Source organism: Gemmatimonas aurantiaca, from assembly GCF_037190085.1.
GTDB classification, from domain to species: domain Bacteria; phylum Gemmatimonadota; class Gemmatimonadetes; order Gemmatimonadales; family Gemmatimonadaceae; genus Gemmatimonas; species Gemmatimonas aurantiaca_A.
In genome coordinates, this window is sequence record NZ_JBBCJO010000001.1 from 57,672 (window position 1) to 115,342 (window position 57,671).

At 66.6% G+C, this 57,671-nt stretch carries 49 protein-coding genes and 1 tRNA gene (2 of these 50 cut by a window edge); 23 read left to right on the plus strand and 27 right to left on the minus strand.

What is annotated here, in order from left to right; translation table 11 throughout:
- The 3 genes from WG208_RS00255 to WG208_RS00265 form a co-directional block, all read left to right on the plus strand.
- Positions 1-119, plus strand: partial view of an ABC transporter ATP-binding protein gene (locus WG208_RS00255; RefSeq protein WP_337169306.1) — the 3' end only. The gene continues 628 nt to the left of window position 1, outside the view; 119 of the gene's 747 nt are visible here — the last part of the coding sequence; the start codon falls outside the window, past its left edge; its stop codon occupies positions 117-119.
- A complete protein-coding gene (locus WG208_RS00260; protein WP_337169307.1) occupies positions 116-1,705 on the plus strand; it encodes an FtsX-like permease family protein in 1,590 nt (529 codons plus the stop codon). The genes WG208_RS00255 and WG208_RS00260 overlap by 4 nt, the downstream gene beginning before the upstream one ends.
- Before the next feature lie 411 nt (positions 1,706-2,116).
- The gene (locus WG208_RS00265) at positions 2,117-3,745 is read left to right on the plus strand and encodes a M20/M25/M40 family metallo-hydrolase (RefSeq protein ID WP_337169308.1); all 1,629 of its coding nucleotides are present in this window, start codon (positions 2,117-2,119) and stop codon (positions 3,743-3,745) included.
- A gap of 24 nt (positions 3,746-3,769) precedes the next feature.
- Here the strand turns inward: WG208_RS00265 and ruvA are convergent, their stop codons facing one another.
- Genes ruvA through WG208_RS00280 form a run of 3 tightly spaced genes read right to left on the minus strand, consistent with a single transcriptional unit; the run spans position 3,770 to position 5,645 of the window.
- Positions 3,770-4,363 carry a Holliday junction branch migration protein RuvA gene (ruvA, locus tag WG208_RS00270; RefSeq protein WP_337169309.1) on the minus strand — a complete coding sequence of 198 codons (594 nt, stop codon included), beginning with the start codon at positions 4,361-4,363 and terminating at the stop codon, positions 3,770-3,772.
- Positions 4,360-4,905, minus strand: coding sequence for a crossover junction endodeoxyribonuclease RuvC (gene ruvC, locus WG208_RS00275; RefSeq protein WP_337169310.1), 546 nt, complete (start codon positions 4,903-4,905; stop codon positions 4,360-4,362). Before ruvC ends, ruvA begins: the two co-directional genes overlap by 4 nt.
- Positions 4,902-5,645, minus strand: a complete 744-nt coding sequence (locus WG208_RS00280) for a YebC/PmpR family DNA-binding transcriptional regulator (RefSeq protein WP_337169311.1) — start codon at positions 5,643-5,645, stop codon at positions 4,902-4,904. Before WG208_RS00280 ends, ruvC begins: the two co-directional genes overlap by 4 nt.
- Before the next feature lie 218 nt (positions 5,646-5,863).
- Here WG208_RS00280 and WG208_RS00285 point away from each other — a divergent pair, with 218 nt between their 5' ends.
- Positions 5,864-5,998: a hypothetical protein gene (locus tag WG208_RS00285; protein WP_337169312.1), complete on the plus strand. Its 135-nt coding sequence runs from the start codon at positions 5,864-5,866 to the stop codon at positions 5,996-5,998.
- A gap of 240 nt (positions 5,999-6,238) precedes the next feature.
- On the opposite strand, the gene WG208_RS00290 is transcribed toward WG208_RS00285, so the two are convergent.
- Both WG208_RS00290 and WG208_RS00295 read right to left on the minus strand, forming a co-directional pair.
- Positions 6,239-7,132, minus strand: coding sequence for a DnaB-like helicase C-terminal domain-containing protein (locus WG208_RS00290; protein WP_337169313.1), 894 nt, complete (start codon positions 7,130-7,132; stop codon positions 6,239-6,241).
- A 4-nt stretch (positions 7,133-7,136) separates the two neighbouring features.
- Positions 7,137-7,532 (minus strand): hypothetical protein, encoded by a 396-nt coding sequence (locus WG208_RS00295; RefSeq protein WP_337169314.1) that lies wholly within the window; start codon positions 7,530-7,532, stop codon positions 7,137-7,139.
- A 147-nt stretch (positions 7,533-7,679) separates the two neighbouring features.
- On the opposite strand from WG208_RS00295, the gene WG208_RS00300 reads away from it, so the two are divergent.
- The 5 genes from WG208_RS00300 (at position 7,680) to WG208_RS00320 (ending at position 14,599) form a co-directional block, all read left to right on the plus strand.
- A complete protein-coding gene (locus WG208_RS00300) occupies positions 7,680-9,242 on the plus strand; it encodes a response regulator (RefSeq protein ID WP_337169315.1) in 1,563 nt (520 codons plus the stop codon).
- A 10-nt stretch (positions 9,243-9,252) separates the two neighbouring features.
- Complete coding sequence (locus WG208_RS00305; protein ID WP_337169316.1) at positions 9,253-11,217, plus strand: ABC transporter ATP-binding protein; 1,965 nt, start codon at positions 9,253-9,255, stop codon at positions 11,215-11,217.
- Positions 11,218-11,220: 3 nt separating this feature from the next.
- On the plus strand, positions 11,221-12,435 hold the full coding sequence (locus tag WG208_RS00310; protein ID WP_337169317.1) for a hypothetical protein: 1,215 nt from the start codon (positions 11,221-11,223) through the stop codon (positions 12,433-12,435).
- Complete coding sequence (locus WG208_RS00315) at positions 12,432-13,271, plus strand: ABC transporter permease (protein WP_337169318.1); 840 nt, start codon at positions 12,432-12,434, stop codon at positions 13,269-13,271. The genes WG208_RS00310 and WG208_RS00315 overlap by 4 nt, the downstream gene beginning before the upstream one ends.
- Positions 13,272-13,444: 173 nt before the next feature.
- Entirely contained in the window at positions 13,445-14,599 is a 1,155-nt protein-coding gene (locus tag WG208_RS00320; protein WP_337169319.1) for an aminotransferase class V-fold PLP-dependent enzyme, read from the plus strand.
- A gap of 7 nt (positions 14,600-14,606) precedes the next feature.
- Here the strand turns inward: WG208_RS00320 and tyrS are convergent, their stop codons facing one another.
- A complete protein-coding gene (tyrS, locus tag WG208_RS00325; RefSeq protein WP_337169320.1) occupies positions 14,607-15,893 on the minus strand; it encodes a tyrosine--tRNA ligase in 1,287 nt (428 codons plus the stop codon).
- A 159-nt stretch (positions 15,894-16,052) separates the two neighbouring features.
- Between tyrS and WG208_RS00330 the strand changes: the two genes are divergently transcribed.
- The 3 genes from WG208_RS00330 (at position 16,053) to WG208_RS00340 (ending at position 20,472) form a co-directional block, all read left to right on the plus strand.
- Positions 16,053-18,206 carry a PBP1A family penicillin-binding protein gene (locus WG208_RS00330; RefSeq protein WP_337169321.1) on the plus strand — a complete coding sequence of 718 codons (2,154 nt, stop codon included), beginning with the start codon at positions 16,053-16,055 and terminating at the stop codon, positions 18,204-18,206.
- A gap of 7 nt (positions 18,207-18,213) precedes the next feature.
- Complete coding sequence (locus WG208_RS00335; protein ID WP_337169322.1) at positions 18,214-19,626, plus strand: amidohydrolase family protein; 1,413 nt, start codon at positions 18,214-18,216, stop codon at positions 19,624-19,626.
- A gap of 252 nt (positions 19,627-19,878) precedes the next feature.
- A complete protein-coding gene (locus tag WG208_RS00340; protein WP_337169323.1) occupies positions 19,879-20,472 on the plus strand; it encodes an HNH endonuclease in 594 nt (197 codons plus the stop codon).
- Between the two features lie 290 nt (positions 20,473-20,762).
- Here the strand turns inward: WG208_RS00340 and WG208_RS00345 are convergent, their stop codons facing one another.
- The 6 genes from WG208_RS00345 to WG208_RS00370 all read right to left on the minus strand — a co-directional run bounded on the left by WG208_RS00345 (position 20,763) and on the right by WG208_RS00370 (position 27,518).
- Positions 20,763-21,413 carry a hypothetical protein gene (locus WG208_RS00345; RefSeq protein ID WP_337169324.1) on the minus strand — a complete coding sequence of 217 codons (651 nt, stop codon included), beginning with the start codon at positions 21,411-21,413 and terminating at the stop codon, positions 20,763-20,765.
- A gap of 24 nt (positions 21,414-21,437) precedes the next feature.
- Complete coding sequence (locus tag WG208_RS00350) at positions 21,438-23,231, minus strand: BamA/TamA family outer membrane protein (RefSeq protein WP_337169325.1); 1,794 nt, start codon at positions 23,229-23,231, stop codon at positions 21,438-21,440.
- A 281-nt stretch (positions 23,232-23,512) separates the two neighbouring features.
- Positions 23,513-24,940: a sigma-54 dependent transcriptional regulator gene (locus WG208_RS00355; protein ID WP_337169326.1), complete on the minus strand. Its 1,428-nt coding sequence runs from the start codon at positions 24,938-24,940 to the stop codon at positions 23,513-23,515.
- A gap of 9 nt (positions 24,941-24,949) precedes the next feature.
- Positions 24,950-25,621 carry a hypothetical protein gene (locus WG208_RS00360; RefSeq protein ID WP_337169327.1) on the minus strand — a complete coding sequence of 224 codons (672 nt, stop codon included), beginning with the start codon at positions 25,619-25,621 and terminating at the stop codon, positions 24,950-24,952.
- Entirely contained in the window at positions 25,618-26,181 is a 564-nt protein-coding gene (locus tag WG208_RS00365; protein WP_337169328.1) for a hypothetical protein, read from the minus strand. The genes WG208_RS00360 and WG208_RS00365 overlap by 4 nt, the downstream gene beginning before the upstream one ends.
- The gene (locus WG208_RS00370) at positions 26,178-27,518 is read right to left on the minus strand and encodes an ATP-binding protein (RefSeq protein ID WP_337169329.1); all 1,341 of its coding nucleotides are present in this window, start codon (positions 27,516-27,518) and stop codon (positions 26,178-26,180) included. The genes WG208_RS00365 and WG208_RS00370 overlap by 4 nt, the downstream gene beginning before the upstream one ends.
- A gap of 40 nt (positions 27,519-27,558) precedes the next feature.
- On the opposite strand from WG208_RS00370, the gene WG208_RS00375 reads away from it, so the two are divergent.
- The 3 genes from WG208_RS00375 to WG208_RS00385 all read left to right on the plus strand — a co-directional run bounded on the left by WG208_RS00375 (position 27,559) and on the right by WG208_RS00385 (position 32,146).
- Complete coding sequence (locus tag WG208_RS00375) at positions 27,559-29,145, plus strand: class I adenylate-forming enzyme family protein (RefSeq protein WP_337169330.1); 1,587 nt, start codon at positions 27,559-27,561, stop codon at positions 29,143-29,145.
- 41 nt (positions 29,146-29,186) lie between these two features.
- The gene (locus WG208_RS00380) at positions 29,187-31,394 is read left to right on the plus strand and encodes an NYN domain-containing protein (RefSeq protein ID WP_337169331.1); all 2,208 of its coding nucleotides are present in this window, start codon (positions 29,187-29,189) and stop codon (positions 31,392-31,394) included.
- 185 nt (positions 31,395-31,579) lie between these two features.
- A complete protein-coding gene (locus tag WG208_RS00385; RefSeq protein ID WP_337169332.1) occupies positions 31,580-32,146 on the plus strand; it encodes a DNA-3-methyladenine glycosylase in 567 nt (188 codons plus the stop codon).
- Positions 32,147-32,303: 157 nt separating this feature from the next.
- On the opposite strand, the gene WG208_RS00390 is transcribed toward WG208_RS00385, so the two are convergent.
- The 4 genes from WG208_RS00390 to tdh all read right to left on the minus strand — a co-directional run bounded on the left by WG208_RS00390 (position 32,304) and on the right by tdh (position 36,590).
- Positions 32,304-32,927, minus strand: a complete 624-nt coding sequence (locus WG208_RS00390) for a hypothetical protein (RefSeq protein WP_337169333.1) — start codon at positions 32,925-32,927, stop codon at positions 32,304-32,306.
- A 2-nt stretch (positions 32,928-32,929) separates the two neighbouring features.
- The gene (locus tag WG208_RS00395) at positions 32,930-34,102 is read right to left on the minus strand and encodes a hypothetical protein (protein WP_337169334.1); all 1,173 of its coding nucleotides are present in this window, start codon (positions 34,100-34,102) and stop codon (positions 32,930-32,932) included.
- Between the two features lie 252 nt (positions 34,103-34,354).
- Positions 34,355-35,551, minus strand: a complete 1,197-nt coding sequence (locus tag WG208_RS00400; protein WP_337169335.1) for a glycine C-acetyltransferase — start codon at positions 35,549-35,551, stop codon at positions 34,355-34,357.
- 13 nt (positions 35,552-35,564) lie between these two features.
- On the minus strand, positions 35,565-36,590 hold the full coding sequence (tdh, locus tag WG208_RS00405; protein ID WP_337169336.1) for an L-threonine 3-dehydrogenase: 1,026 nt from the start codon (positions 36,588-36,590) through the stop codon (positions 35,565-35,567).
- 389 nt (positions 36,591-36,979) lie between these two features.
- Here tdh and WG208_RS00410 point away from each other — a divergent pair, with 389 nt between their 5' ends.
- Both WG208_RS00410 and WG208_RS00415 read left to right on the plus strand, forming a co-directional pair.
- Positions 36,980-37,222, plus strand: a complete 243-nt coding sequence (locus WG208_RS00410; RefSeq protein ID WP_337169337.1) for a hypothetical protein — start codon at positions 36,980-36,982, stop codon at positions 37,220-37,222.
- A 100-nt stretch (positions 37,223-37,322) separates the two neighbouring features.
- Positions 37,323-37,628 carry a hypothetical protein gene (locus WG208_RS00415; RefSeq protein WP_337169338.1) on the plus strand — a complete coding sequence of 102 codons (306 nt, stop codon included), beginning with the start codon at positions 37,323-37,325 and terminating at the stop codon, positions 37,626-37,628.
- A gap of 164 nt (positions 37,629-37,792) precedes the next feature.
- On the opposite strand, the gene WG208_RS00420 is transcribed toward WG208_RS00415, so the two are convergent.
- Both WG208_RS00420 and WG208_RS00425 read right to left on the minus strand, forming a co-directional pair.
- On the minus strand, positions 37,793-37,972 hold the full coding sequence (locus WG208_RS00420) for a hypothetical protein (RefSeq protein ID WP_337169339.1): 180 nt from the start codon (positions 37,970-37,972) through the stop codon (positions 37,793-37,795).
- A 314-nt stretch (positions 37,973-38,286) separates the two neighbouring features.
- A complete protein-coding gene (locus tag WG208_RS00425) occupies positions 38,287-38,880 on the minus strand; it encodes a hypothetical protein (protein ID WP_337169340.1) in 594 nt (197 codons plus the stop codon).
- Between the two features lie 335 nt (positions 38,881-39,215).
- Between WG208_RS00425 and mutM the strand changes: the two genes are divergently transcribed.
- Entirely contained in the window at positions 39,216-40,022 is an 807-nt protein-coding gene (gene mutM, locus WG208_RS00430) for a bifunctional DNA-formamidopyrimidine glycosylase/DNA-(apurinic or apyrimidinic site) lyase (RefSeq protein ID WP_337169341.1), read from the plus strand.
- On the opposite strand, the gene WG208_RS00435 is transcribed toward mutM, so the two are convergent.
- From WG208_RS00435 to WG208_RS00475, 9 genes are all read right to left on the minus strand, one after another.
- The gene (locus WG208_RS00435) at positions 39,954-41,189 is read right to left on the minus strand and encodes a glycosyltransferase family 1 protein (RefSeq protein WP_337169342.1); all 1,236 of its coding nucleotides are present in this window, start codon (positions 41,187-41,189) and stop codon (positions 39,954-39,956) included. The two genes, mutM and WG208_RS00435, sit on opposite strands and share 69 nt — an antisense overlap.
- Positions 41,190-41,241: 52 nt before the next feature.
- Complete coding sequence (locus tag WG208_RS00440; RefSeq protein ID WP_337169343.1) at positions 41,242-42,390, minus strand: class I SAM-dependent rRNA methyltransferase; 1,149 nt, start codon at positions 42,388-42,390, stop codon at positions 41,242-41,244.
- An 86-nt stretch (positions 42,391-42,476) separates the two neighbouring features.
- Entirely contained in the window at positions 42,477-43,292 is an 816-nt protein-coding gene (locus WG208_RS00445) for a glycosyltransferase family 2 protein (protein WP_337169344.1), read from the minus strand.
- A gap of 24 nt (positions 43,293-43,316) precedes the next feature.
- Positions 43,317-44,357, minus strand: a complete 1,041-nt coding sequence (gene mltG / locus WG208_RS00450; RefSeq protein WP_337169345.1) for an endolytic transglycosylase MltG — start codon at positions 44,355-44,357, stop codon at positions 43,317-43,319.
- Entirely contained in the window at positions 44,357-44,863 is a 507-nt protein-coding gene (gene ruvX / locus WG208_RS00455; RefSeq protein ID WP_337169346.1) for a Holliday junction resolvase RuvX, read from the minus strand. The genes mltG and ruvX overlap by 1 nt, the downstream gene beginning before the upstream one ends.
- A 5-nt stretch (positions 44,864-44,868) precedes the next feature.
- Positions 44,869-46,122 carry a transcription termination factor Rho gene (rho, locus tag WG208_RS00460; RefSeq protein ID WP_337169347.1) on the minus strand — a complete coding sequence of 418 codons (1,254 nt, stop codon included), beginning with the start codon at positions 46,120-46,122 and terminating at the stop codon, positions 44,869-44,871.
- Positions 46,123-46,214: 92 nt separating this feature from the next.
- Positions 46,215-46,288, minus strand: a tRNA-Arg gene (locus WG208_RS00465).
- Between the two features lie 72 nt (positions 46,289-46,360).
- Positions 46,361-47,263, minus strand: coding sequence for a helix-turn-helix domain-containing protein (locus WG208_RS00470; protein WP_337169348.1), 903 nt, complete (start codon positions 47,261-47,263; stop codon positions 46,361-46,363).
- 268 nt (positions 47,264-47,531) lie between these two features.
- Positions 47,532-48,743 carry a tetratricopeptide repeat protein gene (locus tag WG208_RS00475; RefSeq protein WP_337169349.1) on the minus strand — a complete coding sequence of 404 codons (1,212 nt, stop codon included), beginning with the start codon at positions 48,741-48,743 and terminating at the stop codon, positions 47,532-47,534.
- Positions 48,744-48,979: 236 nt separating this feature from the next.
- On the opposite strand from WG208_RS00475, the gene WG208_RS00480 reads away from it, so the two are divergent.
- The 5 genes from WG208_RS00480 to WG208_RS00500 all read left to right on the plus strand — a co-directional run.
- Positions 48,980-49,456 carry a hypothetical protein gene (locus tag WG208_RS00480; protein WP_337169350.1) on the plus strand — a complete coding sequence of 159 codons (477 nt, stop codon included), beginning with the start codon at positions 48,980-48,982 and terminating at the stop codon, positions 49,454-49,456.
- 268 nt (positions 49,457-49,724) lie between these two features.
- Positions 49,725-50,876 carry an efflux RND transporter periplasmic adaptor subunit gene (locus WG208_RS00485; protein ID WP_337169351.1) on the plus strand — a complete coding sequence of 384 codons (1,152 nt, stop codon included), beginning with the start codon at positions 49,725-49,727 and terminating at the stop codon, positions 50,874-50,876.
- A gap of 4 nt (positions 50,877-50,880) precedes the next feature.
- Positions 50,881-54,063: an efflux RND transporter permease subunit gene (locus tag WG208_RS00490; RefSeq protein ID WP_337169352.1), complete on the plus strand. Its 3,183-nt coding sequence runs from the start codon at positions 50,881-50,883 to the stop codon at positions 54,061-54,063.
- Positions 54,060-57,110 (plus strand): efflux RND transporter permease subunit, encoded by a 3,051-nt coding sequence (locus WG208_RS00495; RefSeq protein WP_337169353.1) that lies wholly within the window; start codon positions 54,060-54,062, stop codon positions 57,108-57,110. Before WG208_RS00490 ends, WG208_RS00495 begins: the two co-directional genes overlap by 4 nt.
- Before the next feature lie 132 nt (positions 57,111-57,242).
- Positions 57,243-57,671: the 5' portion of a DUF481 domain-containing protein gene (locus WG208_RS00500; RefSeq protein ID WP_337169354.1), read on the plus strand. It continues 441 nt past the right edge of the window; only the first 429 of its 870 coding nucleotides appear in the window; its start codon is at positions 57,243-57,245; its stop codon lies off the right edge, out of view.

The window sequence follows — 57,671 nt, forward strand, 5'->3', positions numbered from 1 at the left end:
ACGATCATACACTGATGCCGTTGTTCTCCCGCATCGTGGAGCTGACCGAGATCAATCACGCCGCGCGCAGCAGCCGGCAGACCGGCACCTTTGCCGCGCCGCACGGAGGTGCCGCATGATGCTCATTCTGCGTCTGGCACTGGCGTCGTTGCGCAGTCGACTGCTCACCACGGCCCTGACGGTGGCGTCCATCGCGTTGTCGGTGACGCTGCTGGTGGGGATCGAAACGGTGCGCGCCGGGGTGCGGGAAAGTTTTGCGGGCACCATCCGGGGTGTCGATCTGATTGTCGGCGCGCGCGGCGGCACCCTGCAGATCCTGCTGAGCACCGTGTTCGGCATCGGTTCGCCGGCCGGTTCGGTGAAGCTGTCCACGATGGAACGGTGGGCGGAGCATCCGGCGGTGAAGTGGGTGGTGCCGTATTCGCTGGGCGACAGCCATCGGGGTTTCCGCGTGGTGGGCACCACGACGGAGTTCTACGAGCGGTATCGCTATCGTCAGAACAATCCGATCGTGTTCGCGGCCGGTCGGGCGGCGCAGTCCGATACGGAAGTGGTGATCGGCAGCGAAGTGGCCGATCGCCTCAAGTACACGGTGGGCACACCGGTGGTGGTCACCCACGGCCTGCGCGACATCGGTACGTCCAATCATGATGCGCATCCGTTCCACGTGGTGGGTGTGCTGGCGCGGACGTTCACGCCGATCGATCGTGCGGTGTACGTGACGCTGGAAGGCATCGAAGCGATGCACGAGGGTGTGGAGACCGCGGCACCTGCTCCGGTGTTGCCCACCTCGATCTCGCCGCGTCCCGATTCGGCGCCCGGCCGTGCGTCGGCCCAGGCAGGTCGCGCTTCGTCGGCATCGTCCGCCGCCGCGGTCGCGGTGGTGGAAGCCAACAAACGTCGTGCCGCCGCACTGCCGGTGGCGCCGCCGCCCGGTACGCCGATGGCGATGCCGGGCGCGGAACCTCCGCCGGGCACCCCGATGGCGATGCCGGGAGCCGAACCCCCACCGGGCACGCCGATGGTGATGCCGGGTGCCGAGGCGCCGGCGGCGGTCGTGGCGCAGCCGGTCAAGCCGGTGGTGAAAACACCCGTGAAGGCCGCGCCCGCCGAGGAGAAGCACGATGAAGCGGAGGCGCACGATCACGGCGACGATCAGATCACCGCATTTTTCGTGGGCACCAAGAACCGTTTCGAAGCGCTGATGCTGCAGCGGGAGATGAACACCGATCTGGTGGAACCGCTCACGGCCGTCATTCCCGGTGTGGCACTGGGTGAGCTGTGGCAGAACATCGGTAGCGCCGAAGTGGGTCTGCGGGTGATCGCGATGTTCGCGGTGGCGATCAGCATCACCGGTATGCTGGTGGCGCTCTATTCGTCACTCGAAGCGCGTCGTCGGGAGATGGCGATCCTGCGTGCCGTGGGCGCCGGCCCCAAAACCATCATCGCGCTGCTCGTGATCGAGAGTACGATGCTGGCCATCATCGGCTGCATCGTCGGTGTGGCTGCCGTGTACGCCGGGCTGGCGTTGGCGCAGGGGCCGATCGAACAGCGCTTCGGTCTGCATCTCGCGCTGCGTGCACTCGGTGAGACCGAGTACATGTATCTCGCGATCGTGATCGTGTCGGGCATGCTCATCGGCTTCGTGCCCGCCTGGAAAGCGTACCGCACCAGTCTCGTGGATGGACTGAGCCCACGGGCGTGATTGGGAAGCGGCGGCAACAAAAACAACAGCAGAAAAACAGAACGCAGATTCTACAGGTGACACAGAAACGCGCGGATACTGCATCGGTGCAGCAGTATCCGCGCGTTTCCGCGCCATCTGTTTCATCTGCGACTTGCTGTTGCTGTTGCTTGTGGTGGTGGTGTACGCGGCATCGCCCCGCACGGAGCCATCCTGCTGGTATCCGCTGTTCATCCTGCCGGTATCGCGCCCGCAGGGCGCCCTCCAAATCCCATCCGCCTCTCCGAAAGCCGCCGACGCTGCGCCACTCCGGACCCGTCGCTCCCGGGGCGTCCACAAATCCCCGCAACAGTCGTAATTTGAAAGGATAGGTCCGTCACGAACGGGCCATCCTGTCATTCTCCTCACGTTACCAACACTCTGGTTTCGGTCATGAAGAAATCGGTCGTGCTTCTCGCACTTGCTGCGTCGTCACTGTCCGCGCAGCCTCCCGGTGGCCGCGGCGGGCCGCCGCCCGTCGTACGGAATCCGCAGGGACTCCCCATCTCGCCGGCGCCCGACTACGTGCGCACCGACGCGCCCACCGATCCGATGATCCAGAAGATCTGGGACGAGGGCATGCAGCGCTCACAGGCCGCATCGCTCGCCCAGCAGCTCATGGATTCCATCGGACCGCGTCTGACCGGATCGCCCAACATGACGCGCGGTCAGGACTGGCTGCTCGCCACGTACAAAAAGTGGGGCGTGCCGGCGCGCAAGGAGCAGTACGGCACGTGGAATTCGTGGAACCGCGGCGCCACATTCGTCCAGCTCACCGCGCCGCGCGTCAAGCCGCTCGAAGCCACGATGATGTCGTGGAGCGGCAACACCGCCGGCAAGTGGGTGGAAGGGGACGTCATCACGCTCAAGCCGTATGCGACGCCCGAGGAGTTCAAGGCGTGGCTGCCGAACGTGAAGGGCAAGATCGTGCTCGCGAGCGCGCCGCGGTTGTCGTGCCGCATGCCGGCGCAGGTGCAGGAGTTCGCGATGGCCAGCACGCTGGCCGCGCTCGACTCGGCGCAGCGTGACCTCACGGCCACCTATGCGGGACTCACGCAGCGCGTCCCCACGTTCTACGCCGACGTGAAGGCCGCCGGTGCCGTGGCCGTCTTCGAATCGAACTGGTCGCAGTTCCCCGGCATCGACAAGGTGTTCGGCTCGCCGCGCAATGCCGCGCTGCCCACCATCGATATCGGCTGCGAAGACTACGGCATGCTCTTCCGTCTGGCCCAGAACAAGCAGGGACCGAAGATCAAGATGCTCGCCGAATCGCAGGCGCTCGGTGAGAAGCCGGTGTTCAACGTGGTGGCCGAGATCAAGGGATCGTCGAAGCCCGATGAATACGTGGTGCTGTCGGCGCACTTCGACAGTTGGGAAGGACACTCCGGCGCCACCGACAACGGCACGGGCACCATCACGATGCTCGAAGCGTTGCGCATTCTGAAGACCGTGCTGCCCAACCCGTCGCGCACCATCGTGGTGGGACACTGGAGCGGTGAAGAGCAGGGCCTCAACGGCTCCGGCGCGTACGCGGCCGATCATCCCGAGGTGATCAAGGGCCTGCAGTTCGCGTTCAATCAGGACAACGGCACTGGACGCATCGTGAGCACCGGCCCGAGCATCCTGCCGGAGAACGGCCCGCGTCTCGCCCAGTACATGAAGCAGATGCCGGCCCAGCTCACGCAGACCATCCGTCTGTCAGGCCCGTCGGGCATCGGCGGTGGATCGGATCACGCCTCGTTCCTCTGCCATGGTGCGCCCGCGGCGAGCCTCGGCGCACTGGGCTGGGACTATGGCAACACCACCTGGCACACGAACCGCGACTCCTACGACAAGGTCGTCATGGACGATCTCAAGCAGAACGCGACGCTCACTGCGATGTTCGCGTACCTCGCCAGCGAAGATCCCCAGAAGAGTTCGCGCACGCTGATGAATCCCATGCCGACCGGCCCGAACGGTCAGCCGATCACGATTCCGAACTGCACGCCACCCGCGCGTGAGTCGAGCGGGTATCGCCGCTGAGTCGTGGATCGGTCAGTCGATCGCCTATTTGGCGGTGAGCTTCGCCAGCGCGCCGCGGACGATCGCACTGACTTCTCCGTGTGTGCCGCCTTCCACGACGGCCCGCACGGCCCGTTCGGCTTCGACCTGATTGTAGCCGAGCGTTATGAGCGCCCGTACGGCGTCATCACTTCCGGGTGATGGCGCCGTGCCCGTTGTGGGGGCCGTCCCCACGGTGTCGATCTTGTCGGCCAGATCGAGAATGATCTGCTCCGCTTTCTTGCGACCCACCCGCGGCACGCGCATGAGCGTGAGCACGTCCTTGTCGCGCAGGGCCCGCACCACCCGATCGGGGGTGAGCGCCGAGAGAATGCCCAGCGCCAGTGCGGGACCCACACCCTTGGCGCCAAGCAGCTTCTGAAAGACCGCACGCTCGTACGCGTGGGAAAACCCGTAGAGCTGCCACCCGTCTTCACGTACGGCGAGATGCGTGTGCAACGTGACCGTGCCCCCTTCGGCCGGAAGGGATTCGAAGACCGACAGCGGGATGAGGCATTCGTAGGCCACGCCACCGGCAGTCAGGATCTCCACGCGATCGAGTTCACGATGGACCAACGTCCCACGCACCTGGGAAATCATCGACGGGGCGCTCGTTTGGTGGTGGTCATGTCGGGCCGTCGCACTTCGGGAAGGCGCGGCAGTTGGATGGACAGACAGGCACAGAGTGCGGCGGCCACACCATCGGCCGCATCGGCGGGTTCAGGCGCATGTTTGAGCCGCAGCAGTTTGGTCACCATGAATTGCACCTGCTCCTTGGTGGCCGCGCCACGTCCGGTGATGGCCTTCTTGATCTCGGCCGGCGGATACTCGCGGATGGTGAGACCGGCCTGCTGTCCGGCCAGCAGGATCACGCCGCGCGCGTGACCCAGCACCACCGTGGTGCGTACGTTGCGGGCGTAGAAGATGTCCTCGACACTGATGGTATCGGGACGATGGCGGGCAATGAGGTCGCGCACGCCATCATGGATTTCCGTGAGTCGCACGGAGAGGGCGTCGTGCGCGGTGGTGCGCAGCACGCCGCATTCCACGAGGGTGGCGGCCCGTCCATCGAATGCCACCACCCCGAACCCGGTCACCGCCGTGCCGGGGTCGATCCCGAGCACGAGCGACGGACGGGTCACGCGTCGGCCATCGCGTCTTCGTCCATTTCGAAGTTCGCGTCGACTTTCTGCACGTCGTCGAGTTCTTCGAGCGCTTCGAGCAGCTTGAGCAGTTGCGTGGCGTTGTCGCCTTCCACCTTCACGGTGCTGCGCGGCACCCAGGCGAGTTCGGCGTTCTCCACGGTGTACTTCCCGCTTTCGAGCCCTTCCTTGGTGGCATGCAGCGCACCGGGGTCGGTGGTGATCACGAAGACTTCGCCTTCGTTCACCACGTCCTCGGCGCCGGCCTCGAGCGCGGCTTCGATGAGTGCGTCTTCGTTCACGCCATCGGAGGGCACGGTCATCTGTCCCTTGCGGTCGAACATGAAGGCCACCGAATTGGTGGTGCCCATGTTGCCGTTGTTGCGCGAGAGCTTGTGCCGGACGTCGGCCACGGTGCGCGTGGGATTGTCCGTGACGGCGGCGATCATGATGGCGACGCCGCCGGGTCCGTAGGCTTCGTACAGCACTTCGGTATAGTCGACGCCTTCGAGCTCGCCGGTACCCTTCTTGATGGCGCGCTCGATGTTGTCCTTGGGCATCGAGCTGGCCTTGGCGTTGTCGATGGCCGTGCGCAGACGCGGATTGCCGGAGGGATCACCGCCCCCCAGTTTCGCCGCCATCGTGATTTCGCGGATCAGGCGGGTGAAGAGCGCGCCCCGCTTCTTGTCGGTGGCGGCCTTGTAGTGCTTGATCTGCTTCCATTTGCTGTGACCAGCCATCGTCCTGTCTCGCTACCGGGAAAGTCGTCGTTCTGGGTTATCCCTGAAATATGCGGTCGGTCGGGGGGCTGGTGAACCCGGTGCTCGGCTCCGGGCGCGGGATGGCGGTGCGGCCTGGTGCGGCGCTGGAGAGTTCTGGGAGGGCCTTGGGGTTGAGGGGCGCCCTGCGGGCGCGATACCGGCAGGATGAACGGCCGGATACCAGCAGGATTGGGCCCGTGCGGGGCAAGGACGTCGCGGGGCGGCGCGGGCTGCCAGTCGATCGCATCGACAAACAGCAACAGCACGCCGCAGATGAAACAGATGGCGCGGAAACACGCAGAGACAACAACAAGATGTTTTTTATTGTATGAATCGTGCCCGCTTGATCAGCGCGTTTCCGCGATATCTGCTCAATCCGTGTCACGTGTTGCTGTTTCCGATCTACCGGCATCACGAGGTCCTTGCTTTCCACACAGGCCCAATCCTGCTGGTATCCGGCCGTTCATCCTGCGGGTATCGCCGCCGCAGGCGGCCCTGCATCGCCAGTCGTTTACCCCCAACCAGCGGAAACGCATTGCCCGGAAACGCACACGCCGGAAACGCGCCGCGCCCTACTCCTCCAGCACGTCCTCGAATCGTCCGAACCGCGCATCGAAATAGAGATCGATGTACCCACGCGGCCCGTCGCGGTGCTTGAGGACCAGCAACTCCGTGGCGCCGGTCACGCCGAGATCGGCTTCGTAGAGTTCCTCGCGATACAAGCCGAGTACGAGGTCGGCGTGCGCGCCCACGGCGCCGCCGAGTCCGAAGTCGGCGAGCCGCGGACGCCGGTCGCCACGCTGTCGGTCGAGGGCCGGGAGATGTGTGGTGAGCAGCACCACCACCTGTCGATGCAGGGCCAACCGTTTGAGCGTGAGCACCGCGTGGGCCAGTGCATCGGCCGGAGCGAGATCACGATCGAGCAGGCCTTCCAGTGCATCGACCACGACGAGAGGCACGTCGGGTGAGGCTTCGAGAGCCCGATCGACGGCCTGCACCCCACCGGTGAGCAATGTCTCCACCACCGGCGCCTTGTCGCGCAGCATGAGCGCCGCCGTGGCCAGGCGGGTGCGCTCGTCGGTGGACACCACGCCGAGTCGGAGGGCCTCGAGCGAGACCCGGGCCGACATCGACAGGGCACGTTCGTAGGCGCGCTCCGGGCGCATCTCGCTGGTGAGCAGGAGCGCGCGACGATCGGCGCGCAGGGTGATGGCGAGCGCGAGCGCCGAGCATCCCACGCCGTCGTCACCACCGAGGACCACCAGATCACCGCGCCGGAATCCGCCGCCGATGGCACGGTCGATGGAGGGAAACCCGCTGGCCACAATCGCCGGATCGACATCGCCCACACTCACCGCCACGTCGAAACCGCCCGTGTCGTCGGCGCTGGCACTGATACCGGCACTCAGGCGATCGAGACGGGCGACGAGCCGCGTGAGTGGTGAGATGTCGCTGTCGTGACTCATCGGCTCAGGCGCCCGCAAGCTGCCGCGCGAGGCGCTCGAGCTCCTGAATGGAGGGACCGTCGAGATGATTGCTGGTGGCCGCCACGAGACTGCGCAGTGCCCCCGCGACCTGCAGCGCGGTCCCCGGCGTCGTTTCGGCGCAGCGCACGAAGGGCGAGCGGGTGGCCGGCGGCAGCGCGAGCGAGGCCAGCCACACCTTGGCCGCTGCGGCGCGCGAGGCCCGTTCGGCCGTGGGCAGGATCCCGTCGGGCAGCAGCCCCTGGGCAAGGCGCGCGGTCATCAGCGCCGCCAGCGCCACCTCACGGCCGCCGCCAAGGGGCAGACGTCCCGCCAGTGAAGCGAGGGCCGGAAACGGGAAACGCAGGGACTCCAGCGCGTACGGAAGCGTCTCGATATGCACGGCAGGGAACATAACGTCCGCCGGAGGTTCGGTCAGTGCGGGCACGCCTTCACCCAGCGGTGGAGACGCGGGCCGGACGCACGACGGCCCTGTCGATTGCACCGGGCTCGCTGGACCCACGTTCGGCGCATCGGGTATCTTGTCCGGATGGCGCAGGCGGCGAAGACGATTCTGTGGGTGGACGACGAAGCGGACCTTCTGGAACCGCACCGGCTGCTCCTCGGCGACAAGGGATATCGGGTGGAGACGGCAACCAATGCCGACGACGCCCTCGAATTGTTGCGGCGGCACCCCTACGATCTCGTCCTGCTCGACGAGCAGATGCCGGGCACCCGCGGCCTCGATGCCTACCGGGACATCCGCGAGATCCTGCCGTCGCTGCCCGTGGTGATGGTCACCAAGAGCGAGGAGGACACCACGCTCAAGGAGGCCATCGGCGCGAACATCCGGGACTATCTGGTCAAGCCCGTCACGCCGCGGCAGGTCCTCACGGTCATCACTCGCATTCTCGACGGGCCGCTCATCCGCTCACAGGCACTGGCGCGTGCCTTCGTGGAACGCTTCCGGGCCATCGAAGCGGAACGGTACGCGGGACTCGACTGGCGTGGCTGGATCGAGCGATTCGCGGAGCTGATGCAATGGGACGTCGATCTCGCGGATGCCGGCGAACTCGGGCTGCACGAATCGCTGCGTGGGCTCTACCCCGACATGCACCGCGAATTCGCGGCGTTCATGCGTCGCGAATATCCGCGCTGGCTGCGTGAGCTCGATGGCGACCGGCCGCCGCTGTCGGTGGATGTCGTGACCGAGTTTCTGCTGCCGGTGCTGGCGCGTGACCGCAAAGCCATCTTCGTGGTGATCGACTGCCTGCGTCTCGATCAGTGGCGCGCGCTCGAGCCGTCGCTGACCGCGCTGTTCGACGTGGAGACGACGCACTACTACTCGATTCTCCCCACGGCCACGCCGTACGCGCGCAATGCGCTCTTCAGCGGACTCTTCCCCGGTGAGATCGCCGCCCGCTTCCCCGACTGGTGGGGGGAGCGCGACGACGAAGCCCTGAACGCCCACGAGAAGGAGTTGCTCGTGGCGCATCTGGAAGAGTTGAAGGTGCCGGCGCAGGTGCGCTACCAGAAACTCACCACGGCCGCCGATTCCGACGATCTCGAACGTCATCTGCCGGCCGCCATCGCGGGCGAGGGTGTGCATGCATTCGTGTTCAATTTCGTCGACATGCTCACGCATGGCCGCTCGGAATCGATGATTCTCTACGAAGTGGCCCGCGACGAGATCGCCCTGCGCGCGCTCACGCGTCAGTGGTTCGAACGGTCGGCGCTGTTCTCGCTGCTCAAGGAAGCGTCGCGCCGCAACATCTCGGTGGTCGTGACCAGCGATCACGGCGCGCTGCACTGCAACACACCGGCAACCGTGTTCGCCAAGCGCGATGCCACGGCCAATCTGCGCTACAAGTTCGGTGAGGACATCCGTGCCGAACGGGCCGATCACGCGCTGCTGTTCAGCAACCCAGACGATCTGCGGTTGCCGCACCGGACACCGGGCACCAATACGCTGCTCGCGGCCGGCGATACGTTTTTCGTGTATCCGACCAAGCTGCGGGAGTATCAGGGCCGCTATCGCGGCTCCTTCCTGCACGGCGGCGTTTCACCGGAAGAGTGCATCCTGCCGGTATCGCTGCTGACGCCGAAGCGCTGAGACCGCGATCATGAGCGCTGCGTCCGTCACCGGAACGTTCCGTACGCCGCCGTCCCTGTTGTGGCGACGACTCTGGCAGTTCGTGGGGCCCCACAAGGGCAAGCTGTTCGCCGTGGTGGTGCTGAACGCCGCCGCCGCGGTGGCCGATGTGTTTTCGTTCACGCTGCTGGTGCCGTTTTTCAACGCGTTCTTCAAGACCGACCAGTTGTTGCCCAGCACGGGCACCATCGGCCGGGTGCTGAACGCGACCATCGGGTTCCTGCTCGACGAGCAGGATCGCATGGGATCGCTCCGCAATGTCATGCTGATCGTGATCGGCGCGGTCACGCTCAAGAACGCCCTGATCTGGCTGAGCGGCCAGGTGGGCGTGCAGTTGCAGGAGTACGTGGTGCGCGATCTGCGGAACCGGCTGTATGCGCACCTCCTGCGGTTGCCGCTGCCCTGGTTCACGCGCAACAAGGTCGGGCAGATCATCGCGCGCGTGCTCAACGACACCACCACGGCAAAAACCGTGGTCACCGAGCTGGTCACGCGCACCATGTGGAGCGCGGCGCAGGTGCTGGCCACGCTGGTGGCGATGTTCACCACCTCGTGGCGACTGTCGCTCGCCGCGCTCGTCATCGCACCGCTCACCATCGGCGCCATCCAGCCGGTGTTGCGCAAACTGCGTCGCGGGTACCGTCGGCTGGGCAACGAACAGGGAGAGATGACGAGCCTCGTGCAGGAGGTCGTCAGCGGGGTGCGGCTGGTCAAGTCGTATCGCGCGGAAGGGCGCGAGGAACAGCGTTTCGTGGCGCAGAACCAGGCCTATGCCAAAGGCTTCGTGCGGGTGGGGCGACTGGCCCTGCTGTCGGGACCGGTCACGGAAACGCTGGGCACGTTCACCGCGGTGGCCATTCTCTGGTACGGGGCGCAACTGGTGCTGGTGCAGGGCACGCTCACCGGCGCCGAGTTGCTGGTGTTCCTCGTGCAGGTGATGCGTCTGCTGCAGCCGCTCAAGCAGCTTTCGCAGGCGCCTGCGGCCGCGCAGCAGTCGCTGGCCAGCGCCGAACGCATCTTCGACGTGCTCGACGCCACCACCGAAACGGCCCGTGATCGTGGGACGCGCACGACTGCTCAGTTCACCGAGTCCATCACGTTCGACGGCGTGGGCTTCCAGTACGATGCGCACGCCGTGGCGCTGGACGGGGTGTCGTTCACGGCCCGCAAGGGCGAAGTCATCGCCCTCGTGGGCGCGAGCGGGGCCGGCAAGAGCACGCTCGTGGATCTGCTGCCGCGGTTCATTGATCCGACGGCGGGACGCATTCTGCTCGACGGCGTCGATCTGCGGGAGATCCGCCTGGAGGCGCTGCGCTCGCTCATCGGCATCGTGAGTCAGGATACGGTGCTCTTCAACGACACGGTGCGGGCCAACGTGGCGTTCGGTCGGCCCGATGCCACGCAGGCGCAACTCGATGCGGCGGCGCGCGCGGCCAACGCCCTGGGCTTCATCGAAGCGCTGCCGCAGGGCTGGGATACGAATCTCGGCGAGCGCGGCACACGGTTGTCGGGTGGTCAGCGTCAGCGTCTGGCCATTGCCCGGGCGTTGCTGTCCGATCCGCCCATCCTCATTCTCGACGAAGCGACTTCGGCGCTCGACGTGGAGAGTGAACGTCTGGTGCAGGAAGCCATCGACAATCTGCTCGTGGGGCGCACGGTCTTTGTCATCGCGCATCGCCTGGCCACCATTCAGCATGCCGATCGTATCCTCGTGCTGGACGGCGGTACGTTGATCGAGGAGGGGACGCACGTGGAATTGCTGACGCGGGGCGGTGCCTATGCGCGTCTTCACGCGCTGCAGTTCGATCGGCGGGTGCTGGAGGGTCGGGACGGTGATACCGATGCGGATGTCGGAGCCGATGAGGATATCGGCGATGTTCCCGATGATATCGCGGACGATGTGCCCGACGACGTGATGACGGGCGGCGTGCAATAGCGCATGCGCATTCTCCTGCTGACCACCGCGTCCCGGTTCACGCCCGATGTGCAACTGCTGGTGCATCTGGTGGCGGCACTGGGGGCGCGGGGCGAGGTGGTGGGCGTGGCTTGCGTACACGGCAGTGAGGTGGACCGCGGTGTCAGCGCCGCATGGCCGCGTCTGACGCTGCGCACGTTCAGCGCGGGGGGCACGACCCGACACGCTTCGGGGGTGCGCGAGGTCATCTCGGCGTTGCGGCCGGATGCCGTGCTCGTGGGGTCGGAAGCGGATGCCGCCCTGGCGTCGGTGGCAATGCGAGCCCGTGGTGGTGTCGTGCGTCGTGTGACGTTCGGTGAACGCGGCGAGGCCGCGCAGGATCGTGGCGGCTGGCGACTGGGCTTTGGCACGCCGGCGCGGGTGATCGACTGGGGGCGCCGGATGCCGGCTGTGAGTTGGCCCGGGTTCCTGTCGGATGAGGCACAGCCCGATACAGACGGTGGGGCCTATCCTGATGCACATCATGATGGACGGGATGACGCACGGAATGATGCGCAGGACCCACAAATCCTCGTGTTGCCACCGATACACCGCGAAGGTGTCGGCTACGATGAAGGCACGGCGGCGGCCTTGCGAACGGTCGCTCATCTGCGGCGGCGACATCACACGTTGCGGGTCACGCTGCTGGGGGATGCGCCCATGTTGCAGACGGCACGTGTACATGCGGCGTCACTCGATCTCACGGAGGGACTGGCGATTCGTCCTGTGCAGGCCCTGTTGAACGGCGACATGCGCGCCGCCACGGTGCTCTGGATCGCGACCAGCGAAGATGCGGCCGCGATCTGCGCCGTGGCCGGCATGCAGCAAGGCGTTCCCGCCGTCGTGCCGCACGATGCCCCGTTTGCCGGATTGGTGCTGCCGAGCATCAGCGGATTCGTGGTTGCGGAGACGTCGTTCTCCGTGGCGGCACCGGGCAATCCGGCCCAGCATCCTTCGATGCCTGTTTCACTCGTCACGGAGCTGGCGAAGCTGATCGGCGATCCGTTCGTCCGTCGTGCGATGGGTGATGCGGCCCTGGGGCGTGCTGCCCGCGATCATGCCTGGGAACACTTCGTCGACGAAGCGCAGGTGCAGCTTGCGCATGCGGCGGGCGACCGGGCACGATCCGAAAGCCATGAGACGAAGGGTGGGAGTTCTCCGCACCCGTCCAACGCTCGCCGCACGGTGTCGCGATCATGAGCGCGACACAGCGTCTGAAGCACGATGGCCGCACATGGATCGGCACCACCGTGGTGGTGCTGCTGGTGCTGCTGGCGATTGCCGCACCACTCATGACGATGCATGACCCAGCGCGGATCGATCTCCGTCACACGCTGGAAGCGCCCTCCGCGACGCACTGGCTTGGCACCGATGCGCAGGGGCGCGATGTGTGGTCGCGACTCGTGTACGGCGCGCGGGTCTCGCTGCTGGTGGGTATCGCGTCGCAGGGCATCGCGCTGGCCATCGGTGTGGGGCTGGGGCTCATCGCCGGCTATCGGGGGCGATGGGCCGACGAGACCATCATGCGGCTCGCCGATGTCACGCTCGCGTTCCCCAGTCTGCTGCTGCTCATCGCCATGGCGGCGGCGTTCGAGCCGTCGCTCACCGTGGTGTGCGTGGTGATCGGTGTGGTGGGATGGGCGGCGATGGCGCGGCTCGTGCGTGGGCAGGTGCTGGTGGTGCGTGAACTCGAGTACGTGCAGGCCATGCGTGCGCTGGGCGCGCGGGGTGGACGCATCGTGCTCAGACACATCCTGCCCAACGTCGTGGCGCCGGTGGTGATTGCCGGAACGCTGGGCATCGCGGGGGCGATCATGGCCGAGGCGGCGCTGTCGTTTCTGGGCCTCGGCGTGCAGCCACCCACGCCAAGCTGGGGCGCGATGATTGCCGATGGACGTGATCTGGCGCAGCTCCGGACGGCACCGTGGACGTCTCTCGCCCCCGGTCTGGCCATCGGTGTGGCGGTGCTCGGTTTCAATCTGCTCGGCGATGCGTTGCGCGACGCGCTCGATCCACGCGCCGAGCGTCGCAGTTGAGGCGCTCAGGTCACCGGGCGCGTTCACGAACGTTCCCGGACATTCACGAGTGTTCGCTGACGCCGCCTGACGCCGCCTGACGCCGCCTGACGCTCCGCCGCATTCGCTCGCATCCGCTCACGTTCGCTCACGTTCATTCCTTTCCGCCCACTTTCATCCGCCGGTCGATTCCCATGACAACGCCATTCGATGTCGCAGCGCTGCGTGCCCGTGAGTATCCGTGGATGGCCAACGATCCCGCGATCTACCTGAACGCGGCATCGGTGGGGCCGCTGCCGCAGGCCGCGGTGAATGTCACGGCGGAATGGACCGATATGCGGGCGCGTCCGCATCACCTGCCGTTTCACCTCATGCAGGAGGCCGCGGCCACGGCGCGGCGGCAGTTCGCGGCCCTGGTGGGCGCGGACGCCGATGAGATCGCGCTCATGCCCAACACCACCTACGGGCTCAATCTGGCGGCGCGGGCCCTGCCGCTGCGGCCGGGCGTGATCCTCACGTTCGACGGCGAGTTCCCGAGCTGCGTCTATCCGTTCCAGGCGCTTGGCGCCCGTGGCCTATCGCTGGAGTTCATCCCGAAGCGCGACGGCATCCCCGACGAGGACGCGCTGGTGACGGCGATCGGCAACCGGGCCGATGTGGTGGCGGTGGTGGTGTCGTGGGTGCAGTTCGCCAATGGCTTCGTGGCCGATCTCGAGCGCATCGGCAATGCGTGCCGTGCCCGTGGGGTGTTCTTCATCGTGGACGGCATCCAGGGGTGTGGGGTGCGGCCCATCGATCTGCATGCACTGCCGGTGGACATCTTCGCCAGTGGTGCACAGAAGTGGCAGCTGAGTCCCTGGGGCACCGGCTTCGTGTACGTGCGCCGCGAACTGGTGACCGCACTCGAGCCGCACGATGTGGGATGGGCGTGCATGAAGGCCTCGGTCGACTACACGCGCCTCACCGACTACGAGTTCGATTTTTTCGACGATGCCCGTCGATTCGAAGTCGTGACGCTGGCCTACCAGGATTTTGCGGCCGCCAATGCGTCCACGGCGCTGCTGCTGGAGGTGGGCGTGGCGAACATCGCGGCGCACATCGAACAGATGGGCACCCGCGTGGTGGACTGGGCGGCGAGCCGGGCCGATGTGCGCATGGTGACACCCGCCGATCCGGCGCGGCGGTCCGGCGTGCTGTCGTTTGCTTCGACCCGACTCGAGGCGATGGCCGCGGCACTCAAGGCCGCACAGGTCAATCACGTCGTGCGTGAAGGGGCCATCCGGTTGTCACCACACGGCTACAACACCCTCGAGGAGATCGATCGGGTACTGGCGCTGCTCGAGGGGTGAAGAGACGTCAGGGTACGTGAATCAGTCCGAACTCCCGCTGTCCCTTGCGGATGAGCAGATGGCGGCCACGCAGCAGCCGGTCCTCTCCGACAGTGCGATCGGCTGCGGACAGCTTCACTCCGTTCACGCTCACGCCGCCCTGTTCGAGCAGACGCTTGGCCGCTCCACGAGAGGCGGCAATGCCGAGCAGTGTGAGGCACTGATACACGTCGATCCCCTCGGCCGGTGCGCCTTCGGCCGGGGCGGTGTATCCGGCAAACGGAATCTCCTCCCGCAGGGCTTCGAGTGCCTCACCCGAGAGTCCCTGCGGATCGGCCTTCTCGAACAGCAGCGCCGAGACCTCCTGCGCGACACGTGCGGCCTCTGCACTGTGCACCCGCGCCGTCACTTCGGCCGCCAGCGCGCGCTGCGCCGTACGCTTCTCCGGCGCCGAACGCACTTCCGCGTCGAGCGCGGTGATCTCGTCGTGGGAGAACAGCGTGTAGTAGCGCAGGTACCGTGACACATCGCGGTCATCGGCGCCGATCCAGAACTGGTAGAACTTGTACGGCGACGTGCGCGCCGCATCCAGCCACACCGACCCGCCGCCGGTGCTCTTCCCGAACTTCGAACCGTCGGCGTTGGTGATGAGCGGGAACGTGAGACCATGCGCTTCGCCGCCGCCGGCGCGACGGATCAGTTCCAGCCCCGCGGTGATGTTGCCCCACTGATCGCTGCCGCCGAACTGCAGCGTGACACCTTCGGTGCGATGCAGCTCGAGGAAGTCGTGCGACTGGAGGAGCATGTACGAAAACTCGGTGTACGAAATCCCGCCGTCGATGCGGGTTTTCACCGAGTCCTTCGCCAGCATGTAGTTCACCGAGAAGTGCTTTCCCGTATCGCGCAGGAAATCGAGCACCGACAGCTTGGCCAGCCAGTCGACATTGTTGACCAGCTTCGCACCGCGCGGTCCGTCGAAATCGAGGAAGCGACTCAACTGGTTGCGGATGGCTTCGGCGTTGGCATGGATGGTGTCGAGTCCCTGCAGGACACGTTCGCTGGCCCGTCCACTCGGATCGCCGATCATGCCGGTGGCCCCACCCACCAGCGCAAAGGGCCGATGCCCGGTGCGCTGCATGTGCACCAGCCCCATGATGGGGACCAGATTGCCCACGTGGAGACTCGACGCGGTGGGGTCGAACCCGCAATAACCGGAGACCGGACCGGCGGCGAGTGCGGCAGGCAGACCTTCGGTGTGCTGATGGATCAGCTCGCGCCAGGCGAGCTCGTCGAGAAGCGATGGGCGTGCAGACATGGTGGCAAGATAATCGGTCCCATGTGTGCGCGAGATCACAATGGCCTGCGCGGTGTGGGGCACATGGGCCCGCGTGAGGTCTTATAGGGGTGAACAGGGGTGGATACCCGTCGCATGCGTGGCGGATGACCGCCCCGGTCGGTAGCCTTCAGGACTCTCATGGCATTCTCATCCGTGTTGACGCGTCGCCCCTGGCTGGGGTGGTTGCTCGTGATCACGCTCCTTGGTGGGGCGATCGGTGCCGGCTTGCTCGCCGGTGCCTGGGTGGTCATTTGCCGCGACGGGCGCTGCCCGTCCATCGCCTCCCTGGAGCAGTACGTGCCCCGGCAGACGTCCAAGGTCTACGCCGTCGACGGACGTTTCATCACGGAGCTCGGACTCGAACGGCGCACCCTCGTGCGCTTGCAGGACATTCCGAAGCACGTGCGCGATGCCGTCGTGATCACGGAAGACCGTCGCTTCTATCAGCATTCGGGGATCGACTACTTCCGCGTTTTTGGTGCGGCCGTGCGCAATCTCCGGGCTGGTGGTTATGCGCAGGGGTTCTCGACGATCACCATGCAGTTGGCCCGCAATGTCTTCCCCGACCGCCTCTCGCGCGAGAAGACCCTTCTGCGCAAGGTGAAGGAAGGACGTGTGGCGCGGGCCATCGAACGGCGCTATTCCAAGGACAAGATCCTCGAGCTCTATCTCAATCAGGTGTACCTCGGCAACGGGGCGTACGGCGTCGAGACGGCGTCGCAACGCTACTTCGGCAAGCCGGTACGCGATGTGACGGTGGCCGAAGCCGCGGTGCTGGCCGGGCTGCTGAAGGGACCGGAGCGCTACAATCCGCGCCGGTTTGCCGATCGTGCCATCCAGCGGCGCAACACCGTGCTGGAACTCATGCGCCGGAGCGGCGCCATCAGCGATGCCGATGCGTCGCTGGCCAAGGCGTATCCGCTGCAACTGGCCGAACGCAGTGAGTCGGGCGATGTCGCGCCGTACTTCGTGGAATGGGTACGCCAGGAACTCGAAGAACATTTTGGCAAGCGCCTCTACGACGAAGGGCTCAAGGTCTACACGTCGCTGGACGTGGACATGCAGTCGGCGGCCGAACGGGCGCTCGAGAATCAGCTGCAGGCCATCGAGGCCGGTCGCCATGGGGCGTACAAACACCTCACCTACGAAGGGTATCTCGCGCGCAGCGCAGAGGGCGGCGAACGTGGCGCGGCGAACTCGCCGTATCTGCAGGGCGCATTTGTTGCCATCGACCCCCGCACGGGTGCGGTGCGCGCAATGGTGGGCGGTCGCGATTTTGGCGACTCCAAATTCAACCGGGCCGTACAGGCGCTGCGTCAGCCGGGATCGACGTTCAAGCCGATCGTGTACGCCACCGCCATCCACGAAGGATTCGGTCCGTCGCAGATCATCGACGATTCGCCGCTCTCGCTCGATCAGGTGAGCGGTGAAGCGTGGACGCCGCAGAACTACGATCTCAAATTCCAGGGCAACATGCCCCTGCGGCGGGCGCTCTATCAGTCGCGCAACATTCCCGCCATCCGCACCGGCATGGCACTCGGAACGGGCAATGTCATCGGCATGGCGCGCCGGTTCGGCATCACCACACCCATCCCGCCATATCCGTCCATCTTCATCGGTTCGGCGGACGTGTATCCCGTGCAGATGATCGGCGCGTATTCCGTGTTCGCCAATCTCGGTCTGCGCACCACGCCGCATGCGATCCTCAAGGTGGAGAACGCCGACGGAAAGCTGCTCTGGAAGCCCAATCCCGACCGTGATGCCGTGCTCTCGCCGGAAGAGGCCTGGCTGATGGTGAGCATGATGAAGGATGTGGTGGTGCGGGGCAGCGCGGCGCGCATCTGGGCCAACGGATTCCGTGTCCCGGCCGGTGGCAAGACGGGCACGACGAACGATGGGGCCGATGTGTGGTTCATCGGTTACACCGCGGATCTGGTGGCCGGTGTGTGGATGGGTTTCGATCGTCCGCAGAAGATCAAGGCCAACGCGCAGGGCGGGGAACTGGCGTCACCGGCCTGGGCGGCGTTCATGACGGAGGTGTACCGTCGCAAGCCGCAGCCGCCCGACTGGCCGCGCCCCGATGGTGTGGTCACCCGCGAGATCGATTCGGCCACCGGTCGTCTGGCCAACAGCAGTTGCATGGGTGCGGTGGTGACGGAGTTTTTCGTGCAGGGATGGGAACCCACGCAGAGTTGTTCCGATGGCAGCGGGCCCACGCCGATGAGCGCCGACAGCGCGCGCATTCGCTCCATGCGCGACACCACGAATCCGTTCCGCATCCCGCCGCACTGACGTGGGTGTGAGCCCCCCGTCCCCGGTTCTCACGCGCCCCACGCTGTATTCGGCGGACTGGGTGCTGCCCATTGCCGCCCCGCCCATCCGGGAGGGCGCGGTGCTCGTGGACGATGGAATCATCGTGTGGGTGGGACCGCGTGCGGCGGCGCCGATCGGCGAGGCGGGGGACAGTGGTGATGTCGCCATCGAGCCTCTGGGCAGGGCGGTGCTCATGCCGGGGCTGGTGAATGCGCACACGCATCTCGAACTCACCACGCTGCGCGGATTTCTGGAGGGTTTCGATTTTCGCGAATGGCTACGCACGCTCACCGAGGTCCGTCGCGACCTGTTGACGCCGGACGATCTCGTGGACGCATCGCGGGTGGGAATCGCCGAGGCCCTGCGTCATGGTATCACCACGATGGCGGACACCACCGATTCCGCCGCGCCGTTGCAGGCGATGCGGGAGATGGGGGTGCGCGGTATCGGGTACGTGGAAGTGTTCGGCCCCGATCCGGCACAGTGCGGGGAGTCGATGCAGCGGCTCAAGGCGCGCGTGGAGGCACTGCGCGCGCTGGATACGTCACTGGTGCGTATGGGGATCTCGCCCCATGCGCCCTACACGGTGAGTGCGGCGCTCTTCCGTGCGGCGGCGGGTCTGGCGCGCGATGAACACCTGCCCATGGCGGTGCACATCGCCGAGAGCGCGGCCGAAGTGTCGTTCGTGCGCGACGGGGCGGGTCCGTTCGCCGAGCGTTTACGTGCGCGGGGCATCGGGGTGGCACCGCAGGCCAGTTCGCCGATCGCCCTGCTCGACGCGTGTGGCGTGCTCGATGTGCGGCCGCTGCTGATCCACGCCATCCGCGTGGACGACGCCGATCTGGCGCGCATCGCCGACGCGGGCGCCACCATCGTGCACTGTCCCATTTCCAACGCCAAACTGGGGCATGGCATCGCGCCGCTCGACCGCATGCTGGCGCACGGGGTGGCGGTGGGCCTGGGTTCCGATTCCGTGGCCAGCAACGACCGCATGCATCTGCTCGACGAGGCCCGGCAGGCCACGCTGATGCACGCGGTGCGTTCGGGGCAGCCGGATTCGCTCGATGCACACACCGCCCTCACCCTGGCCACGCAGGGGGGGGCGGCAGCGCTGGGGCTGGCCGACCGGATCGGGACGCTCACGCCCGGCAAGGCAGCCGATCTGACGGCGTTTCCGCTGGCGTGCGAAGAGACCGGTCCGGTGTACGATCCGGCGGTGACGCTGGTGCATGTGCTGGCCGGCCGTGCGGTCGCGTCGCTGGTGATGGTGGCCGGTGTGGTGCGGCTGCGTGACGGAATCGTGACCGGGGCGGATCGGGTGCTCGTGGAGGACAGCCTGCGCCGCCTGACGGCCACCGCTGCCCGTCTCGAGGAGTGGCGGAGGCGCGGTTCGGCGTGATAAGCTTCGGCATGCGCTCTCGTCGACCGCTGCTCCGGAACGCACAGCCACTGCATCGCTGTAGGAGATCCCACAGCGCGCAGCGGGGGCACGTCTGTCTGCCTGCCGTCCGGTTCGCGGTCCATCACCCGATAGCGCGCTCCTGACTCTCTGCTCTCCCCGCTTTCTGCATCCGACCCCGGTGTCGGCGCAGCGGCGGGGATTCGCTTTGCGGGGAGTCGTCGTCTTCAGCAATTCAGCGGAGGGTAGGGCGTGATCGCCGGATGTCTCGCACTGAATGCGTCGTACGAACCACTGACGATGGTCCCGCTCCGGCGGGCATTGCGGCTCGTCATCGACGGCAAGGCGGAGATCGTCGAGGCGGAGCGTGGTGTGCCGATCCGTTCGGAAAAGCGGGCCTTCCCGCGTCCGGCGGTCATCCGGCTCACCCGCTTCGTGCACGTTCCGCGCCGGTTCCGTCGACAGGTCACGAACACGTTTCTCTTCGCGCGTGACGACTACCAGTGTCAATACTGCGGTCGCCGCGCGAACGAGCTCAAGACGCGTGAATCGCTCACGCGTGATCATCTCATCCCGATGTCGCGCGGTGGCACCAACGAATGGTCCAACGTGGTGACGGCCTGCAGCTCGTGCAACACGCGCAAGGCGAACCGGTTGCCGAACGAGATCGGCATGCACCCGATGCATGTGCCCACCGAGCCGCACTTCGTGCACCTGTCGTGGGCGGTGCGGCGGCTGACGCCGATTCAGGCGCAGTACATCCGCACGTTCTATGGTGAGGACACGCTGCGGGAACTGCAGAAGATCGAAGGAATACAGGGGCAGGTTCAGGTCTCGGGGCTCTGACAGCAGAGACCTGAAATCAGAAATCAGATATCAGAGATCAGACGGAGATAGGAAGCAGGAGGGAGTGGTCCGAAATCAGAAATCTGAGCGCTGGCGTCGACGGCCAGTCGGGTGCGCCCGGGGCATCGCCGCCGACGCCGCTCTGGCGTCCGACCTCTCGTCGGTCCATCTCGCGCGACGGTGGGCAACCAGACGCCAGCACTCAGAATTCTGAACTCTGACCACTCCTTCCTGCTTCCTATCTCCGTCTGATTTCTGGTTTCTGACCTCTGGCGGTCTGAGGCCAGATGTCAGAACACCATCGACGGACTCCGCGCTTCCAGTCTTCGCACCTCTCCTCCCAGCAGCCGACTGGCCAGCGTGCGTATGCCCCGCGTGAGGGCCGAAGCCGGACTGCGTTTGCCTTGCACGGCCGGTCCGGCCTCACCGCGCAGCCAGCGTTCGAGTTCGTCGAGGTCGCTCACCTGCAGCGTCTGCAGTTCGGCCTGCACCAGCACGTAGGTCTTCTTGCCGCGGGGAGGTGAGGGCAGCGGCGGCGCGTAGGCGAGCTCCATGGCGGCCCGCGCATCGGCGAAGCGCGCGTAGCTGCCCAGTGGCGTGATGCCTTCACCCGTGCGGCGGGCCACTTCATAACTGCGGTCGATCACATCGTAGCGGACGATGATGTCCCATTCGGCGCGTCCGTTCACGTCGTCGAACCATCGTCCCTCCGACCACAGTTCGGCGCGCACGTGCAGCCGCGCCGGAAAGCCGCTGCGCAGGAGCTCGTCGAACGGTCGTTCGGCCAGCACACCGCGCACCGCGATCACGGGTGGGAACATCGTGGAACTCATGCGGATGTCGATCTCCGGCCGTCCACTCTGCGCCCACGCCGCGACGCTGCTGCTCATGACGAGCAGCAGCGCCAGCGTGAGTCTCAGCAGGTGAACGAACCGGCGCATCCGATGTCTCCTCCGAGTCGCCGATCAGAAGCGCCGTGACAGACGCACGTACACATTGGGCGACAGGCCGCTCTGCGAGACCGCCTGGGCCACGTACACCCCGAAGTCCCCGAAGTCGAATCCGCCGCCGACGTCGGTGCGCCAGGTATTGAGCGAGGGAATGCCCTTGTACATCAGCGCATCCAACGGGTCGGCCGTGCCTCCCGAGCCGCCGCCATTGGGGCGGACGCGGTTGTCCACGAGCCATCCCCGACCGGAGTTGGCGAAGATCACCCAGGTGCCGTCACCACGAACCCCGTTGAAGCCCCAGCGGCTGTCGCCGTACTTGTCGTCGCCGAACAGGTTGATGCGGAAATCACCTTTCCATTCCACCTGTGCCAGCACCATGCGATCGCACTGCGCCGGACGACCGAGTGCGGCGTAGGCCTCCTCGGAGCCCGTCGCGCATGTGCCCACGTCGGCCGAACCGAGCATGCGACGGAAATCGAATCCCGGCAGCGCATCGATGCCGCTCACGGCGAAGCGCCGCTGCACCGGCAGCGCGTTGCCACTTGTCCATCCACCGTACACCACCCGCGTGTTGAGCTGGGCCTGCGGGCCGAGCCGCGTATAGCGCCGCAGATCGAGCAGCAGCCGGGAATACTCCATGTCCCCCAGGGCGACAGGCGCGACGTTGACCGTGCCCACCGACTCGGGGCGCACGCCCTCGGTCAGCGTACCGAACCGATCCATCGTGCCGCTGCCGCGTTCGAACTCACCGCGCAGGTACCACCCCGAACGTGGGTTCACCGCATTCGTCCGCGTATCGATCGTGGCCGAAAGGGTGAGCAGATTCATGACCCCTTCATCGGCCGCGGGATTCACACGCCAGGGCACATCACTCGAAAAGATCGACCACACATCGCGCATGCGCCGGCTGCTCCAGCGTTCGCGTCCGTACGTGGCCCGCACTTCCGATCCGCGTCCGCCGAAGAGCGACACATATCCCTGGCCGCCGTGGCGTTGCCAGTAGTCGCGGTAGTCGCGCGTGAAGAGAAACGCATTGAGCCCCACTTCCGCCTCGGTGAGTTGCCAGTGTTCCATGGCGTCCACCTCGTCGAACAGGCGGCCGCCAACGGCAATGCCCTTGCGTTCCCCCTGGCGCACTTCGAACAGGGCCCGATGTCCGAGATTTTCGCGATCCCAGCGCAGACCATCGCCCGTGCGGAAGATGCCGAAGAGTTCGGCGCGTATCCGTGTGTTCTCGGCCCGCGCCCGGAAGCGGGGGCCGACGATGATGGGCAGCCCCTCCACCCGATTGTAGGTGTGCGCGGTGGTCACGAAGAGCTGGCTCTCCGAGTTGTTCGTGTTGTCGTCGCGTACCCATTGCGACCAGCGGGCGAAGAAGTCGGTCTCCGCGACGAGCGTGTCCGCATCCTCGTGATAGCGATAGCGTGAGCTCCAGACGCGGATCTCCCCGCCGACATTCGGGCGATCCGGCGATTCGAACGTGCCACCCAGGACCGTGAGCGAACGTTCGATGCGTGAGCCCTCGAGCAGCAGCACATCGCCATTGAGCACGATCACCTGACCGGTCACCACACCGCCCAGACGGGCATTGCCGTTGAGCACCGCGATGTCACCTCGCACGGTGTCGGTCGCGGCGAGCGAAAAATCGCCGCGCACCCGGCGCGTGGCGGGGGCGTTGAAGGTGCGGGTCACCTCGAGCGCGACATCGCGTGGCACACCGCCGACACGGCGATCCCGGTCCCGTTGCGCCTCACTTCCCGAAAAAGGAAGCAGCAGCGCGATCAGCCCCAGCAGCGGAACGGTGCGCATGATCGGATGGGTCGGGCGTGGAAGGCAGGGCATGGGCAGGTGAGGACCGGAAGGGATCGCAGGCGGGTTCATCGAACACTCCAGCAGAAGGTCGCACCCCGTGAAGGCAAGACACGTACCACGCACATACCACGCACGGACCACCGGCGCGTGTCCGTGGTGGGCGTCCATCGTATGTCCTCGTACGTCCTCCAATGCGACACGCCTGTGTCGGAGTGCAACGCTGGAATCACGACGACAGTTGCACACCACCAGAAGGTTTGAAACGGAAATACAGGGGACTATTCGTTGGCCGAGGCCAGGCCAAGTCTACGCATTCGACGATACAGGTTGGGCCGGTCGGTTTGCAGTCGTCGTGCCGCTTCGGCCACGTTGCCGTCGCTCTGGGCCAGGGCGGCGGAAATGAGACGACGTTCGTAGGCATCGAGCGCCTCGCTGAGCGGCAGCTGACCATCGAGCACCTCGGGCACACCCGCCGCGTCGTCGGGGGGCTCCTCGGCGGGGTTCCCGGCGGGAGTCCCGGGTGGGCCACCGCCAAACGCGCGGGGGTCGGGCAGCACCTGCCGCACGTCGGCCCGGGTCACCTCGCTGCCGGCGTGGAGAATGGCCAGCCGCTCCACGACGTTGGCCAGTTCGCGGATGTTGCCGGGCCAGTGGTACCCGCTGAGGGCCACCAGCGCCCCGTCCTGCCATTGCACGAGCGGCCGACCGGTGCGGGTGCGGTGACGCGCCGAGAAGTGGCGCACGAGGGCAGGCAGATCGCCGGGCCGGTCACGCAGCGGCGGCAGATGGATGGGAATGACGTTCAGGCGGAAGAACAGATCCTCGCGGAAGCTGCCATCGGCCACCGCCCGCGTGAGGTCCTTGTTGGTGGCCGCGAGAATGCGCACGTCCACCTTGATCGGTTTGCCGCCGCCCACCCGCTCGATCTCACGGGCCTCGATGGCGCGCAGCAGTTTGGCCTGCGCTTCGGCGCCCAGATCGCCCACTTCGTCGAGAAACAGCGTCCCGGTGTGGGCCAGCTCGAATCGCCCGATGCGGCGCTCGGTGGCGCCGGTGAACGCGCCCCGTTCGTGGCCGAACATCTCGCTTTCCACGAGATCGCGCGGAATGGCCGCGCAGTTCACCCGCACGAACGGTCGATCGCGCCGCGGGCTGGCCACATGCAGCGCCGCGGCCGCCAGTTCCTTGCCGGTGCCGGATTCGCCCGTGATGAGCACCCGCGCGTCGGTGGGCCCCACCCGGGCCAGCAGCGCCCGGACCTCGCGCATGGCCGGGGCGTCGCCGATCATCTCGCCGGAGATGCCCAGATCTTCACGCAGCGCCGCCGCGGCGCGCCGCGCCTGCCGGAGTTCGAACGCCGACGCGAGCGCGAGCAGCACCCCTTCGGGCGTGAGCGGCTTCTCGAGGAAGGTGAAGGCGCCGAGTCGGGTGGCACGCACGGCATCGGTGAGCGCCGCGCGTCCACTCATCATGACCACCGGCACATCGGGACGGCGTTCGCGCAATTTCTCGAGGAGACCGAGGCCATCGAGCTCACCGGGCATCATCAGGTCGATGAGAGCGACATCGGGCTCCAGCGTCTCGGCCAGTGCCAGTCCCGTGGCGCCATCGGACGCATCGCGCACGTCGTACCCTTCGGACGTGAGCAATGCGCCCACCATGCGCCGGATGTTCGGCTCGTCGTCGACGATCAGGACACTGGGCACGATGCGCGATCAGCGGGAGACGTTCGACACGGGCACCGGCTCGCCGCGCTCGGTGAGGATGCGCGTGGTGAACCGTTGCGCTTCGGAGACCTTCTCCATCTCGATGGCGACGGTGTCGAGATTGCGTTCCATGGTTTCGAAGCGGGACTCGAATTGCCGACGCAGTGTCGAGTCCTGCGCGCTCGCCGTGCCGCGCCGGTCGATGAAGCGGGCAATGGCGCGCGCGATCGGGAGTCCGATGCAGAGAAACCCCACCGCCGCGGCGAACGCCCAGGAGATCTGCACGAGGCCCTTGGGCACCACATCGCGAATGGGAATGGTGGTGCCGGTCGTACCCTGCTGGACATGGATGCCCCCGGCATCGACGCGCACGGTGATGTCGGGGTCCGGACCATTGGAGGGGAACACGATCGTGCCGGATTCGCGCGTGGTCGCGACGCGCCCCCCCTCGCCAGCGGTCCGGGCGGCATCCTGTGCGGCATCGCGTGCCGCCTGCGCGGCGTCGCGTGCGCCGACGCTGGCCTGACGCGCGGCGTCCATGGCGGCCCGCACGGCGTCGTTGATCTCCTGTTGGAGCTGCGCCCCGGCTGGGGGAGCGCCGGTCTGGCCCGTCTGCTGCATCGTCAGGATCGTCAGGGTCATCGTGGCGGGTCCCGCCGTTGTCGTCATCGTGATGGTCATGTGCGCTCCATGCCTGGAGACCGTTCCGTCACCCGATCGGTGACCCGCTCTGCGACCCGCTCCGCGGCCCGATCGGCCAGCAGCTTCGCCGTGAAGCGCTGTCCCTCGCTGATGCGCTCCACTTCCACGGCCACCAGTTCCACGGCCTGCTCGATGGCGGCGAGCCGCTGTGCCACATCGTCGGGGACCTGGGGACCCGCCGTGCGCTTATCGAACCAGCGGGCGAGGGAACGCACCAGCGGTCCGCCCAGCACGACGGCCACGACCATCCAACAGCCGATGGCGACGATCTCGATGACGCCTCTCGGAATGTCGCTCCGGCGACTGCCACTCCCCGCCACCGACGGAAAGGGCGGAACGGCCGGTATGGCGGGCAGTGCCGGCGCTTCGAAGTTGCCGGTCACCTGCTCACCATCGACGGTGATGGCGCCGTCACGGATGACGATGCGCGTGGTGCCACCCTTGCCATCCGGCACGGTGATCAGTTGACCACCTTCACGGCTGCCCTGCACCGAGACGCCGGCTTCTCCGCCACTCTGCGCTCCCGTGCGCTGTGTCATGCTCTCACTCCGGTCTGCAACGCGAGGTGGTGGGCGGCTGTTGCGTCGACGTCGATGGGCAGACGGACGATCATGGTCGTGCCGCTGCCGACGGTACTGGATGCGACGATCGTGCCACGATGCGCTTCGATGGTCTGTCGGGCGATGGCGAGGCCGAGCCCCGTGCCGCCCGGTTTGGTGGTGACATAGGGTTCGAAGATGCGCTGCAGCACGTCGGGCGGCATGCCGGCTCCAGTATCGCTGATGCGGATCCCCACGGCCGCGGCTTCACGATACACCGTGACGGTGATCGTTCCCGTGGTCGTGGCATCCACCGCGTTGATGAGAATGTTGGTGACCGCGCGGACCAGCGCTTCGTGGAAGCCGGTGACCAGCGGCAGGTCTTCGGCACACGCCAGCTCCAGGGTCAGGCGATCGGGCACCACCGCGCGGGAGACGCGGGTGACGAGTTCGGCCACGTCGATCTCCGCGGGAGGGCCGTCGGGCAACCGCCCGAACTGCGCGAAGCTGCGGGCCATGGTCTCGAGACGCGCGGCTTCTTCCGCCAGCACTTCCACGGTGTCGCGCAATTCGTCGGGGGCCTGACGACGCAACCGATCGACGGCAAAGCGGATGGGCGTCAACGGGTTCTTGAGTTCATGCGCGAAACGACGGGCCGACTCGCGAAACGCCTCGGCGCGCTCGGCCTCCAGCGCGCGGCGTCGTCCCGTTTCGAGTTCCTGAGCCATCGTGCGCATCCCCGATCTGAGTACTTCGAACTCCGGTGCGCCACGGCGCTCCGGCTGTTCGGGAAGCGGCCGCCCCATGCGGATCAGTCCCGTCCATCCCACCAGTTCGTCGAGCGGGCGGCTCAGTTGGCGACTGAGATGCCCCGCGACCCGTGAAGCGCCCACGGCCACTACCACCACCACCAGTACGGCTCCCACCAGGACCAGCCGCATGGACCGGCCGGCCACAAAGTCGAAGCGACGGGCGAGTTGGGCCGACTCGCGGAGCTCGGCCTCGTGTCGCTCCAGCACCTGCCGCTGCGCGGGGGCCAGCGACGTCCCCTGGACCGCCCGCAGCGCCTCCTCCCCACTCTTCGCGACCCGCTCCCAAGCCGAGCGCGCCGACAGCATCGAGAGGGTGCGGGCGGCGAGTCCAGTCCAGGCCAGCGTGACCACGACCGTCGGAATGAGGGCGAAGAGCAACAACATCGCGAACAGGCGCGTACGAAACGGAGCACGGGTGCCGTCCCGCGATGCGGGGCCGGCGCCCGAACGGGATTCCGTACGGGTTCTCGTACGAGGGGAGCCGGTCTCCGGTTTCGTGTCGATCTGCTTCCGCATCTCGTTCATAGTCAGTAATTTACGTGGCTGTACCCGATCCCGGAGTGAGATGGCAACCTCGTGGTCCCTCGCCCCTCTCGTCGAACAGCGCGCTCAGGAGACCCCCGAGCACGTGCTGGCCACGGATGGTGCACGGACATGGACGTACCGACAGGTCGACGCCGATGCGTCTGCCCTGGCCGCGGCGTTCACGGAACTGGGGTTGGGGGCAGGTGACCGGATTGCCGTTCACCTGCCGAACGGCGTCGAATGGATCGTGGCCACGCTGGCCGCGGCGAAGCTCGGCGCCGTCGTGGTGCCTGTCAGTCCGCAGCTCAGTGTCCACGATCTGCGCTATCAGCTTCGGCACGCCGAAGCGAGCGCGGTGGTCACCATCGAGCGATGGAACGGCGTGGACTATCTCCAGCGCTTCGAGGAGTTGCTGGGCGATCTTCCCGATCTGCAGTACGTCGTCACGGTCGGTGAGGAGGATCTGTGGTACGACGATCGGATCTTCCAGTTCGAAGACCTGATTTCGAGCGGCTCGGGCAAGCCGGTGAAGCGCGGGCCGGTGGACGACACGCCGGATCTCGCGCTGATGTACACCTCGGGCACGATGGGCAAGCCCAAGGCGGTGCAGCTGTCGCATCGGGCGGTGGTGGAGAACGCGGTGCGTACGGCCACGGTGCTGGCGGTGCGTCCCGAAGACCGGGTGCTCACGCTGGTGTCGTTCAGTGCCATCTTCGGCTTCAGCGCCATGGTGGGCACGATGGTCAGCGGCGCCACGATCGTGCTGCAGCCCTCGTTCGATGCCGTGGCGGCGCTGCCGCTCATGAGCACCACGCGGACCACCGTGGTGCTGGGGGTGCCCGCGCAGTTCCATCTGCTCATGCGCGAGCCGTCGTTCGACGCGGCGACGCTGAGCAGCATCCGCACGGGCCTGATGGCCGGCAGTGCGGTGGGCGAGGCACTGGTGCGCAAGGTGCGCCGATGGTGCGATGTGCTGGTCGGGTATGGGCTCACCGAAACAGGCGGGGCGGTCACCGTCACGCGCCTCGACGACGGTGAAGACCGTCGGTTGCACTCGGTGGGATGTCCGATGCCCGGCATCGAGGTGATGGCCATGGACCTGCTGTCCGGCGCGTTGCACGGCCCCGAAGCCGTGGGCGAACTCGCCGTGCGCGGATCGAATGTCATGCGGGGCTATCTCCGCATGCCGGCCGAAACGGCCAAGGTCCTCACGCCGGAGGGATACTTCCTCACCGGCGATCTCGGCATCATCGACGAGGATGGCTGCGTGCGCATCCTCGGACGCCGACAGGAAACGATCTCGCGGGGCGGCGTGCAGCTCTATCCGCGCGAGATCGAGGATCGCCTGCGGGCGCATCCGGCAGTGGACGATGTCTGCGTGATCGGTGTTCCCCATGACGTCATGGGAGAACTGGTCTGCGCATGCATCGTGGCGGTGGAAGGGGCAGTCATCACGGGCGACGAGATCAAGCGTTTTGCCCGCGACACGATGGCTGCCGACAAGGTTCCCGACCTCGTCCGCTTCTTCGACGCGTTCCCGATGACCGGGAGCGGCAAGGTGCGTCGGCGAGAGCTCGCGCGTGCGATCGCGCTGAGTGCGAACGCCCTGAGCGCTTCGGCGCTGTAGGCGATGCGCTCGATCACCCCGTTTCGAATCCAGGCTGGTTCATGAGTCGTCATCTTTCCCGGTCGGGCGCGTCGGCGCCGTCCCGTTCCGTTGCACCGTTCCATCGTGGGCCGGCCGCCGTTGCCCCGGTCACGTCGCCCAATGCCGCGCCGCCGGCGCATGCGCCCAATGCCGCGCTGCTCATCGACTTCGACAACGTCACGATGGGCATCCGCTCCGATCTGCAGGAGGAGCTCAAGAATCTCCTCTCGTCGGACATCGTGAAGGGCAAGGTCGCGGTGCGCCGCGCCTACGCCGACTGGCGTCGCTATCCGCAATACATCGTGCCGCTCACCGAGGCGTCGATCGATCTCATCTTCGCGCCGGCGTACGGCTCGTCGAAGAAGAACGCCACCGACATCCGTCTCGCGATCGATGCGCTCGAACTGGTGTTCACCCGTCCCGAGATCGGCACCTTCGTGCTGCTCTCCGGTGATTCCGACTTCTCGAGCATGGTCATCAAGCTCAAGGAGTACGGCAAGTACGTGATCGGCGTGGGCATTCGCGAGTCGTCGAGCGACCTGCTGGTCATGAACTGCGACGAGTATTACTCGTACAACGCGCTCGCCGGTCTGGTGAAGACGGGCGAAGACGAGACCACGCGCTGGGACCCGTGGGAACTGGTCACCGAGGCCGTGGGACGCATGAAGCGGAACGGCGACGTCATGCGCTCCGACCGTCTCAAGCAGGTGATGCAGGAGATCGACGCGTCGTTCGACGAGAAGAATCTCGGACATCCCAAGTTCTCGCGCTTCGTGCAGGACGCGCAGCATCGTGGTCTGCTGCACGTCACGAAGCTGGAGAGCGGTCAGCTCGAAGTGGACGTACCCGAAGGCACGACGTCGGCGCTGGCCCCGTCGATTCCGGCGCCGTCTGCCGAGTCCGAAACCCGCCGTGAGGGTGATCGCGATCGGGACGACCGTCGCGGTCGTCGCGGTCGTCGTGGGCGTGGCCGTGACCGGTACGATCGGGAACGGGATGGCGATCGCGACAACGGCGCTGAGTCGATCGATATCGACGCGACCGTGGATGCGGAGACCAGCGTGCCGCTCGATGAGACGGCCGAGGTACCGATTCCGCAGTACGACCCGACACTGGTCGAGCCGACGGGGATCCGTCCGTTGCCGTCGGAGGACGGCGGCGAGGCGGGCACCGTTCCGGCTGCCGAGTCGGGAGCTGACGAAGGAGACGTCGCTGCCGCGGAAGACACGGATCGTCGCGATCGGGGCCGTCGCCGTGGCCGCGGGCGTGATCGGTTCCGGGATCGGGATCGGGGCGAGCGCACGGAGGCGCCGCGTGAGGGGGACCGGGAAACGGTCGCTGCCGCGCCGACGCCGTCGTCGCTGGGAGCGCCGTTCAACATGCCGGTGGCGGACACGGTGGGCCGCAGCGGTGAACGGCTCACGCGCAGCGATGCGTTCGATCTGGTGCGTCGCGCGGTCGAGTCGCTGGTCAGCGGTGACGCCGTGACGAGCGCCAGCGCCGCGCGCCAGCGGGCGTTCGAGTTGCTGGGTCGCGACAGTGAGTCACTGGCCCCACGCATGTTCGAGCGGATTCTGCAGGACGCGCACGACGCCAACCTCATCGACCTGCGTCGTCGTGGCGACGATTGGGAAGTGGCGCGTGCGGCCGATGCGGCGAGCATCGTCGAGCAGCTCAAGACGGCTGACGATGCGCACAAGGCCGCGGCGGCGGCGCAGGCGGCGGCGCAACCTGCCGCGCCGCGGGGCATGGGCGCGCGTGGTATCGGCGGACGGGTGGCTGGTGGCCGCGGAAAGGCCGGTGTGCCGCCCGAACTGCTGATGGTCGGGGTGGTGGCGCCGGTGGGTGGCGCGGCGCCCGTCTCCGCGGTGCCTGCGGCTCCTGTGGCCGCCCCTGCCGCGGAGATCGCGGCCCCGTCGGATGTCGCACCGCCGGCCGGGGAAGCGGCGCCAGCCGCGACTGAAGCGCCATCGGAAGCGTCCGGTACGGCCAGGGGACGCAAGATGCCCGCGAAGAAAGCCCCGAACGCCCGCAAGGCGGCACCGTCGGCCAAGGCCGGCAACAAGCCACAGGCCGCGGCGAAAGCGCCGGCAAAGCCTGCGCCGGCCGCCAAGGCCCCTGCTGCCAAGACCCCGGCGGCCAGGACGCCCACCAAGAGTCCGGCCAAGAAGGCGGCCACGAAAGTGGCCACCAAGACGCCCGCAAAAAAGGCGGCGAAGAAGAAGTGACATCGCCGCGGGCAGGGTGATGCACAGGTGACCGGGGGCGTCGATGTGACAGACATCGGCGCCCTCCGGGCATTGAGGGACGTGGTATTCGTCGGTTTGGACGAACGGGGTATTGTTCAGGAACCGTAGTCCGGAGCACACACAATGACCGTCCTGCCTGACGCTCTGATCACCAGTTCTCCCGAATGCCCACGACCCCACTGCCTGCCGCGTTCTATCTGCGCGACGCCGAACAGGTCGCGCGCGATCTGCTGGGATGTGTGCTGCAACACGACGATGGGACGCATGTGGTGAGTGGTCGCATCATCGAAACCGAGGCGTATCTCGGTCCACACGATCCCGCCTCACACTCTGCCGCTGGCCGCACGGCGCGCACCTGGCACATGTTCGGCCCGCCCGGTACGGCGTACGTGTACTTCATCTATGGCATGCACTGGTGCGTGAACGCGGTCACCGGTGACGACGGATACGGGAGCGCGGTGCTCATCCGCGCGCTCGCTCCGCTCAAAGGCGTGGACATCATGCGGGCCCGTCGTCCCAAAGCCCGCACCGATGCCACGTTGTGCGACGGACCGGGAAAGCTGTGTGCGGCGCTGGGGATCACCCGCCAGCATGACGGCACGGCGCTCACCGGGGGCTCGTCGCTCACGATTCGCTCCGGTACGCCGGTGGCCGATCACGGGGTGATCGTCGGTCCCCGCGTGGGCATCAGCAAGGCCGTCGACTGGCCGTTGCGGTTCCGCGTGCGATAAGTGTGGGACATCGTGATCAGGACGCCGTGCACGGTGTGTGCCCGATTCGCCAGCGGAGCAGCGAAGTCGAGCCCGATTCCCCTTCCGACGGATGTTGCACGATGGCCGTGATACGCGCCGCTCACAGCATCGAACACCAGTAGCGTTTACCTCCGCATTATTTGGGTACGGGAAGCGCGGGTGAAGATGCCGGAACGGCGGTCATGGTCGACGAATCGGTGGTGCCCTCACGCGTGGCGCGCACGAACAGCTCCGCCGAATGGCGTACGATGGTGGCGAGATAGGGACGTGAAATTTCGAGTGATTGCCGCTTGCGCCGGCCCATCGACAGCACGGGCAGATCGGCCAGGAAGTGCACGACCATGAGCTGCTGTCTGACCGGTTCCGCAAGACTGGCCAGCGATTCCACCGTCAGTCCACTGTCCTGCATGGTCAACGCGTCGCGCATGGCCAGTGAATCGCTGGCGTTGTATGCGCCTTCACTGAAATGACGCAGCTGCCCCTGCTCGTCGTAGTGGTAGACACGCCACCCCAGACGCCCGCCGCGCCCCGCGAACTGCTGACGAATGGACGTGATCCGACCGCTGTCCACCTGCGATTGCCATTTCGTCTGCTCGTGGATGGTGAGCATCACGCCGGTCGTCGCGCGCAATGGTGTGGCAACCGCAACGGTGGGACGATCGAGCGGCGGGGCGGGATCGGCGCAGGCCAGCAGCATCGCACCGAGCGGCACGAGGCCCCAGCGTATATCCGCCAGTCGCCTATCCGCCCGTCGGCGCATGATCATCGACTGACTGGATACAGGCGCACTTCAGGAAGGTCGGTGTCCGCATCGCGGATCGTGCCCAGCAGATAGCCGCGTCCGATCTCCAGCACGTCGAGGGTGGTGGGCAACGCCACACGGGACGCCACCGATCCATCGGGGCGGAAGACGGTCCAGATCACTGTTGGCATGCGTGCGCGCGGATACGACTGCACCCACACCAGGCCGGTTTCATCGACCAGCAGCGCGCGCGTGGCGGGGAGCATCCGTGGTCTGGGAATGGCGCGGAGGTTTTTCGCCTCCCGGTCCCGGGCGCCGGCGGGCAGGAACGCCACTTCGCGTTCGATCTCCAGGTCCATGTCGGCCGCTTCCGCCGGCACCGGCGCAGAGGGTGCGCGCAGCGGTGGCTGTCGCGTTCCCTTCAGATCGAATGTCAGTAGGGAGAGACTGTCACCCGTGGCGATGTAGGCCGCGCGTTCACTGATGGCGATGCGCGGCTCACGCCCCAGCAGCATCGGCCTCGTTCCCACCAATTTTCCGTTGGTGCCGGTCTGTCCCCATCGTTCGGATCCCGGGAACGCGCCGAGCGGAATACCGCGTGCATCACTGGCCTCGGAGATCCAGAAATTCACGTTGCTGCGGAAGACGCCCGTACGCATCTCCCGTTCTCTTTCCCATCCCATGTGCACGAACTGCCCGCTGGCATTGCACGCCTGCCGATAGCTCGCCTCCCCCCCAAAACGGAACAGACGCCGGTACTGCACCTCGAGGGAAAACTCCTGCACGCGCTCACTGTCCACTAGGTAGATGGACGAACCGCAGCGATGCATCGCCAACAGGAAGGGCACTTCACCGGGACCTTGCCCCTTGCGGCCGGATTTCTGCAGCAACCGGCCGGTATCATCGAACAGCAGCAGCGCCTGGTCGCCACGATTGGCGATGAGCACGCGACCACCCGGCAGGCGTGTGGCGCCGACCACATCGGAGAGCAGTGCGCTTTCCGCGTCGTCGTCTCCGATACGAATGGTGGGTGCTGCCGCGACCCTGATGGTTTGCGCCGCACTCGTGCGGGGGGTCGTCGACACGATGAACCCGGACAATACCGTCAGGGCGACAAACCGCCACACGACCGGCAATACGGATGGTGACTCGCACTGCGACAGGAGCGGCAACACGAACGGCAATGACCGCATGAACTTCCTCGCAGAACACGGTGCGCCGCGGCCGACGCGCCGCTGGATCCCCGGGACATCAGGCTGGGGCCAACAGTGCGGCGCGTTCCGCGGACTGCATAGATGCGATGGATTAGCGGAGCATTACAATACGGGTCGTGGGTTCTGGGTGGTGGGTTTGGAGACGAACAACCAGGTAACGGATCGCGTGTCACGTGACCCGGAACTCGGCCGTTCACCCCCAAACTCCAAACGCAAAACCCGCGACTGCCGTCAGACTATCCCCGCCACCCGCCCCGCGTCCTTGAAGGCCGCGACCACGGCGTCGAGATCGTCGCGGGTGTGCGCGGCACTCACCTGACAGCGCACGCGCGCCTGCCCCTGCGGCACGACGGGAAACCCGAACCCCGTCACGAACACGCCGCGTTCGAGCAGCAGGTCGCTCATGCGGATGGCGAGCGCCGTCTCGCCCACGATGATTGGCACGATGGGCGTTTCACCCGGCAGCGGCGCGAAACCGGCTTCCTGGATGGCGGCGCGGAAGTAACGCGTGTTTTCGTGCAGGCGCGTCACCCGTTCCGGATGTGCCTCGGTGTACTGCACCGCGGCGAGCGCGCTGGCGGCTACGGTGGGCGGCAGCGCGTTCGAGAACAACTGGGGCCGGGAGCGTTGTGTCATGATGTCGCAGAGCGACGCTGGGCCGGCGATGAACCCACCGGCCGCACCGCCCAGCGCCTTGCCCAGGGTGGAGGTGATGATGTCCACCTCACCGATCACGCCGAAGTGTTCGGCCGTCCCGCGACCCGTCTTGCCGAGGACGCCCGTGGCGTGGGAATCGTCCATGACCACGATGGCGCCTTCGTCGCGCGCGATCTGCAGGATCTCGGGCAGCTTGGCGATGGAGCCTTCCATGGAGAAGACGCCGTCGGTCCAGATGATCTTGCGTTTGGCGCCGGCGTTGGCGCGCAGCTTCTCCCGGAGATCGTCCATGTCGGCGTGTTTGTAGACCGCCGTGGTGCACTTGGTGATCGCCTTGGCCAGCCGCACCGAATCGATGATCGAGGCGTGGTTGAGGGCGTCGGAGATGACGAAGTCGCCTTCCCGCGCGATGGTGGGGGTGAGCGCCTCGTTGGCGTTCCAGGCCGACACGTAGCTCAGGCTGGCGTCGGTGCCCACGAAACGGGCGAGCGCGGCCTCGAGTTCCCGGTGCACGGTGAAGGTGCCGCAGATGAAGCGCACGCTGGCCGTGCCGGCGCCGAAGTGATGGAGCGCATCGATGCCGGCCTGCACCACCGCGGGTTCGTTGGCGAGCCCGAGGTAGTTGTTGGAGGAGAGGACGATGACCTCACCGCGCCCTTCCATGCGGACGCGGGCGCCCTGGGGGCCTTCCAGGTGATTGAGGCGTTTGTAGGTGCCGGCGGCCGTGAGGGCGTCGAGTTCGGCCTGGAGTTCGCGTGAAAGTTCGGACATCAATCGAGGGGCATCAGTCGATGGTGAAAATGATCTTGCCGGCTTCGCCGCTCTTGATGAGATGCATGGCTTCGTCGACGGCTTCGAGCGGCAGGCGGTGCGTGATGACCGGCGTGGGGTCGAAGATGCCGGCGCGGATGAACCGGGACATCTGATGCCAGGTGTCGTACATGCGCCGGCCGACCACGCCGTAGATCGTCAGGCCCTTGAAGATGATCTCGGTGGCAAAATCGATGTCGATGGACCGGGACGGAATGCCGAGCATGTTGACGCGACCGGCGGGGCGGGCGAGGGCAAACGCCTGGTGCACGGCGCTGGGCACTCCGGACATCTCGAGGACGACGTCGGCGCCGTGACCGTCGGACGCCGCCATGACGGCGTCACGTGCCTGATCGGGGTGGACGGCATCGTGTGCGCCCATGGTGCGCGCCAGTTCGAGGCGGCGCGGGTTCACGTCGGTGGCGATGATGCGCGCCGCGCCGGCCGCTTTGCAGATCCCCACGGCGAACGCGCCGATCGGACCACAGCCGGTGATCAGCACCACCGCGCCGGGAATCTCGGCCGTGAGCGCGGTGTGGAAGGCGTTGCCCATCGGATCGTGGATGCCACCGATGTCGTAGCTGATCGCGTCATCGAGGTGCCAGACGTTGGTGGCCGGCATCGCGATGAACTCGGCGAAACAGCCGTCACGATCGACCCCGATGATGCGGGTGGACGGATCGGCATGGGCGTTCCCGGTGCGACTGAAGAGGGAGCGTTCGTCGACGATGTGTCCCTCGGCTGTGACCCGGTCACCGACCTTCACGGTCTCGACGAAACTGCCGACGGCGACGACATCCCCGGCAAATTCGTGTCCGACGACGAATGGCGGTTTGCAGCGACCGGCCGCCCAGGCGTCCCATTCGTAGATATGGACATCGGTGCCGCAGACACCCGCACGCCGCACCCGGATGAGGACTTCGTCATCGCGGATCGTCGGAACGGGCACGTCCGTGAGAGTGAGACCGCGACCGGCCGTCTGCTTCACGAGCGCTTTCATGGTGCTCCAAGAGAAAGGCCGGCCGCGGCCGGCGCAGTAGTGAGACGTGCATTGAGTAGGCGAAAGGTCGCATGCGTGGAGGGCGCGTGGAAGGCGGACGAAGGAGTCCGGCGACCTTGTTGCCTTTAGTAATCGCGCGCGTTCTTTATACGCGCTATTGCGCGTTGGAATTATCCACGCGTATATTCGCGTCAATTCAACGACTTGCGCGCGCTGTCCACATCGAACTCCCCGAGCGTTTTGCAGTTCACCGTCTCGGGGCGCGCAGTCCTCATCGGAAACGCGTGGCCATAGTCCGGCACGAGTTCCACCCGCAGTACCGCGTCGCTTTGGCGACCCCATCATCCGGGACCCGCCGCTCCACCGAGCGGGTCTCCGCTTCGCCGTCGTTGATCGCGCTCGTGCGCGGAACGATGGTGCGCTCCGCTGTCTTCGCCACGCAGCGTCCGAGCCCGATCGCCGTCCTCCACGCGATCGCCCCGATCATCTCCGCCGTTGTCCCCATCGCCACGGCGATGGCGACGACGTCATGTACCTGGCTGTCCAGCACCTGGTTCGTTCGTCGCCTGCGCGAGACCGCGCACGGCGCCCAACGGACTCTCCCCTGCGCGTGCCTCCTGGAGGCCGCGTAGCACAATCCGCAGCGGCGCATGCGCTGCGCGGGTTGTGTGCTCACCGTTCCACCGGGGGAACGGGAGCACGATCCACCTCCTCGAGAGGAGAGTTGTTCCAATGGCTCCTGCCAAGAAGGCCGCCAAAAAGGCGGCGAAGAAGGGTGGCCGCAAGGTCGCGAAGAAAGCTGCACGCAAGACCGTGAAGAAGGCTGCGAAGAAGGCGGCCAAGAAGGGCGCGAAGAAGGCTGCCAAGAAGGGTGCGAAGAAGGTAGCCAAGAAGGGCGCGAAGAAGGCGGCCAAGAAGGGTGCGAAGAAGGCGGCCAAGAAGGGTGCCAAGAAGGGCGCGAAGAAGGCGGCCAAGAAGACCCGCAAGACGGTCAAGCGCGCCAAGAAGGTGGCTGCTCCCGCTCCGGTCGCGATGTAATTCGCTCGTCCGCGACGTTGCAGTACCCATACACGCGAAAGGCGCCGGCATGTCTGCCGGCGCCTTTCACGTTTGTTTTCCCATTTGACCGATGCGACGTGGCGTCGCAAAAACGCGCCTCTCGGCGCGTTCTGCTGCCGATCGTGTGCCGATCGTTTCAGATCTCAGACCGCGGCGGCAACCGCCAGCGGCTCGGGTTCGTCGATCAGATCGCTGTCTTCGGGAACGGGTCCCCACACGAAGGCGGAGAAACGGGGCAGCGCGTCACCACGGCCACCGTCGGCGATGACGATGCCCAGAGGCTCCTGTTCTTCGGTCTGCTGAAAGAGATGCTGGATACGCATTGGGGTGAACCTCCACCCTGGATGTTTGGCTTGGATCTTCGGGAACACTCGGAATGACACGACGGTGTCACGGCCGCAGGCGGCTCGCCCGCTTTCCATAGCACACCAGATGCCATGCCGTTCAGGGACGGCAATGCCTTGCCAGTGAACGAGTTGCGCGTTTCATTGCGTCCTGTCCCGGGACGCCGAGTGTCCCCGTGACACATCACAAAAACGCTCGTCCGTGTCACCGGGACACACACGAGCGAGTCGTTGGAGCGTATTGAGGATGCGCGAATGACGGGCGAGTGACGCGCGGAAGGACGCGCGAACACTCAGGCGACGGCGGCTTCCTTGCGGGCCAGGAACGTCTGATGACGACCGGCGCTCCGTTCCACGGAGATCGTCCAGCCGTGATATCGTGAGGCGAGCTCCTCGATGGGCAGCACACCGGTCACGCTGTCGGCGAGGGTGTCGCTGCCGGCCGCGATCGTCTCCACGAGATGCACCCCGCCATCGGCGGTGGCGCTCTGCAGCACCGCGATGACCCGTGCCCGGTCCTGCGCATCGAGTCCGGCAAATGCGGACGGCGAGCAGACCACGGCATGGAGCTCCACGTCGGGCGACCAGGCCCCCAGATCGGCGCAGTAGCCACGAATGCGCTCGGTGAGGCCCGCAGCCTCGGCCGCCCGCACAACGCGCTCCACGGCGTCTTCTGCGGGCTCCAGCGCGGTCACTGCGGCCCCTCGCGCGGCGAGATACAACGCCGGTCCTTCGCGCTCCGCTCCCGCCACCAGCACGTGACGGTCTCCGGAGTCCGCCAGCGCCCGCACCAGCGCGGCATCGGGATCGATGCCCCAGTGCTCGGGGCGCTGATATTCGGCCAGCATCTTGAGACGTCGCCGCTTCCACGTGGCGTAGGTGGGCAACCGCAGACGGCGGGCAATGATGCGGTCGACTTCCTGCCAGACGAGAATTTCCGTCAGCGCGATCTGGTCGGCCCGGCGCAGCGCCTCGACCGCCTCGTCACCGATCTTCAGGAGCGAGCTGCGCGAGACCGAGTCCTTGTAGTCCTCGATCTCCCGTTCGACGTACAGCTCGTACTCGTACTTCAGCGACCGGGGAGAACTGATGGGGGTACCCCTCGGGGTTGTGGAAGAATGTGGATAACTTACGTCCCCCGCTCATTTGCGCAACCCCCCAGTTTTGTGATCCCTGAACATTCAAGTGGCCATGGAACAACCGTTTGGCGATCTTTGGCGTCATGCCGGAATTGCCCGAAGTCGAATATGCCGCCGGACAACTTCGTGATCGGGCCATCGGGCAGACGATCGTGGTGGCCAGCGCCTTCCACCCGGCCCAGGCCCGCCGACTGCCACCGGCCGATCTCCTGGCTCTGGCCGGAGAGACCATCGACCGCGTGGAGCGTCGCGCCAAGGTCCAGCTCATTCACCTGGGGAGCGGCGCCATCCTGGAAGTGCACTTTCGCATGACCGGCGACTGGCGCTTCACGGCGGTCGCCGAGGCGCCTCCAGCCTTGGAGCGATTCCGTTTCGAGACGCGCGAAGGCCTGCGGGTGAGTCTCGTGGACCCCCGGGCACTGAGTGTGGTGCGCCTGCACCGGCCGGGAACGTTCACCCCCATCGATGCCGGACCCGAACCACTCACCGATGCCTTCACCGCAGCCGGATTTCAGGTCGCCCTGACGCGTCGTCGCGGGCCCATCAAACCGGTGTTGCTCGATCAGCACGTCGTGGCCGGTGTTGGCAACATCTACGCGTCGGAAGCCCTGTGGGAGGCCCGCATCCATCCCGCGACTCCCGCGAACCGGTTGCGCATCGCCCGTATCACCCGATTGCACGACGCTATTCGTCGTGTGCTCTCCACGGCCTCGCCGGAACGGTATTACGAGCGACCAGAGCGAAAGGGTGATGCGGAAGAGGCGACCGGTGATCGGTGGCAGGCGTACGGACGGGAAGGTGAGCCCTGTCGCCGTTGTCTCTCACCCATCAAACGCATCGTGCAGGCGGGACGCAGCACGTACTACTGCGATCGGTGCCAGCGGCGTTAGCGAACGGGTGAGCGTACGAATGCGCGTCCAGAATGGTGGACGTGTATGACGATGTGATGTGGACGCGCGATGCGTGGCTACCGCGCGCTGCATGGCGGAGAAGGTCTCACTGGCCGTGCGCGCCCATGAGAATGTCGCGGCATGGGGCGGTCCACCGGCCCGCAATTGCGCACGCAAGGTCGTGTCGTCGCACACCCGTCGCATCGCGTCCGCGAGCGCCTCGGCGTCGTTCCAGGGCACCGTGAGCGCCGCATTGCCTGCCACTTCGGGCAGGGAACTCGCCGTGGAACACACCACCGCACCGCCGGCCCGCATCGCTTCGAGCACCGGCAATCCGAATCCTTCGTACCGCGAGGGAAACACCAACGCGGTGGCATGCTGGTAGAGCGTTACGAGTTGTGCGTCGGTCACGTAGCCCAGGTGACGCAACCAGGGGGCCTGCGTCCGCCGCGCCCGGGTTTCTCTCGACAGCCCCGGACCACACTGCACCAGAGGAATCTCGACGCCCCGCGCCCACAGAAGATCCATCGCGGTGTACAGCGTGTTCAGATTCTTGCGCGCCTCCTGCCCACCCACCGAAAGAAAGAACCCGGCACTGCAGGCCGCACGGTCGAGCGAACTCGTATCGCCGGACGTCGAGAGCGCGAGATCGTCGGCCGCCAGCAAGGTCACCGACACTTTTTCGGACGGCACGTCGAAGCGATCGAGCACCTCCCGTCTGCTGAACTCGGAGATGGTGAGAATGCCGTGCGCCCGCGCGAGCGTGCGTGCGTACCGACGGTGATACTTGGCACGCTTGAACACCTTCCACCAGCGACGATCGTGTCGGTGCATGGGCGCGAGATCGTGTACGGTCGCGATCATCGTGGCGCGCGGATGCGGCACCGTGAGCTGGTTCCACGGATACCACACGATGTCGGCATCGGTCCGTGCCAACTCACCGATCGGCTCGATGCGCGCCCACGCACCGAGCCCGGGGTGCAGCCCCTCCAGCAGATCGCGCATCGCCGCGATCTCGCTGCTGCGTTGCACGAAGAGCGTGAACTGGAGTTGCGGCTGCTGCACCGCCAGTTCACGCAGCACATTGCGTACATACCGTCCGATGCCACGACGCTCACGCAGGAGGCGCGTGGTTTCGACGGCGAGATGACGGACGGGATGCGGCATGCGGGGAAGACACGCCAGAAATGACGGACCCTATGAGGGGTCCGCCCGTGGGTCACCCCATCGCTTCCAGCAGCGCGCCTTTCAGATAACCCGTCTCAGGCACCGTGATCAGTTCGGGGTGATCGAGCGATTGCCCGGTGATCGCCCGCAGCGCGAATTGCCGGCCGCTGTCCGCCGAGGCGTCCTGAAGCATTTCGAAGAACAGGCCGCGCGACAGGTGATGACTGCAGGACGCGGTGAAGAGCAGGCCACCGGGGGCGAGCAGGCGCATGGCCTGCAGATTGATGTCCTTGTACCCCCGCAAGGCGCCCTCGAGTGCGCCGCGATTCTTCGCGAACGCGGGCGGATCGACCACGATCGTGTCGAAGCGGCGTCCCTCACGATACCAGGTGCGCAGAACATCGAACGCGTCGCCTTCCACCGGCTCGATGTTCGTCAGTCCGTTGCGCTCGGCGTGCTCATGTACACGCGCCAGGGCAGGGGCCGAGATGTCGAGAGCCGTCACATGATCGGCGCGCTTCGCCAGATGCAGGGCAAACGAACCGTGATAGGCGAAGCAGTCGAGTGCACGGCCGCGGGCGAGGCCCCCGATGAGCACGCGGTTCTCCCGCTGATCGAGGAATGCGCCCGTTTTCTGTCCATCCCATGGCGCGGCCAGATACCGCACGTCGTGCTCGATCACTTCCACGATGCGAGGTACATCACCGTACAGCAGCCGGACTTCGCGGGGGAGTCCTTCGCGCTCCCGGGCGGGCGGATCGTTGCGGGCAAGAATGCCCGTGCAGCCGGTGAGTTCCCGCAGCGCGTCGACGATCGCATCCGTCCAGGCGTCCACACCGGCGGAGAGCAGTTGCACCACCAGCGCATCGCCATACCGGTCGACCACCAGCGAGGGCAGCCCGTCACCTTCTCCGTGCACGAGGCGATAGGCATTGGCCTGATCGGCGAGTGGTGCGCGGCGCGCGATGGCCGTGCGGAGACGATCGTGCCACCAGGCCGCATCGGGCGCCCGGTCGTGGTCGGTGCTCACATGACGCAGCGAGATCTCCGACCGGGGGCTCCACAATGCGTATCCCAGCGGCGCGCCCGTGTACTCCTCCACCCGTACGAATCCGGCCGGCAGATCGGGCAGGCGTTCGAGATCGGAACGGAAGACCCAGGGATGACCCTGCCGGATGCGTTGCGCGCCACGGCGATTCACGACGGCGATCTCGCCACCCGTGGTGGCGCGTATGTTGCCGGAACGGGGAGGGCGTGCGGGGCGATGCGGGCGAGAAGAGCGAGGGGTCACGGGGTCGCGGAAGGGAGATAACGATCGAGGCCGGTGGCCGTGCGGGTCAACCGCAGATCACGGGTGCGCAGCAGCCGCTGGTGATTGCGATCGATGTGTTCGTAGTTGGCCGGCTTGTGCCAGAGATGATACGCAACCGCCGAGAACTTGATGTTGCGCCGATGGACGCCGGCGTTGAGCAGACGGGTGGCCAGCTCGCTGTCTTCGCGACCCCAGCCCTCGATCTCCTCGTCGTATCCGTTCACCCGCAACAGATCGTCGCGCCAGAACGCCATGTGTGCGCCGCGTATCCGCGTCATGCCATCGCGCGGGCCACCGACGAATCGGGAGAGCCACGGAGCGTGCAACGCATTGGGGCGACCCGCGAGATCGGGCGTGAACAGACCGAGTGGGCAGCGTGTGCCCTGCAACAACTTCGCCGTGCAGTCGGGGCCCAGCATTGCACGTGAACCCTGCGCCCAGGAGCCGCGTTGCGCGAAGGCGGCATGCCCATCGAAAAATCCCGGGTGCAGCAGGATGTCACCGTCGATCTGCACGATGTAGTCCCCGCGGGCAGCCGCGATGGCCTTGTTGCGGATGGCGGCCAACCGGAATCCGGTGTCTTCGTGCCAGATGTGCACGAGCGGCACGGGAAACGTGGCCATGGTCCGCGCGATGAGCGCCCGTGTCTCTTCGCCCGAACCGTCGTCGGCCACGAGGACTTCGCCGGGAAGACTTCGCTGATGGCGCACGCTGTCCAGCACCAGTTCGAGTGCGCGTGGCCAGTTGTAGGTGGAAACGACGAGCGAGATCGCGGTCGACGGGAGACGCATCGATGAGGCCCGAGGGGCCGCAGGTCAGGGGGAGGAACGACCTTGGGAGCGTTCGGCGGCACGACGCGCGGCGCGGATCTGCGCGATGGCCCGCGTATGCTCGTCGAAGGTCGTACGGAATTCGTGACTGCCATCGGGCCGGGCCACGAAATACAGATACGGCACGTCGGCCGGCGCGAGTGTGGCCGCAATGGCGGCGGCACCCGGCGAGGCGATGGGGCCGGGTGGCAGACCGGCGTACTTGTAGGTGTTGTACTTCGAATCGACTTCGAGATCCTTGTACAGCACCCGCTCCACATGCTGCGGCAGCGCGTACTGCACGGTGGGATCCGCCTGCAGGCGCATGCCCTTGCGCACGCGGTTCCAGTAGACCGCGGCGATCAGGGGACGTTCCTCGGCCTTGCGCGCCTCCTTCTCGACGATGCTGGCCATCGTCATCACGTCATGGCGCGAGAGCGTCATGGCCCGGGCGCGCTCGGTCCACTCGGGTTTCCACTGGGCCTCGAACTGCTGCAGCATCGCCGTGATCGCTTCCCGCGCAGTGATGCCATCGGGAAACGAATACGTCGCCGGGAAGAGATACCCCTCGAGTGACGGCGTGGGGATGTCGAGCCGATGCAGCCAGGCCGTGTCGGTAGTGGCCGCCTGGATCGAATCGGCACTCACGCCAAGGGTCTTCACGAGCAACGGCGTGATGTCACGCAGATCGAATCCTTCGGGGATCACGATGGTGTGCATCAATCCCCGCCCATTGACGAGGGCATCGAGCACCGCGGCGTAGCCAGTGCGTGCGGCGAATTGATAGGTGCCGGGTTTGATGGCCCGCTCACTGCCGGTGAGAGCCGCGAACCAGCGGAAGAGCCGTGACGATCCCACCACGGCGTGCGCCGCGAGCGAGTCGGCGGCGGCCCGCATGCTCGCGCCGCGCGGGATGACCACACGCGCCGGTGTCTCCGACGCCGATGGCGATCCGCTGACTTCGCGCCAGAGCAGGCCGCCAGCGACGATCGCGACCAGCAGGATGCCGACGCGACGGAACCGATGGTTCGACCGACGACGGGCCATCACTCCGCTTCCGCCGGCCCGGGCGATGCCATCGTGGACGCATCGCCTGCGGCCACGGCTTCTCCCACCTGAACCCCCTGCGCCGCCGCACGCAGCACCCCTTCGAGCAGTACACAGGCGGCGAGCGCATCCACATCGCCCTTCCGTCCGCGCGTGCTCCCGCCCTGTTCGCGGATGCTGCGCAGGGCGGCCGAGGTGGTGAAACGCTCGTCGACCAGACGGATGGGCAGGGGCTGACGCGCGGCGAGTCGGGCCGCCAAGTCGCGCACTTCGCGGGAGCGATCGGTCTCGTCACCGCCCGGATCGAGCGGGAGACCGAACACGTAGCCACTCACCCCGAGCGCGTCGGCCTGTCGCATGAGTTCGGCCAGCGGCGGACGCTTTCCGGCACGCCGGGCGATGATGCCGGCCGGTGAAGCCAGCATCCCGAGTTCGTCACTGACGGCGAGTCCGATGCGCTTGTCGCCCCAGTCCACCGCCAGGAGACGTCCGGCGGGCTTGCTCATGGATCTTACGCCTCCGCCATCTGCTCGAAGAACTCGCGATTGTTCTGCGCGCGTTCCATCCGTTTGAGCAGGAAGAGCATGGCTTCGTCGCTCGGCATGTCGGCCAGAAAGGTGCGCAGCAGGAAGATGCGCTGCTGCTCGAACGGCGAGAGCAGCAGTTCTTCGCGGCGCGTGCCCGACTTGTTGATGTCGATGGCGGGGAAGATGCGCTTCTCGGCGAGCTTGCGATCGAGCACGAGCTCCATGTTGCCGGTGCCCTTGAACTCCTCGAAGATCAGCTCGTCCATGCGCGAGTTGGTCTCGATGAGCGCGGTGGCCACGATGGTGAGCGAGCCGCCCTCCACGAGTTTGCGCGCGGCGCCGAAGAACGCCTTGGGCTTCTGCATGGCGGTGGCTTCCATTCCGCCCGACATGAGCTTGCCGCCCTGCGGTGCGACCGCGTTGTGCGCCCGCGCGAGCCGTGTGATGGAGTCGAGCAGGATGACCACGTCCTTGCCCGATTCCACGAGGCGCTTGGCCTTTTCGATGACCATCTCGGCCACCTGCACGTGGCGATCGGCCGATTCGTCGAACGTGGAGCAGATGACCTCCGCCTGCGGACAGGAGGCCTGCATGTCGGTCACCTCTTCGGGACGCTCATCGATCAGCAGGATGATGAGCGTGACCTCGGGGTGATTCTCGATGATGGAGTTGGCCAACTGCTGCAGCAGGATGGTCTTGCCGCCCTTGGGTGGCGCGACGATCAGGGCCCGCTGACCCTTGCCCAGAGGGGCAACGATGTCGCAGATGCGAGTGGCGACTTCCCCGTTCGCCCGCTCGAGATGGATCCGCTCGTCGGGGTACTTGGCGGTCAGGTTGTCGAAAGCGCTGCGCAATTTGGACTGCTCGGGGTCACCACCGTTGATGCGCTCCACTTTGAGGAGTGCGAGATAGCGTTCCCATTCCTTGGGCGGGCGGACTTCTCCCATGACCGTGTCACCGGTGCGGAGGTCGAACCGCTTCACCTGGGAAGGGGAGACGTAGATGTCGTCGGGGCCGTGCAGATAGTTGAAGTCCTGGGCCCGGAGAAATCCGTAGCCTTCGGGAAGGACTTCGAGAACGCCCTCGCCATAGAGCGTCGTCTCGGCATCGAGCAGGGCCTGCTCGATGCGGAAGATGAGTTCCTGCTTGCGGAGGCCGTTGACGCTGGTGAGCTGCAAGGACTCTGCCAGCGCCAGGAGTTCAGGAACCGACTTCCGCTTCAGCTCGGCGACATGCACTGGGCAAGGGAACGAGGGACCGAGGGCCGCCGGGGCCTGGTTGGCCCCGCGCGACACATCCCACAAGGGTCGACCCCCGGGGGGCCGAGGCATGCGCGCGGCAGGACTCGAACCTGCGACCTTCTGCTCCGGAGGCAGACGCTCTATCCAACTGAGCTACGCGCGCATTCGCGGCCGGTTACGACCGCACACCACCTGACGGGCTCAGGCGAACCTGTCCTGCGTCAGACCGGTGAAGCTAACCGCGCACGCCCGGCAGGGGCAAGGAACCCAAGGGGACCGATGACGGGTTTTGCGCCGCCGCTTCCACATCCTGCCGGGAAGCGAGGGCCATGCTGCGCAACTGCGCCCGCAGCGCTTCGACGGTGGTGTGCAGCACCCCTTCCTCGCGGAGCTGCGTGACGTTGCGGCCGGTGTAGCGCCGCAGGTACTGGCCCAGCGACCCGCCGTCGGGGAAATCGAGGACGCCGGCCACCGAATCGAGGGTATGCCCCGGCTGTTCGAGGAGCGCACTGGCCACCAGCAACCGGCACCAGGTGAGAAACGGACGGGGCGACGGCAGGCCGGCGCGGAGGAAACGGTTGTGCAGTGTCCGTCTCGTCATACCGAAGACCGCGGCGAACTCGTCGCGGTCGAGATGTTCCCCCGCGTGTTCGAGGCCATGCTCCAGCATGGGTCGGAGGCGCCGGGGGATGACGTCCTCCAGCAGGCCGACGACCTGCGCGGCGACACTGCGTTGCCGGGCGGTGGCGAGGATCCGGGAGAACACGTGCGGGAGCTCGTCCTGTTCCTCCCGGACGATGTCCTGAATGCCGGCCCGCGCCAGCTCGAGGAGCTGGGCGGTGTCGATCCGGCGCAGGTCGCACCAGGCGACCAGCGGATGGGCCGGGAACGCCTCCCGGAGCTGCAGGACGGCACGAAGACCGGCGGTGTGATGTACGCCACCGGCTTCCACGACCGTGAGTGATATACTGCCGGTGGCGACGGCCGAGAGGAGGCTGGGGACATCGTCGACTGTCACCACGCGGTAGCCCGCCGGCGCGATCCGCTGGGCCCGGAGCTGGGCGGCGGATCGGCCGGGAACCCACGCGATCTGCGACACCGGGCGCGGCGGGAGGTCGCCCGTTCCAGTGGTGGTCAAAACTGGTTTCCCACGGGAACCGATGATTTCCCATGGGAGCACGGCTGAGACGGCCATGCGATGCCATCTAGGAGCACCCCTTTACTGGAGTGTCTTTCGATGTCCATCGCACGTCGCCTTCTGCTGCTCGCCGCTGTTACCATCACTCCCCTCGTTGCTGCCTGCAGCCTTCCCACGGCGGCTGACGATCCTGGGTCGGGCGGTGGTTCGGATTCGACCGCCTTCTTCGATCTGAAGCCCTGGGGATAACACCGAGCACCGGACAGGCCTACCGGAGCGCTGTCAATCGAGCGATGGAAGGACGTACCGAGGCGCGGGATCGCGTTCGAGGTGCACGGACATCGCTGACTGGCGGCTGGAGCGAGGGCGACGCTGCCCACGCCCGCTCCATGGCATCCGCCCGGAACTCGTATTCGTGGTAGCGAAACGTGGTGGCCAATTCCCGGGCTCGCCCGAGCGTTGACTGAGCCGTTTCATGCTCCCCGATCAGCCAGTACGCCTCCGCAAGGTACATCAGAATCTGCGCCGCGTCATGCGACTGGTTGCCCCGGGCGATCTCTCCATGGATGGCCTGCGCCAGATCGTGCACCTCGGCGGCGAGATGCAACCGACCCGCGGCTCGTACGGCACCGCCGAGTGCGACCATCATCACACGGGATGATGGTCGCATCTGAAAGACCTGCACGAACCCGTTGCGGGCGGGCTCGAAAAAACCGGCGCGCAGGGCCACGACGGAGAGATCCGCCAGCGCCCCCGCCCGTGTCTCCTGATCCTGTTCGCTGGCGTCATACAGTTTCCAACCGAACAGCATGGCATCGGCCAGCCGGTTGTCGCTGATCGCCAGCGTCATCAGGCCCTGACAGGCATGCACATAGGCCCCACCGCCCAGGACCGCCGACCGCAACGCTTTCTGATACAGGCGTTGTGCCGCAGGACGATTGCCGCGCATGTCGTGAATCAGTGCCTGACCCACGTACCCACGGGCCGCCAATGGTCCGTCCCGCTCATGAATGGTTCGTTCGACGACCGATTCGTAACACTGCTCGGCGCTGTCGTAGTCATTCATCTGTCGCGCGACGCGACCCAGATGCACCGTCGCCAATGCGAGCGCGGCATATCCGGAATCGATGGCCAGACGACACACGGCCGAGACGGTGGTGAACGCCAGCTCGAAACAGCCGGCGAGTTCCATGTCTTCCGCGGCCGAACGAAAACGCTCGTACAACTGATCGAGCGAATCGGTTGGCGCCGGTTGGGCATCGTGGGTCAATGTCGGCCGGCGTCCGCGGTATTCGGGGAGCAACGACTCGATGTGCGTCAGATCCTGACGCAGACGGATACGGGGCGCACTCGACAGGGCGTCCGCGGCCTGCGCTATCGACAACCAGGGCAACAGCTGATGGTCGAGAAACGCACCGCGTGAGGCCGCGTCCTGGGCGTCGGAGGCAAATGCCTGCAGAGGAGACAGTGGCTTACGCATGACTTGATCGGAAGGGTGACAATACTGCCAATGCAATGAACCGCATGAAGACCTCTCTGAGGGTAAGCGGGAGCGCGAGCGCATGGGTGGGTACACACCCACCACCAACAACATGGTGTGCAAACGATCCAGCCAACCGGTAATGGTGGGAAATCGTCGGTAACCGTGGGAAACGGATTTCACCGAGGACACGAACGCTACTTGACTCGTTTTCGAGCGATCCGGAAACTGCGACCATGGACGTACGTCGAGTCGCAGTCGCTCTGGTGGTCCTGGCAGCCGCGTTGTTGCTGACCACATACGGCGGCGGCGATGACGCGGGTCCGCCCTGGGCCGACCTCCGCACTTCCGCGCCATCTGGTGTGGCGCTGATCATCAGACCCGAGGATCCGCTCAAGCGCCTCGCCGATCTCCGGCTGGTCCAGCGCGTGCTGCCCATTTCCGCGGTCATCATGGTCACCGGCAACGAGATCTCCCGCGAAGACTCCGTGCGCGTCCGCGAGATCTTCGGCACGCAACCCGTGCGGTTTCTGCCCGCCATCGACGAACGCACGCTCGCCAGAATGGGGCTCGACACCACACCCGGCGTGTTCGTGTGGAACAGTGTGAGTCACATGTCCACCGTCATGAGCGTGCAGGAGGACCGCCACAAACTCCAGGATCAGTTGCGGCGCATCCAGTATCTCACCGCCCTGGACGGGATCACCTGGTAGGCCAGGAGTCCACAAGCCAGGAGTGCACTGGCCCAGTCTGGCTCCCTCCCTCCTGACCAGCTCCTCCCTGCTCCCTTCCCCGTTGTCCTGGGCCGCAGCCCCAGCGCCAAACGTTAGAACCTGATTAAACCATCGGAAATCCGGCGTTTCCACGCGCGCCGGATATCGCCGCCCGTCGATCCGCGCCGTATTGTAGCCCGGACTTCGATCCCGGAAATGGCACGATTCGCCCTTTCCCGGGACTCTTCCGACGCTCCAGCTGCGGCCAATGCCAATCCTGCCTCTTCCGCGTCATCGGGCACCGTTCACGCTGCTGGTCATCGCCACCGCCGTCGTCGCGGCCTGCAGTAAGGGGGCGGCGTCTTCCACCGGTGACAGTCTCACCGATGGAAGCACCACCAGCGCGGCCGAGGACTCGGCGCGCCCCGCGCTCGCGCTGCCCGTCGTGGCCGACGATGCGCGCAGCGGTGATCTCATTCTGCGGGTGTCCACCACGGGGCAGATCCATTCGGACGCTGTCGTGAAGTTGCGGGCCGAGGTGGCCGGCGCCGTGACCGCGTTGCAGGTGCGTCCGGGGCAGACGGTCACCCAGGGACAGGAACTGCTGCGCCTCGATCCCTATCCGTTCGAACTGGCCGTGCGGGAAGCACAGGCCCGCGCCGACGAAGCGGAGCAGCGGTTTCTCGAATCGTATGTGCCGGAGTCGCTGGTGACGGGCCGCGGCCCCACGCCCGAGCAGCGGCGCGCCCTGATGAACAAAGCCGGTCTGACCGGCGCTCGCCTGCAACTCGAACGTGCCCGGTACGAGCAGGACCGGGCCATCGTACGAAGCCCGGTGGCGGGCACGGTCGATCTCGTCGAAGTGGCGGTGGGAGAAAAACTCTCCGCCGGTCAGATCCTGCTCACGGTGGTCGATCTGTCGCATCTGCGGATCGATGCACAGGTGCTCGAACATGATCTGCCGCTGATCCGTGTGGGGGGGGAAGCGCTGGTGTCGAGTGCCGGTGCGCCCGGCCGCACGCTGCATGGGCGCATCGATGCCGTGCTGCCGCTGGTCGATTCGACCACGCGGGCCGGGCGGGCGGTGGTGCGCGTGACCGGCGATGGACGCCTGCGACCCGGGATGTATGCCGATGTCTCGCTCGAAGCCACCCGACTGCCGGGTCGGCGACTCGTGCCGTCGCGGGCCGTCATCGAGCGGGATGGTCGTCCCCTGGTGTTCGTGGTGCGCGATGGCCGGGCGCAGTGGGTGTACATCGTGCCCGGCCGCAGCAATGGGGTCGACACCGAAGTGCTCCCCGATTCGAGTACGGGAGAAATTCCGGTGCACGCCGGTGACCAGGTGATCGTGGACGGTCATCTGACACTGACGCACGATGCGCCGGTGCGTGTGGTGAAGGCCGGCACCCCGAAGGGGTGAGCCGGTGAGTCTCGCGGCCTTTGCCGTACGTCGCCCCGTGGCCACGGTGGCGGCGATCCTCGCCGTGCTGCTGCTCGGATCGGTGTCGCTCACCCGATTGCCGGTGTCGCTGCTGCCGGACGTGTCGCTGCCGGTGCTGACCATTCGCACGAACTACACCGGGGCCGCGGCGCCGGAGGTGTCGCGCTTCGTGGCCGAACCCATCGAAGCGGCCATCGCGGCCACGCCGGGGCTGGTGGAACTGCGCAGCGTGAGTCGCAACGGAACGGCCACGACGACGGCGCGTTTTGCCTGGGGCACCGACATGCGCGGCACGGTGCTCACCGTGCGTGAGCGACTCGACGCCGCGCGCAGTCAGCTGCCACAGAGCGCCGAACGGCCTACGTTGCTCACGAGCGATCCGGGCGAACGGCCCATCGCGGTGCTTGCGGTGCGCGGCGTGGATGTGACCGACTCCACACGCGGCGGCGGAGCCGGTGGACGAGCCGGTGGACAACGCGCCGGCGATCTGCGCAGTCTCGCGCGCACGGCGGCCGATGTGCACGCCCGTCGTCTCGAGCAGATCGCGGGCGTGGCGAGTGTGGCGGTGGTGGGCGCTCCCAACGATGAAGTGCGCGTGGCGCTCGATCCCGATCGGTTGCGCGCGCTCGATCTCACACCCGAAGACGTCGCCGCCGCGATCCGCACGCAGAACGTCACCGGTGCCGGCGGTACGATCCGCCGCGGACAGTTCCGGTTCTCCGTGCGTTCGCTCACCGAATTCCGCTCCCCCGAGGAACTGCTCGACACCCCCATCGGCCCCACGGCGAGTGGGCTGACGCTGCGCGACGTGGGCACCGTATCGCTCGGGCTCGCCGACCCCCAGACTCGTACGCGCCTCGACGGCGCCGATGCCGTGGGTCTCGTCGTGTACAAGGATGCCGGTTCGAACACCGTGGCGGTGACGCGGCGCATGATGGACGCCGTGAATGAGTTGCAGACGGAGTTTCCGGGCATGGCCATCACGGTGGTGGCGGCGCAAGCCGACTTCGTCACCGATGCGCTGTCCAATCTCGGTCAGGAAATCATCGTGGGTGGCGCGCTGTCACTGCTGGTGATCCTGCTGTTTCTGCGTGACTGGCGCATGTCGTTCGCCATCGCGCTCACGGTGCCGCTGTCAGTGCTCATGGCGCTGGTCGTGCTGCAGGCACTCGATGTGTCCATCAACGTGTTGTCGCTGGGCGGCCTGGCACTCGGTACCGGCCTGCTCGTGGACACCGCCATCGTGGTGGCGGAAGCCGTGGGACGACGACGCAGCGAAGGCATGTCGCTGATGGACGCGGCCATTGCCGGCACCGACGAAGTGGCCGCGCCGCTCTTTGCCGGCACGCTCACCACGGTGCTGGTGTTCGGCCCCATCATCTTCGTGCGCGGGCTGGCCGCGGCGCTGTTCCGCGATCTGTCGCTGAGTGTGGTGACGACGGTGGCGGCCAGTCTGCTGCTCTCGCTCACGTTGATGCCGGTGATGATCGTCGGCCGGCGTCGACCTGGCAACGTCGAGAGATCGCCCAAGGCGCCGGTTGCGGTGCGGGAAGTGCCTGTGTCGGCGTGGGCGCGCCGTCTCGATGCGTGGGGACACCGACTCGCCGCGTACTATGAACAGGGGATGCGCTGGTCGCTGACCCATCCGCGCACGGTGTTCGGGATCTCCCTCGCGGGTCTCGCGATCACGGTGGTGCTGGCGATGCAGCTGCCCCGCGAGATTCTGCCGCGGGTGGATGAAGGGGTGATCGTGGCCGATGTCGCATTGCCCGAAGGCACCAGTCTCGAGGCCACCGAGGCCCAGGTGGCGCGTGTGGAAGCCGCTGCACACACACTGGGGGCGCGCGATGTGTATGCGCGTGTGGGCAAGGCCACCGACGAAGAAATCCTCGGCGGCGCCGATCCCGGATCGAGTGCCACGGCGCAGCTGATCGTGCGGGTGCCCGACGGACGGCAGGCGGCGGATTTTGCGCAGGCGTTACGGCGCGCGCTGCCCGATCTCGCGCGTGGTGCGTTGGCCATCGATCTGGCGGGGCAATCGGAATTCGGTTCGCTCATCGGCCGTGAAGGACGTCTCGTGCGCGTGGAACTGTCCGCCGGCACACTCGAGGATGCGCAGCGGTGGGCCGACTCCGTACGGTCGCGCCTGACGGGTATGCCGACGCTGTCCGATGTGCGCGATGCATATGCGGCCACGCAGCCGGTGGTGGAGGTGTCGCTGGAGCGTCGTCGGCTGGCCGAACGGGGCATCGCGCCACAGCAGGTGGCCAGTGCGCTGGCCGGCGCGTTGGGTGGGGTGGTGGCCAGCGAGTTGCGCGAGACTGATCGACGCACGCCCATCATGGTGCGGTATACCGGCGTGCGGAACGAGGATCTGGAGACCGCGTTGCGTACCAGTGTGCGCGGCGTGCCGCTCGCGCAGTTGGTGCAGGTGCGGGAGACGCGGGCACCGGTGGAGGTGGTGCGCATCGGACAGCGTCCGGTGTCCATCGTGGAAGGACTGGTGGAGGAAGGCGGAACGGCCCGCGCCACGCAGGATGTGCTCGAGCGGATGCAGGCGATGACGTTGCCGGGCAGTGTGCGCTGGGAAGTGGCCGGCGCCGATGCGGAGCGGCAGCGCACGTCGAACGAACTCACGCTCGTCGCGGTCCTGGCGGTGGCGTTGATGTTTCTCGTGCTCGCCGGGGAATTCGCGTCGTTCACGATCCCGCTGGTGGTGATGTGCACGGTGCCGCTGGCCGGTGCGGGCGCGATCGTGTTTCTGTGGCTCACGGGACAATCGCTCAATGCCGTGAGTCTCATCGGCATCGTGGTGATGATCGGCATGGCCGACAATGAAGCGGTGGTGAAGCTCGATGCCATCCGCGCGCTGCGGGAGCAGGGGCGACCGCTGCATGACGCGATCCTCGAGGGTGGCGCCCAGCGTCTTCGGGCGATCGCGATGACGAGCATCACCACGGTGACCGGTGTGCTGCCGCTGGTGTTCGGGTGGGGATCCGGTGGTGCGCTGTATCAACCGCTGGCCGCGGGCATCATCGGTGGCAGCATCAGCGCGCTGCTCGTGACGTTCTTCCTGCTGCCCACGGCGTACGCGGTGCTCGAGCAGCGCACTCTGGATCGCCAGGCACGGGCCGTACCGGCGGTGGTGGGGACGACGCCCGCATGATCCGTTTCGCCACCGCGCGTCCGGCGGTGATCTGGGCCATGTGCGTGGCGCTGCTGCTGGCCGGAGCGATCGCATTCACCCGCCTGCCCCTGGCCGCGCGTACCACGGTGGAATTGCCGCGACTCTCGGTGGCCGCCTCATGGCCGGGTGTGGCACCGGAAGTGGTCGAGGCGTATCTCACGGCGCCCATCGAATCGGCCATCCAGGGCGTGCGCGGCGTGAGACGCGTGTCGAGCATCAGCAGTGATGGGGTGGCCACGCTGACCGTGGACCTCGAAGAGCGTGCCGATGTGCAGATGACGCGACTCGCGATTCTCGAACGCCTGGAACTGCTGCGCACCGAGTTCCCGCCGGGCGTGAGTCCACCGTTCGTGTCCAATCATGTTCCCGAAGGCTTCGAGGAGCTGCCGCTGTTGTCGTTGATGGTGTTCGGTCCGTATACGCCCGGCACCCTGCAGCGACTGCTCAACGAGCAGGTGAGTCCGAAACTCTCGGGTGTGCCCGGTGTGGCGGGTGTCACGGTGCGTGGCGGAACCGATCTGGGTGTGTCGGTCACGTACGACGCCACGCGCCTGCGGCAACTGGCCATTCCGCCCGAACGTCTTCGCGAGACGCTGGCGTCGGCGCGCCTGGTGCAATCGCTCGGCATGCTCACGTCGAATGCCGGCACGAGCGCGGCCTCGGTGCGCGCCGTGGTGCTGCGCGATCAACCCGATGCCATCGAAGCGTTGCAGGCGTTGCCGGTGATCGGCGCGGCCGGACGGGTGTTTCCGCTGGGAGAGCTGGCGTCGATCCGCGCCGAGGAGGATACCCGCGGCCGCTTCTTCCGGATCAATGGAGAGCCGGCGGTTGCGCTCGATGTGGTGAGAAGTCCCGGAGCCGACGCCATCAAGACCGCCGCCGCGCTGCGGGAAGCGGTGGCGGCGCTGCGTCCAGCATTGCCACTGGGAGTCCGTCTCGAGATCGCCAACGACGAGAGCGTGGATCTGGCGCGCGAACTGCGCGATCTGACCATGCGTGGTGGTATCGCCTTCGTGGCCGTACTGCTGGTGCTGCTCCTCTTTCTCCGGCGCTGGCGGGCGGTGGCGGCCGTGATGGGCACCACGGCCGTGGCCATCGCGGCCACAGCGCTCACACTCTACGTGTTCCATATTCCCGCCAACCTGCTGACGTTGGCGGGACTGTGCATGGGGATCGGCATTCTCGTCCAGAATGCCATCGTCGTGGTGGAGCGACTGGCCCAGGCGCCGGACACGCCCGAGGGACGCACCGAAGCCACACGACGCATCGCCCCGGCCGTGATGGGCAGTACACTCACCACCGCGGTGGTCCTGTTTCCATTTCTGTATCTGCAGGGAAATGCGCGGGCGGCATTCGTGCCGTTTGCCGTGGCCTTCGTGGTGGCGCTGGCATGGAGTGTCTTCACGTCGCTCCTGGTCGTGCCGGCACTGGGCACCGGTGTGGCGGCGGGGAGCGCGCGATGGCCCCGCATGCGTCGGGTGTATGCCCGGATCGTGCGGGGCACGTTGCGCTGGCGCTATGTCACGTTCCTGTTGACGCTCGGCGCACTGGGCGGACTGATCTGGGTGTTCGTGGAGAAGATTCCGCGGTCGTCGTTCAGTTGGTTCGGAGAGCGTCGGACCACGCTGCGGGTTTCGATGACATTCCCGAGAGGATCGGATCCGGGCACGCTCGATCGGGCGATGCGGGATTTCGAGACCATTGCCGTGGGTCCGCGCGAAGTGGAGCAAGTGCGTACCGAATCGCGCAGTCCCACGAGCGCCTCGATGATGGTGCTCTTCACGCGGGCGGGCGGCTGGACGTCCATGCCGCTCATCATGCAGGAGCAGCTCACGCAACGCGCGGTGCTGGTGGGGGGCGCAAGCATCAGCGTGGTGGGTGACGGTCCAGCGTTCAGCAGCGGCGGTGGAGGCGGGGGCTTCTCGTCGTTCCGGCTCCAGGTGAAGGGGTTTGCGTACGACGGTGTCTCGCGGGTGGCCGAGGATCTCAAGGCCCGGCTCGAACGGGTGCCCCGCGTACGCGATGTGCGCATCACCAGCGGGGGCTGGGGGTGGAGTGAACTGAGCTATCAGGTGACGCTGGAGCCCGACCGTGCCGCGTTGCGGCGGTATGGCATTTCGGCCGCGCAGTTCACGCAGGCGGTGGCTCGTGAAGTGCGCGGGCCCATCGGGGCGCAGCGCCTGGTGATCGGCGGGGAAGAGCTGCCGATTTCGCTCAAGGCCGCCGGCGCGCGTGACCGGTCGCTCGATCAGCTGCAGTCGGCGCAACTGTCTTCGGAAAGCGGGGCGCCCGTACGCATCGGCGATGTGTCCGTGGTGGCCGAACAGGAGGCGCTGGCCACGGTGGTGCGTGAGGATCAGCAGTATGTGCGACAGGTGAGCTACGATTTTCGCGGTCCGCCGCGACTGGCGCGACGCACGCACGACGCGTTCGTGAAATCCCTGTCGGCACCGGCGGGATACAGCATCATCGATCAGAGTAGTGGCATGCCGTTCTCCCAGGACGACAGTCAGAAAGGTCTGTGGCTGGTGTTCGGCATCGGCGTCGTGCTGGTGGTGCTGGCCGTGGCCCTCGTCTTCGACTCGGTGTGGGGCGCGGCGCAGGTGTTCTTCGCCTTGCCGCTGGCGCTCGCGGGGGTGATCGCGGCGTTCTGGGCCGCCGACGCGGCGTTCACGCGGGAGGCCGCCGTGGGGGTGATTCTCGTGGTGGGGCTGGCCGTGAATCAGGCCATTCTGCTGGTGGATGCGGCGCTCGAACGCCGTCGCAAGGTCGGTCCACTGCATGCGGGGCTGGTGCTGCGCGCCGCACTCGATCGCGCGGGGATGATCGTGATCGTCACCGTCGCGGCGCTGGCGTCGCTCGTCCCGTTGTCGGTCGGGACCGGAGCGGACACGCTGTTCGGTGCCATCGCGCTCGCGACAGCCGGGGGCACGCTGGCGGGCACCGTGGGGGCGATGTTCGTGATGCCGTCCCTGTTGATGCGGGCGCCGCGACGGAAGCCCCGTCGACCGCGATCCGGACAGTGATGACAGGCGACGAATCATCGCGACGAATCATCGTGACGGATCATCGCGATGAAATCACCGGATGGAATCACCGTGATGCCGCAGGATGATGGGGCATGAGGTCGCGAGGCGTCACGTCGACTATCATTCGGCGTGATACGCACTATTCCATTTCCGATTTCCCGCCCGTTTGCCCGGCGATTGCCGGGGCATGCGCCGCAGTGGGCACTGATGCTGGGTGTTCTGCTTGCCGGTTCCGCTGGCGGCCTTGGCGCACAGCAGGCCGACGCGCCCCGCGCGGAACGGCCGCCGTCGTCCTGGCGTCGCAGCCTCGAGGCCAGCGGCTCGTTGCTGTATGGCGCGGCGAGTCAGCGGGTGCTCAATGGACAGTTCTCCATTGGCAGCGAGACGGTGCATCGTCAATTGCGCGCCGACGTGCAGTCGGGTTACGGCGATGCGATCGATCTCGGGACGGGTGACCGGCGGGTGATCGTGCGCAACACACGTGGGACGTTCAGTGTGGATCTCACACCGCGGGCGCGAGTGAGTCCATTCGCGTTCGGTCTGGTGGAAACGAGCCTG

What these genes read in the sequence shown, in the direction of transcription:
- WG208_RS00260 (WP_337169307.1), top strand. Translation starts at nt 116, where the DNA reads ATGATGCTCATTCTGCGTCTGGCACTGGCGTCGTTGCGCAGTCGACTG.
- WG208_RS00265 (WP_337169308.1), top strand. Translation starts at nt 2,117, where the DNA reads ATGAAGAAATCGGTCGTGCTTCTCGCACTTGCTGCGTCGTCACTGTCC.
- ruvA (WP_337169309.1), bottom strand. Translation starts at nt 4,363, where the DNA reads ATGATTTCCCAGGTGCGTGGGACGTTGGTCCATCGTGAACTCGATCGC.
- WG208_RS00280 (WP_337169311.1), bottom strand. Translation starts at nt 5,645, where the DNA reads ATGGCTGGTCACAGCAAATGGAAGCAGATCAAGCACTACAAGGCCGCC.
- WG208_RS00290 (WP_337169313.1), bottom strand. Translation starts at nt 7,132, where the DNA reads ATGAGTCACGACAGCGACATCTCACCACTCACGCGGCTCGTCGCCCGT.
- WG208_RS00300 (WP_337169315.1), top strand. Translation starts at nt 7,680, where the DNA reads ATGGCGCAGGCGGCGAAGACGATTCTGTGGGTGGACGACGAAGCGGAC.
- WG208_RS00305 (WP_337169316.1), top strand. Translation starts at nt 9,253, where the DNA reads ATGAGCGCTGCGTCCGTCACCGGAACGTTCCGTACGCCGCCGTCCCTG.
- WG208_RS00310 (WP_337169317.1), top strand. Translation starts at nt 11,221, where the DNA reads ATGCGCATTCTCCTGCTGACCACCGCGTCCCGGTTCACGCCCGATGTG.
- WG208_RS00315 (WP_337169318.1), top strand. Translation starts at nt 12,432, where the DNA reads ATGAGCGCGACACAGCGTCTGAAGCACGATGGCCGCACATGGATCGGC.
- WG208_RS00320 (WP_337169319.1), top strand. Translation starts at nt 13,445, where the DNA reads ATGACAACGCCATTCGATGTCGCAGCGCTGCGTGCCCGTGAGTATCCG.
- tyrS (WP_337169320.1), bottom strand. Translation starts at nt 15,893, where the DNA reads ATGTCTGCACGCCCATCGCTTCTCGACGAGCTCGCCTGGCGCGAGCTG.
- WG208_RS00330 (WP_337169321.1), top strand. Translation starts at nt 16,053, where the DNA reads ATGGCATTCTCATCCGTGTTGACGCGTCGCCCCTGGCTGGGGTGGTTG.
- WG208_RS00345 (WP_337169324.1), bottom strand. Translation starts at nt 21,413, where the DNA reads ATGCGCCGGTTCGTTCACCTGCTGAGACTCACGCTGGCGCTGCTGCTC.
- WG208_RS00350 (WP_337169325.1), bottom strand. Translation starts at nt 23,231, where the DNA reads ATGCGCACCGTTCCGCTGCTGGGGCTGATCGCGCTGCTGCTTCCTTTT.
- WG208_RS00360 (WP_337169327.1), bottom strand. Translation starts at nt 25,621, where the DNA reads ATGACCATCACGATGACGACAACGGCGGGACCCGCCACGATGACCCTG.
- WG208_RS00365 (WP_337169328.1), bottom strand. Translation starts at nt 26,181, where the DNA reads ATGACACAGCGCACGGGAGCGCAGAGTGGCGGAGAAGCCGGCGTCTCG.
- WG208_RS00370 (WP_337169329.1), bottom strand. Translation starts at nt 27,518, where the DNA reads ATGAACGAGATGCGGAAGCAGATCGACACGAAACCGGAGACCGGCTCC.
- WG208_RS00375 (WP_337169330.1), top strand. Translation starts at nt 27,559, where the DNA reads ATGGCAACCTCGTGGTCCCTCGCCCCTCTCGTCGAACAGCGCGCTCAG.
- WG208_RS00380 (WP_337169331.1), top strand. Translation starts at nt 29,187, where the DNA reads ATGAGTCGTCATCTTTCCCGGTCGGGCGCGTCGGCGCCGTCCCGTTCC.
- WG208_RS00385 (WP_337169332.1), top strand. Translation starts at nt 31,580, where the DNA reads ATGCCCACGACCCCACTGCCTGCCGCGTTCTATCTGCGCGACGCCGAA.
- WG208_RS00390 (WP_337169333.1), bottom strand. Translation starts at nt 32,927, where the DNA reads ATGCGCCGACGGGCGGATAGGCGACTGGCGGATATACGCTGGGGCCTC.
- WG208_RS00395 (WP_337169334.1), bottom strand. Translation starts at nt 34,102, where the DNA reads ATGCGGTCATTGCCGTTCGTGTTGCCGCTCCTGTCGCAGTGCGAGTCA.
- WG208_RS00400 (WP_337169335.1), bottom strand. Translation starts at nt 35,551, where the DNA reads ATGTCCGAACTTTCACGCGAACTCCAGGCCGAACTCGACGCCCTCACG.
- tdh (WP_337169336.1), bottom strand. Translation starts at nt 36,590, where the DNA reads ATGAAAGCGCTCGTGAAGCAGACGGCCGGTCGCGGTCTCACTCTCACG.
- WG208_RS00415 (WP_337169338.1), top strand. Translation starts at nt 37,323, where the DNA reads ATGGCTCCTGCCAAGAAGGCCGCCAAAAAGGCGGCGAAGAAGGGTGGC.
- WG208_RS00420 (WP_337169339.1), bottom strand. Translation starts at nt 37,972, where the DNA reads ATGCGTATCCAGCATCTCTTTCAGCAGACCGAAGAACAGGAGCCTCTG.
- mutM (WP_337169341.1), top strand. Translation starts at nt 39,216, where the DNA reads ATGCCGGAATTGCCCGAAGTCGAATATGCCGCCGGACAACTTCGTGAT.
- WG208_RS00435 (WP_337169342.1), bottom strand. Translation starts at nt 41,189, where the DNA reads ATGCCGCATCCCGTCCGTCATCTCGCCGTCGAAACCACGCGCCTCCTG.
- WG208_RS00445 (WP_337169344.1), bottom strand. Translation starts at nt 43,292, where the DNA reads ATGCGTCTCCCGTCGACCGCGATCTCGCTCGTCGTTTCCACCTACAAC.
- mltG (WP_337169345.1), bottom strand. Translation starts at nt 44,357, where the DNA reads ATGGCCCGTCGTCGGTCGAACCATCGGTTCCGTCGCGTCGGCATCCTG.
- ruvX (WP_337169346.1), bottom strand. Translation starts at nt 44,863, where the DNA reads ATGAGCAAGCCCGCCGGACGTCTCCTGGCGGTGGACTGGGGCGACAAG.
- WG208_RS00475 (WP_337169349.1), bottom strand. Translation starts at nt 48,743, where the DNA reads ATGCGTAAGCCACTGTCTCCTCTGCAGGCATTTGCCTCCGACGCCCAG.
- WG208_RS00480 (WP_337169350.1), top strand. Translation starts at nt 48,980, where the DNA reads ATGGACGTACGTCGAGTCGCAGTCGCTCTGGTGGTCCTGGCAGCCGCG.
- WG208_RS00485 (WP_337169351.1), top strand. Translation starts at nt 49,725, where the DNA reads ATGCCAATCCTGCCTCTTCCGCGTCATCGGGCACCGTTCACGCTGCTG.
- WG208_RS00495 (WP_337169353.1), top strand. Translation starts at nt 54,060, where the DNA reads ATGATCCGTTTCGCCACCGCGCGTCCGGCGGTGATCTGGGCCATGTGC.